52 protein-coding genes (1 of these 52 running past the window's edge) are annotated in these 57,671 nt (G+C 70.7%); 33 read left to right on the top strand and 19 right to left on the bottom strand.

What is annotated here, in order from left to right; translation table 11 throughout:
• Both IVW53_10440 and IVW53_10435 read left to right on the top strand, forming a co-directional pair.
• Positions 1-988, top strand: partial view of an extracellular solute-binding protein gene (locus IVW53_10440; protein ID MBF6605987.1) — the 3' portion only. The gene continues 335 nt to the left of window position 1, outside the view; the window shows 988 of its 1,323 coding nt (coding positions 336-1,323); the start codon falls outside the window, past its left edge; it ends in the stop codon at positions 986-988.
• Positions 961-2,607: a carbohydrate kinase gene (locus IVW53_10435; GenBank protein MBF6605986.1), complete on the top strand. Its 1,647-nt coding sequence runs from the start codon at positions 961-963 to the stop codon at positions 2,605-2,607. Before IVW53_10440 ends, IVW53_10435 begins: the two co-directional genes overlap by 28 nt.
• Here IVW53_10435 and IVW53_10430 read toward each other — a convergent pair.
• Complete coding sequence (locus tag IVW53_10430; protein MBF6605985.1) at positions 2,561-3,592, bottom strand: D-glycerate dehydrogenase; 1,032 nt, start codon at positions 3,590-3,592, stop codon at positions 2,561-2,563. The two genes, IVW53_10435 and IVW53_10430, sit on opposite strands and share 47 nt — an antisense overlap.
• 432 nt (positions 3,593-4,024) lie before the next feature.
• Here IVW53_10430 and IVW53_10425 point away from each other — a divergent pair, with 432 nt between their 5' ends.
• The gene (locus IVW53_10425) at positions 4,025-6,940 is read left to right on the top strand and encodes an EAL domain-containing protein (protein MBF6605984.1); all 2,916 of its coding nucleotides are present in this window, start codon (positions 4,025-4,027) and stop codon (positions 6,938-6,940) included.
• A gap of 110 nt (positions 6,941-7,050) precedes the next feature.
• Here IVW53_10425 and IVW53_10420 read toward each other — a convergent pair whose 3' ends face one another.
• Positions 7,051-7,896: a nucleoside phosphorylase gene (locus IVW53_10420; GenBank protein MBF6605983.1), complete on the bottom strand. Its 846-nt coding sequence runs from the start codon at positions 7,894-7,896 to the stop codon at positions 7,051-7,053.
• 81 nt (positions 7,897-7,977) lie between these two features.
• Here IVW53_10420 and IVW53_10415 point away from each other — a divergent pair, with 81 nt between their 5' ends.
• Complete coding sequence (locus tag IVW53_10415; protein MBF6605982.1) at positions 7,978-8,358, top strand: DUF2000 domain-containing protein; 381 nt, start codon at positions 7,978-7,980, stop codon at positions 8,356-8,358.
• Between the two features lie 189 nt (positions 8,359-8,547).
• Here the strand turns inward: IVW53_10415 and IVW53_10410 are convergent, their stop codons facing one another.
• Entirely contained in the window at positions 8,548-8,901 is a 354-nt protein-coding gene (locus tag IVW53_10410; protein ID MBF6605981.1) for a hypothetical protein, read from the bottom strand.
• A gap of 175 nt (positions 8,902-9,076) precedes the next feature.
• Entirely contained in the window at positions 9,077-9,430 is a 354-nt protein-coding gene (locus IVW53_10405) for a hypothetical protein (protein MBF6605980.1), read from the bottom strand.
• 205 nt (positions 9,431-9,635) lie between these two features.
• On the opposite strand from IVW53_10405, the gene IVW53_10400 reads away from it, so the two are divergent.
• Positions 9,636-9,968, top strand: coding sequence for a hypothetical protein (locus tag IVW53_10400; GenBank protein ID MBF6605979.1), 333 nt, complete (start codon positions 9,636-9,638; stop codon positions 9,966-9,968).
• A gap of 235 nt (positions 9,969-10,203) precedes the next feature.
• Here IVW53_10400 and IVW53_10395 read toward each other — a convergent pair whose 3' ends face one another.
• Positions 10,204-11,337 (bottom strand): class II histone deacetylase, encoded by a 1,134-nt coding sequence (locus tag IVW53_10395; GenBank protein ID MBF6605978.1) that lies wholly within the window; start codon positions 11,335-11,337, stop codon positions 10,204-10,206.
• 263 nt (positions 11,338-11,600) lie between these two features.
• Here IVW53_10395 and IVW53_10390 point away from each other — a divergent pair, with 263 nt between their 5' ends.
• The 8 genes from IVW53_10390 (at position 11,601) to IVW53_10355 (ending at position 19,430) form a co-directional block, all read left to right on the top strand.
• Entirely contained in the window at positions 11,601-12,653 is a 1,053-nt protein-coding gene (locus IVW53_10390; protein MBF6605977.1) for a response regulator transcription factor, read from the top strand.
• A gap of 404 nt (positions 12,654-13,057) precedes the next feature.
• Positions 13,058-13,897: a branched-chain amino acid ABC transporter permease gene (locus IVW53_10385; protein ID MBF6605976.1), complete on the top strand. Its 840-nt coding sequence runs from the start codon at positions 13,058-13,060 to the stop codon at positions 13,895-13,897.
• A 30-nt stretch (positions 13,898-13,927) separates the two neighbouring features.
• Positions 13,928-15,148 (top strand): substrate-binding protein, encoded by a 1,221-nt coding sequence (locus IVW53_10380; protein MBF6605975.1) that lies wholly within the window; start codon positions 13,928-13,930, stop codon positions 15,146-15,148.
• 14 nt (positions 15,149-15,162) lie between these two features.
• On the top strand, positions 15,163-16,167 hold the full coding sequence (locus IVW53_10375) for a branched-chain amino acid ABC transporter permease (GenBank protein ID MBF6605974.1): 1,005 nt from the start codon (positions 15,163-15,165) through the stop codon (positions 16,165-16,167).
• Positions 16,160-16,909 (top strand): ABC transporter ATP-binding protein, encoded by a 750-nt coding sequence (locus tag IVW53_10370; GenBank protein ID MBF6605973.1) that lies wholly within the window; start codon positions 16,160-16,162, stop codon positions 16,907-16,909. The genes IVW53_10375 and IVW53_10370 overlap by 8 nt, the downstream gene beginning before the upstream one ends.
• Positions 16,910-16,964: 55 nt before the next feature.
• The gene (locus tag IVW53_10365; GenBank protein MBF6605972.1) at positions 16,965-17,654 is read left to right on the top strand and encodes an ABC transporter ATP-binding protein; all 690 of its coding nucleotides are present in this window, start codon (positions 16,965-16,967) and stop codon (positions 17,652-17,654) included.
• A 345-nt stretch (positions 17,655-17,999) separates the two neighbouring features.
• On the top strand, positions 18,000-18,722 hold the full coding sequence (locus IVW53_10360) for a DUF4850 domain-containing protein (GenBank protein MBF6605971.1): 723 nt from the start codon (positions 18,000-18,002) through the stop codon (positions 18,720-18,722).
• Positions 18,723-18,776: 54 nt separating this feature from the next.
• On the top strand, positions 18,777-19,430 hold the full coding sequence (locus tag IVW53_10355; GenBank protein MBF6605970.1) for a methyltransferase domain-containing protein: 654 nt from the start codon (positions 18,777-18,779) through the stop codon (positions 19,428-19,430).
• A 251-nt stretch (positions 19,431-19,681) separates the two neighbouring features.
• Here IVW53_10355 and IVW53_10350 read toward each other — a convergent pair whose 3' ends face one another.
• On the bottom strand, positions 19,682-20,605 hold the full coding sequence (locus IVW53_10350; GenBank protein ID MBF6605969.1) for a LysR family transcriptional regulator: 924 nt from the start codon (positions 20,603-20,605) through the stop codon (positions 19,682-19,684).
• Between the two features lie 117 nt (positions 20,606-20,722).
• On the opposite strand from IVW53_10350, the gene IVW53_10345 reads away from it, so the two are divergent.
• The 3 genes from IVW53_10345 (at position 20,723) to IVW53_10335 (ending at position 24,465) form a co-directional block, all read left to right on the top strand.
• Positions 20,723-20,914 carry a hypothetical protein gene (locus tag IVW53_10345; GenBank protein MBF6605968.1) on the top strand — a complete coding sequence of 64 codons (192 nt, stop codon included), beginning with the start codon at positions 20,723-20,725 and terminating at the stop codon, positions 20,912-20,914.
• 34 nt (positions 20,915-20,948) lie between these two features.
• On the top strand, positions 20,949-23,219 hold the full coding sequence (locus IVW53_10340) for an isocitrate lyase family protein (GenBank protein ID MBF6605967.1): 2,271 nt from the start codon (positions 20,949-20,951) through the stop codon (positions 23,217-23,219).
• Positions 23,220-23,520: 301 nt separating this feature from the next.
• Positions 23,521-24,465, top strand: coding sequence for a TIGR03620 family F420-dependent LLM class oxidoreductase (locus IVW53_10335; protein MBF6605966.1), 945 nt, complete (start codon positions 23,521-23,523; stop codon positions 24,463-24,465).
• Positions 24,466-24,590: 125 nt separating this feature from the next.
• On the opposite strand, the gene IVW53_10330 is transcribed toward IVW53_10335, so the two are convergent.
• The gene (locus IVW53_10330) at positions 24,591-25,733 is read right to left on the bottom strand and encodes a hypothetical protein (protein MBF6605965.1); all 1,143 of its coding nucleotides are present in this window, start codon (positions 25,731-25,733) and stop codon (positions 24,591-24,593) included.
• Positions 25,730-26,149, bottom strand: coding sequence for a cupredoxin domain-containing protein (locus IVW53_10325; GenBank protein MBF6605964.1), 420 nt, complete (start codon positions 26,147-26,149; stop codon positions 25,730-25,732). The genes IVW53_10330 and IVW53_10325 overlap by 4 nt, the downstream gene beginning before the upstream one ends.
• A gap of 417 nt (positions 26,150-26,566) precedes the next feature.
• Here IVW53_10325 and IVW53_10320 point away from each other — a divergent pair, with 417 nt between their 5' ends.
• The 6 genes from IVW53_10320 (at position 26,567) to pknB (ending at position 32,812) form a co-directional block, all read left to right on the top strand.
• Positions 26,567-27,325, top strand: coding sequence for a hypothetical protein (locus IVW53_10320; GenBank protein MBF6605963.1), 759 nt, complete (start codon positions 26,567-26,569; stop codon positions 27,323-27,325).
• A 150-nt stretch (positions 27,326-27,475) separates the two neighbouring features.
• A complete protein-coding gene (locus tag IVW53_10315; GenBank protein MBF6605962.1) occupies positions 27,476-28,303 on the top strand; it encodes a hypothetical protein in 828 nt (275 codons plus the stop codon).
• Between the two features lie 55 nt (positions 28,304-28,358).
• A complete protein-coding gene (locus tag IVW53_10310) occupies positions 28,359-28,712 on the top strand; it encodes a hypothetical protein (protein MBF6605961.1) in 354 nt (117 codons plus the stop codon).
• A 24-nt stretch (positions 28,713-28,736) separates the two neighbouring features.
• On the top strand, positions 28,737-29,813 hold the full coding sequence (locus IVW53_10305; protein MBF6605960.1) for a hypothetical protein: 1,077 nt from the start codon (positions 28,737-28,739) through the stop codon (positions 29,811-29,813).
• Between the two features lie 88 nt (positions 29,814-29,901).
• Positions 29,902-30,780, top strand: a complete 879-nt coding sequence (gene galU / locus IVW53_10300) for a UTP--glucose-1-phosphate uridylyltransferase GalU (protein MBF6605959.1) — start codon at positions 29,902-29,904, stop codon at positions 30,778-30,780.
• Between the two features lie 184 nt (positions 30,781-30,964).
• Positions 30,965-32,812, top strand: a complete 1,848-nt coding sequence (gene pknB, locus IVW53_10295) for a Stk1 family PASTA domain-containing Ser/Thr kinase (GenBank protein MBF6605958.1) — start codon at positions 30,965-30,967, stop codon at positions 32,810-32,812.
• Positions 32,813-32,848: 36 nt separating this feature from the next.
• Here the strand turns inward: pknB and IVW53_10290 are convergent, their stop codons facing one another.
• Together IVW53_10290 and IVW53_10285 are read right to left on the bottom strand one after the other, a co-directional pair.
• Entirely contained in the window at positions 32,849-33,169 is a 321-nt protein-coding gene (locus IVW53_10290; protein MBF6605957.1) for a hypothetical protein, read from the bottom strand.
• 96 nt (positions 33,170-33,265) lie between these two features.
• Positions 33,266-34,477: a hypothetical protein gene (locus IVW53_10285; protein ID MBF6605956.1), complete on the bottom strand. Its 1,212-nt coding sequence runs from the start codon at positions 34,475-34,477 to the stop codon at positions 33,266-33,268.
• A gap of 273 nt (positions 34,478-34,750) precedes the next feature.
• Between IVW53_10285 and IVW53_10280 the strand changes: the two genes are divergently transcribed.
• From IVW53_10280 to folB, 4 genes are read left to right on the top strand one after another with little or no spacing between them, the layout of a single operon-like run.
• Positions 34,751-35,122: a hypothetical protein gene (locus IVW53_10280; GenBank protein MBF6605955.1), complete on the top strand. Its 372-nt coding sequence runs from the start codon at positions 34,751-34,753 to the stop codon at positions 35,120-35,122.
• A gap of 13 nt (positions 35,123-35,135) precedes the next feature.
• A complete protein-coding gene (locus IVW53_10275) occupies positions 35,136-36,494 on the top strand; it encodes a bifunctional folylpolyglutamate synthase/dihydrofolate synthase (protein ID MBF6605954.1) in 1,359 nt (452 codons plus the stop codon).
• Positions 36,491-37,429 carry a dihydropteroate synthase gene (folP, locus tag IVW53_10270; GenBank protein MBF6605953.1) on the top strand — a complete coding sequence of 313 codons (939 nt, stop codon included), beginning with the start codon at positions 36,491-36,493 and terminating at the stop codon, positions 37,427-37,429. Before IVW53_10275 ends, folP begins: the two co-directional genes overlap by 4 nt.
• The gene (gene folB / locus IVW53_10265) at positions 37,426-37,809 is read left to right on the top strand and encodes a dihydroneopterin aldolase (protein ID MBF6605952.1); all 384 of its coding nucleotides are present in this window, start codon (positions 37,426-37,428) and stop codon (positions 37,807-37,809) included. Before folP ends, folB begins: the two co-directional genes overlap by 4 nt.
• Positions 37,810-37,839: 30 nt before the next feature.
• Here folB and IVW53_10260 read toward each other — a convergent pair whose 3' ends face one another.
• From IVW53_10260 to IVW53_10250, 3 genes are all read right to left on the bottom strand, one after another.
• Positions 37,840-39,336 carry a trypsin-like peptidase domain-containing protein gene (locus tag IVW53_10260; GenBank protein MBF6605951.1) on the bottom strand — a complete coding sequence of 499 codons (1,497 nt, stop codon included), beginning with the start codon at positions 39,334-39,336 and terminating at the stop codon, positions 37,840-37,842.
• Between the two features lie 60 nt (positions 39,337-39,396).
• Positions 39,397-40,905 (bottom strand): HAMP domain-containing histidine kinase, encoded by a 1,509-nt coding sequence (locus IVW53_10255; GenBank protein ID MBF6605950.1) that lies wholly within the window; start codon positions 40,903-40,905, stop codon positions 39,397-39,399.
• 67 nt (positions 40,906-40,972) lie between these two features.
• Positions 40,973-41,671 carry a response regulator transcription factor gene (locus tag IVW53_10250; GenBank protein ID MBF6605949.1) on the bottom strand — a complete coding sequence of 233 codons (699 nt, stop codon included), beginning with the start codon at positions 41,669-41,671 and terminating at the stop codon, positions 40,973-40,975.
• A gap of 187 nt (positions 41,672-41,858) precedes the next feature.
• On the opposite strand from IVW53_10250, the gene IVW53_10245 reads away from it, so the two are divergent.
• From IVW53_10245 to IVW53_10225, 5 genes are all read left to right on the top strand, one after another.
• Positions 41,859-42,512, top strand: a complete 654-nt coding sequence (locus IVW53_10245; GenBank protein MBF6605948.1) for a 50S ribosomal protein L25 — start codon at positions 41,859-41,861, stop codon at positions 42,510-42,512.
• Positions 42,513-42,692: 180 nt separating this feature from the next.
• Positions 42,693-43,094: a universal stress protein gene (locus tag IVW53_10240; GenBank protein ID MBF6605947.1), complete on the top strand. Its 402-nt coding sequence runs from the start codon at positions 42,693-42,695 to the stop codon at positions 43,092-43,094.
• 496 nt (positions 43,095-43,590) lie between these two features.
• Positions 43,591-44,652, top strand: coding sequence for an ATP-dependent DNA ligase (locus IVW53_10235; GenBank protein MBF6605946.1), 1,062 nt, complete (start codon positions 43,591-43,593; stop codon positions 44,650-44,652).
• Positions 44,653-44,735: 83 nt separating this feature from the next.
• Positions 44,736-45,416 carry a hypothetical protein gene (locus IVW53_10230; GenBank protein MBF6605945.1) on the top strand — a complete coding sequence of 227 codons (681 nt, stop codon included), beginning with the start codon at positions 44,736-44,738 and terminating at the stop codon, positions 45,414-45,416.
• A 72-nt stretch (positions 45,417-45,488) separates the two neighbouring features.
• A complete protein-coding gene (locus IVW53_10225; protein MBF6605944.1) occupies positions 45,489-47,141 on the top strand; it encodes an amidohydrolase in 1,653 nt (550 codons plus the stop codon).
• Here the strand turns inward: IVW53_10225 and IVW53_10220 are convergent.
• From IVW53_10220 to IVW53_10200, 5 genes are all read right to left on the bottom strand, one after another.
• Positions 47,105-48,208 (bottom strand): ABC transporter ATP-binding protein, encoded by a 1,104-nt coding sequence (locus tag IVW53_10220; GenBank protein MBF6605943.1) that lies wholly within the window; start codon positions 48,206-48,208, stop codon positions 47,105-47,107. The two genes, IVW53_10225 and IVW53_10220, sit on opposite strands and share 37 nt — an antisense overlap.
• Complete coding sequence (locus IVW53_10215; GenBank protein ID MBF6605942.1) at positions 48,205-49,218, bottom strand: ABC transporter ATP-binding protein; 1,014 nt, start codon at positions 49,216-49,218, stop codon at positions 48,205-48,207. Before IVW53_10215 ends, IVW53_10220 begins: the two co-directional genes overlap by 4 nt.
• A 191-nt stretch (positions 49,219-49,409) precedes the next feature.
• The gene (locus IVW53_10210; GenBank protein ID MBF6605941.1) at positions 49,410-50,360 is read right to left on the bottom strand and encodes an ABC transporter permease; all 951 of its coding nucleotides are present in this window, start codon (positions 50,358-50,360) and stop codon (positions 49,410-49,412) included.
• Positions 50,357-51,331 (bottom strand): ABC transporter permease, encoded by a 975-nt coding sequence (locus IVW53_10205; GenBank protein ID MBF6605940.1) that lies wholly within the window; start codon positions 51,329-51,331, stop codon positions 50,357-50,359. Before IVW53_10205 ends, IVW53_10210 begins: the two co-directional genes overlap by 4 nt.
• 92 nt (positions 51,332-51,423) lie before the next feature.
• The gene (locus IVW53_10200) at positions 51,424-53,328 is read right to left on the bottom strand and encodes an ABC transporter substrate-binding protein (GenBank protein MBF6605939.1); all 1,905 of its coding nucleotides are present in this window, start codon (positions 53,326-53,328) and stop codon (positions 51,424-51,426) included.
• A 103-nt stretch (positions 53,329-53,431) separates the two neighbouring features.
• Between IVW53_10200 and IVW53_10195 the strand changes: the two genes are divergently transcribed.
• Positions 53,432-54,670, top strand: coding sequence for an endonuclease/exonuclease/phosphatase family protein (locus tag IVW53_10195; protein MBF6605938.1), 1,239 nt, complete (start codon positions 53,432-53,434; stop codon positions 54,668-54,670).
• A 10-nt stretch (positions 54,671-54,680) separates the two neighbouring features.
• Positions 54,681-56,768: a CocE/NonD family hydrolase gene (locus IVW53_10190; GenBank protein ID MBF6605937.1), complete on the top strand. Its 2,088-nt coding sequence runs from the start codon at positions 54,681-54,683 to the stop codon at positions 56,766-56,768.
• Positions 56,769-56,799: 31 nt separating this feature from the next.
• On the opposite strand, the gene IVW53_10185 is transcribed toward IVW53_10190, so the two are convergent.
• Positions 56,800-57,671 (bottom strand): hypothetical protein (locus IVW53_10185; GenBank protein ID MBF6605936.1); only part of this gene is annotated, 872 nt, incomplete at its 5' end.

Here is a 57,671-nt window from a genome sequence, read left to right as displayed (position 1 = left end):
CCAGATCCACGGCGGGGCCGAGCTCATCGACACGTGGGTCAAGACGAACTACATGCAGCCGCTCACCCAGTTCTACAAGGACAACGGCTGGATGGACAAGTTCCCCAAGCAGCTCCTTGACCTGGTGAGCTCCAACGGCGACATCTACTCCGTGCCGGTCAACGTCCACCGCAACGGCGTCCTCTGGTACAACAAGAAGATCTTCACCGACAACAACCTGCAGCCGCCGACGACGTGGGACCAGTTCTTCCAGGTCGCCGACGCCCTGAAGGCCAAGGGGATCACACCACTTGCGCTGGGCGACAAGGACAAGTGGGAGGCACTCCAGCTGTTCGAGGACATCCTCCTGTCCAAGCTCGGGCCCGCTGACTATCGGAAGCTGTGGGCCGGAGCGGTTCCCTGGACGGACGCTCGGGTGACCGACGCCCTGACCACCATGGCCCGGGTCCTCAAGTACGTCAACCCTGATCACGCCACGCTCACCTGGGATCAGGCCGCCGGTCTCGTCCTCAAGGGAACCGCGGCGATGAACATCATGGGTGACTGGGAGAAGGGTTACTACACCGCCAATGGCTGGAAGCCGAACCAGGACTTCGGATGGGCGCCCGCGCCAGGGACGAGCGGCAGCTTCATCGTCGTGACCGACACCTTTGGTCTGCCGAAGAACATCAAGGACCAGCAGGCCGCCCTGGACTGGCTCAAGACCCTTGGCTCGGTGGAGGGCCAGGACGCGTTCAACCCGCACAAGGGATCGATCCCTGCCCGGGTCGACGCCAACAAGAGCATCTACGACGCGTACTCGCAGAGCGCGATCTCGGACTTCGCCACCAACCAGTTGGTGCCCAGCGAGGCCAACGGCCCGGCGACGATCCCGGCCTTCCTGACGCCGATCACGGACGCGATCAGCGTCTTCGTGACCGACTCCAACGTCCAGAACGCACAATCGACCATCGCGGCCGCGTGCAAGAGCAGCGGGGCCTGCCAGTAGCGACGGGCACCGCTGTGCCCGCCGCGGATGGCGAGATCCTCCCGGTGCCGCGATCCCTCGGTGGGTCGCGGCACCGACGTACCGGGGGCGCGGGCGGTCCGGCCCGGCAGCACGCCCCGGCCACGAGCGCCGGCCGGCCGCTCGTGGTGGCGCTCGATATCGGTAGCTCGTCGGTGCGAGCCGGCCTCTTCGCCGCCGACGGCCGGCCGGTCGACGGCTGTCACGTCCAGCTGGGCTACGCCTGGGAGACCGGTCGCGACGGCGGGGTGACCATCGCCGCGGAACGGCTCCTGGACCTCACGGCGAGCGTCCTGGACGGACTCGTAGCGCGGGCTGGCGACCTTCTCGCCGACGCCGTCGCGGGCGGTATCTCCTGCTTCTTCCACAGCCTCATCGGACTTGACGGCCAGGGCCGTCCGCTGACGCCGCTCCATTCGTGGGCCGACACGAGCGCCGCCGCCGAGGCGGCTCTCCTGGCGCGGGCCGTCGATCCTCCCACGCTCCTTCAGCTGACGGGCGCCCCGCTGCACGCCGGCTACTGGCCGGCGAGGATCCGTCGCCTGCGTGCCGCGAACCCGGCCGTCCGCTCCTGGGCCGGCTTCCCCGAGCTGCTCCTGGAGCGCCTCACGGGGGAGGCCCCGATCGGCATGACGATGGCCTCCGGGACCGGACTGTTCGATCGGCGGACCGACCGCTGGGCGATCGACCTCCTCGACCTCCTCGGGCTCGACGAACGGGAGCTGCCCGCCATCGTCGACGACGACCGGCCGATCGGTCACCTGCGCGCCGCCGCCGCGCTCCGGTGGCCGGCGCTGGCCCACGTCGCCTGGTTCCCGGCCTGGGGGGACGGCGCTTGCGGCAACGTTGGGCTCGGCTGCACGGCGCCCGACCGGGCGGCGCTGATGATCGGAACGTCCGGCGCCTTGCGGGTCCTCCTGCCCGAGCCGGCGGCCCCCATCCCCGCCGGCCTGTTCGGGTACCGGCTGGGGCGTGACCGGTCGCTGCTGGGCGGGCAGCTGAGTGAAGGTGGCGGGGTCGTGGCGGCGCTCGCCAAGCTCCTCCGGCGCTCCCCGGCTGCACTCCAGCGGGAGGCGGCGCTGCTCGAACCGGCCGCCGGCGAGCTTTCCGTCCTGCCTTTCCTGGCTGGAGAACGCGGCGTCGGCTACCACGACACCGCGCGCGGGGCGCTTGCCGGCCTCCGTCTCGACACGAGCGCCGCCGAGATCTACCGCGGTTTCCTCGAGGCGATCGCCTTCCGCTTCGCCGAGGTCGACGAGCGGCTCACGCGGGCCCTGTCCCGACCGGCTCACGTGACGGCCGCGGGCGGCGCCCTGCGGCGCTCCCCACTGTGGGTCGGCATCATCGCCGACGTCCTGGGCCGTCCCGTCGAGATGTCCCTCGTCTGGGAGGCCTCGAGCCGGGGAGCCGCCCTGCTGGCGCTGGCGGGGTGCGGCGCGATCACGGACGTTGCGTCGGTGGCCCCACCACCGTCACGGCAAGTGCAGGCGGACCCTGCTCGGCACGCCCGGTACCTGGAGGCGCGCGGTCGGCAGGCCGAGCTCTATCGCCGGCTCATCGACGCGCCCGGGCCCTCGCGCGGTCGGGGCGCGGCTCGTTGACGGGCGTCGACGGTCGCCCGCCGCGCAGGACGGCCACCGCATTCTCGAGGCAGAGGCGCATCATCGCCTCGCGGGTGCGCCGCGTCGCGCTCCCCAGGTGCGGCAGGAGGAAGGCGCCGGGGTGCTCGCGCAGGGCGCGCGGGACCCGCGGCTCCCGCGCGAAGACGTCGAGCCCCACGCCCGCGACATGGCCCGATCCGAGGGCCTCGATGAGCGCGGCCTCGTCCACAAGCGCGCCGCGGGCGGTGTTGATGATGAACACGCCGCGCCGCATGCGAGCCAGCTGCGGCCGCCCGATCAGACCGCGTGTCTCGGCCGAGAGCGGCACGTGCAGGCTCACCACGTCGGCGCGTTCGAGGAGCTCGTCGAGGGGCACCCAGGTGGCGGCCAGCTCCGCCTCGCGCTCCGCCGCGAGACGGGTTCGGTTGTGGTAGATGGTGCGCATGCCGAGTGGCGCCACCCGCGCGGCGAGCGCTTGGCCGATGCGACCCATGCCCAGGATTCCAAGCGTGAGCCCGCCCGGATCCACGCCCCAGAAGGCGCCCGGGTCGCTCGCTTTCCAGCGGCCGTGGCGGACATGCTCGAAGCCCTCGCCAGCTCGGCGCAGCGTCCCGAGCAGGAGGAGCAGTGCGACGTCGGCCGTGCTCTCAGTCAGCACGTCCGGGGTGTTCGCGACCCACACGCCACGGTCGGCCGCCGCGACTACGTCGACACCGTCATAGCCGACCCCGAAGTTGGCCACGACCAAGAGCTCCGGAGCGGCATCGAGCAACTCTGCGTCGATCCGATCGGCGCCCGTCGAGCAGAGGGCCCGGGCTCTTCCGACCCTGGCCAGCAGCTCCGCCCTCGCCGTGTCGACGTCGGGTTGCACCTGCTCGAACGTGAACCCCGCGGCCAGGCGTTCCACGAGGGGCGTCGGGAACGCGGGGGTGATGAGCAGGTCGACCAGGGCGGCTGGACGCGAGGTTCGGCCGGTGGGGGTCATATGCGGTCGCCACTATCCGACCCTGGCCAGGCGGCGTCAACGACCCGCCTGCAGAATGCCCGAGCGCGTCGCTCGCTGTGACGATCGAGTCGGACGAACGGCCTGATGCCGCCCAGCGTGTTCGATTGCGTCGGCGCCACGGCGCGTCCATCACGATGTTGCCATAGTGAGACGAAGCGCATCGGCCGCTGAGCACGCACGTCAACCTCCCGCTGGCCGGTCACAACGCCGCCGGGCCGGCCTCCTCCCCGCCGTCCCGGCGCTGTCTCAGGTACGATCGCCGGGCCATGGACGTGCGAGACCCGGGAGGCGTGGTGTGAGCGGGCTCGGAGCCGGGCCCCGCCGCGGGGAGCACAAGCGGAAGGATCAGACGGCCCCGAGCGCGATCGCGGGAGCGGCATCGACGCCGGGCGAGCCGAGACCTGCGGCGCCATGAATCGGGTCGATCGCGAGCGTGCCTTCGTCGTCCTCCGCTCGGCCCAGCGCGCCCTGCTGCGGGCCGAGGACGAGGCGGAGCTGCTCGACTCGATCTGCCGGATCGCGGTCGACGAGGCTGGCTATCGACTCGCCTGGGTCGGGCTCGCCGAGGATGATCCGGAGCGGACCGTCCGCCCGGTCGCCCAGGCCGGAGCCGAGGCCGGGTACCTCGGATCGATCACGATCACCTGGGCAGACACCCCGCTCGGCCATGGACCAACCGGGTCGGCGATCCGCACCGGCCGCCCCGTCATCGGCCGGAACTTCCTCACCGATCCCGAGCTCGCCCCGTGGAGGGAGCAGGCGATCAGCCACGGCTTCGCCTCCTCCCTCGCGCTGCCCCTGCGAGCCGATGACGGTCCGTTCGGAGTGCTCACGATCTACGCGACCACGCTGAATGCGTTCACCGCCGATGACGTGGAGCTGCTCAGCGGTCTCGCCGACGACCTCGCGTTCGGGATCACGATGCTGCGGACCCGCGCGGCTCGTGGGGCGGCCGAAGAGGGACTCCGCCGCAGCGAGCGCAGCCTCGCCGAGGCCCAGCGGATCGCTCACATCGGGAGCTGGGAGTGGGACTTTGCGTCGGATGCAGTCCGCTGGTCCGATGAGCATTGCCGGATCTATGGCCTCGAGCCGGGCACGTTCGGCGGGACGAACGAGGCGCTGCACGCGTTCGTCCACCCGGAGGACCGAGCCGGCATGGACGCGGCGGACCGTCGCTCGCGCGAGGACGGTCTCCCCTACTCCCTCACCCACCGGATCATCCGACCCGACGGTACCGTGCGGCTCGTGCACGAGGACGGCGAGGCGATCCGCGACTCGTCGGGTCGCCCGGTCCGGATGGTCGGCACGGTCCAGGACATCACCGAGCGAGTCCAGCTCGAGGCGCAGCAGACGCGGCTGGCCCGGCTGCTCGATGAGCTAGCCAGCGAGATCTATGTCTTCGACGCCGGGACCCTGCGCTTCACCGGAGCGAACGCCGGCGCCCTCCGGAACCTTGGCTACTCGCTCGACGAGCTCCGCGCGATGACGCCCCTCGAGCTCAAGACCGAGCTGACCCCGGCCTCGTTCGCCGATCTGCTGGCCCCGCTCAGGACCGGCGCGCGCGACCAGGTCGCCTTCGAGACGCTCCATTGCCGCAAGGACGGCTCCACGTACCCCGTCGAGGTGCGCGTCCATCTCCTCGCCACCGAGGTGCCGCCGGTCTTTGTCGCGGTCATCGAGGACATCACGGAACGGATCGCGGCGGGCGCAGAGCGAACGCGCCTGGTCTCGGCGATCGAGCAGACGGCCGACTCGATCTGGATGCACGACCTCGACAGCATCGTCACGTACGTCAACGGAGCGTTCAGCCGCGCCTATGGCTATGAGCCCGCCGAGATCGTCGGTCGCTATGCGGGGATCGTCGACAGCGGCCGCCATGAGCCCGCGTTCTGGTCGGAGCTCTGGGCCTCGGTCCGGGCGGGTCGGACCTGGTCCGGCTCGATCGTCAACCGTCGCAGAGACGGAACGCTCTTCGAGGTCGAGGCGGTCATCTCCGGCATCCGCGACGCCGCCGGGCAGCTCATCGGCTACATGCAGACCGACCGGGACGTGACCCGGGAGCGCGCCCTCGAGAGCGCTCTCGCGCGCGATGCCCGCGAGCGGCAGATGATCGAATCCGCCCTCGGCCGGATCGATCCGGCCGATGCGCCCGAGGCGATCGCCGCCGCCGCCTGCGCCGAGATCGTCGGGCTTCCGGAGATCGACTCGGCCTTGGTGATCGGGCTCGGGGGCGACCACGGGCGGATCCTCGCCGTGACGGGGCGGATGGGACTCGTGCTCACCGCCGGGACCGCGATCCCCGACGCCCGGGCGGGCTACCTTCGCGAGCGGGCCGCAACCGGGCCGTGGGTCGAAGCCTGGCAGGCCCGGCCCGAGGACGGCGCCTACGGCGTGACGATCACGGCGACTGGCGTCCACACCGCCGGGTATGCTCCGCTCAAGGGTCCCCACGGTGTCGTCGGCGTAATCGGCGTCGGCGTCCACGAGGCGCACAACGCGGAGCGGATCATCGAGCGCCTGCCGGCTCTCGCGACGTTCGGTGCGATCGTCGGGGCGCTCGTCGCTCCCGGGCTCGCGGCCCGCCATCGCGAGGACGGCGCCCGGGCCGCCGTCCAGGCGATCCTCGACGCGGCGGCCTTCAGCCCGTTCTTCCAGCCGATCGTCGAGTTCCACAGCGGGGCGGTCGTCGGCTACGAGGCCCTCAGCCGCTTTGACAACGGCACCCCGCCCGAGGCCGTCTTCGCCCTCGCCGCCCGGGCGGGGCTCGGGATCGAGCTCGAGACGGCCACACTCGGCGCCGCCCTCGAGGTGGCGGCGGTCCTCCCGCCCGGGGCGTACCTCAGCCTCAACGCCTCGCCGGCGCTCATCGGATCGGAGGCGCTCCGGGCGCTCCTCGCGGGGAGCGAGCGAGGGATCGTCCTCGAGGTCACCGAGCACGTCGGGATCGACGACTACGGGGCGCTCCGCCACGAGCTCGCGGCGCTCGGGCCGTCCGTCCGCCTCGCGGTCGACGATGCCGGCGCCGGGTATGCCAGCCTCCGCCACATCCTCGAGCTCGCGCCCGACTTCGTGAAGCTCGACATCGGGCTCATCCGCGGGATCGACGCCGATCCCGCCCGCCAGGCGCTCATCGCCGGGATCGGCTACTTCGCGGTGAAGGGCAAGGTCCACCTCATCGCCGAGGGGATCGAGACCACGGCCGAGCTCAGGGCGCTGCGGGGACTCGCGATCGGATATGGCCAGGGCTACCTCCTCGGCCGTCCCCAGGATGGTCGGGCGCCGGGACCGTGGCCGACTCGGATCGACCTGCCGAGCCTCGCGATTTGACCGCTGCCTGGTGGCACTGCAGTCCTGGTGCAGCCACCATCTCGCCATCGTGCGGCTATGGGAATGACGAAGCCACACCTGCCTATCGGGTGAACTCCAAGAGGCGGGACTCACGGCAGTGCCAGCGCGACGGCCTCGATGAGCAGCAACGCTTCGCGCGCCCCACTCGCGTCCCCCTTCTCGAAGTCGCGCTCCGCTTGGCCCATCCGGTTCGTGATGTGCGCAAAGCAGACGACCGAACGCCCACGCGCACGGGCAAAGGCATAGAGGGCGGCCGCCTCCATCTCGACCGCGAGGACGCCCTCGCTCCGCCGTTCGGCGATCTCGGTCGCGGTTTCGCGAAACGGGGCATCGGTCGTCCATGTGCTGCCGCGCTCGATGACGACGTCGACGCCGCGCAGGGCCGTCCCGACGAGATCGATCAGGGTGGAGTCGGCCTCGACGTAGCGCGCTGGCGGCAGGTAGTGGTAGCTCGTGCCTTCATCGCGGAGGGCCCGCTCGATGAGGACGAAGTAGGGCGGCGCCCGAAGCTCGAGGATCTGGCCGGCAGAGGTCACGCTCACGAGGAACTGGCAACCGGATGCGAACAGCTCTTCGGCGACGAGGACCGCGAACGAGGCGCCCACCGCTCCACCGATGATCCCGTATCGGAGGCCGTCGGCATCGACCAGGTGGAGCAGCGTGTGGTAACAGGCCCAGTCGGGATCCTGGCGGGCACGACCCGACCCGATGAGGTCGCGGACGATGTCCCCGTCGGGATCGAGGACGCACACTCGCGGAACATCCGAGGCGGGGAGCCCCTTCTGCCGGCGCGCCTCACGGAGCAGGCTCTCGGGCGTGAATGCGGACGGTTCGGCGAGGTCGCTGCGCTCGACGATCGGCGCGCTCGGCCGTGCCTCGTCCGCGTCCGGTGCCGCCACGGTTTCGCTGGGCCTGTCACGATGCGCTGCGTGCATGAAGCCTCGGAGATGTGGAGTCGACCGGGACGACCGGGCGCGGCGGAGACGCCTACGGCGGAGGCCGTCCCATCCCGGGTAGTGATTGTCGTCGACGATGCCCTGCCACGCTGGCAGGTCGCCAACATCGCGGTCGTGCTCGGCGCGACCCTCGGCGCTCGGGGCATCGTTTCACTGGGCCATGACCTGACCGATCCCGAGGGCGAGCTGCATCCCGCCATCGTGGAGGCCACCGTGCCCGTGCTCGCCGCCCCCGCCGCGGAGCTTGCCGGCCTTCGGCGTGGCGCGCTGGCTCGCGGGCTGCTGGTCCTCGACTTCAACTCCGCCGCCCGCGACAGCTCGACGTACGAGGAATATGCCGGGCGCGTGGAGGCCGCCGTGCCGGTCCTCCTCGGGCTCGCGCTGCACGGCCCGCGGCGCGTCGTCACGAGCATCGTCGGCAACCTGCGGAGCCTGCACTGACGAGGTTGGCCGACCCGGGCGATCGGGACCTCGAAGGCCCGGACCTGAGCGCCCCGCAGCGTGATGAACAGTGAGGCCACGGGGTGGCGACGTTCAGCCCCCGCAATGGTCGACAGGTCGGAGCCACACGACGTTGCCATGGTGTGGCGAGCGGCTTCATAGAGAAGCCATCGTGCCGTGACCGGCCGCTCAGCACGTGACGTGGAGGATCGCGTACACGTCCCTCGGCGTGAGATCAGCGAGCAGGCGGCAGGCGTCGCCGGTCGGGAGGGCATCGATCGCGATCCCCCGTCGCTGCGCTTCCTCGCCGACCTCCGGGGTGATGGGGAGCGCGCCATCGGCGCCCGTTCCGACGATGAGCCGCTGGCCACCCCAGGGGATGTCTTCGGCGACCGACAGCGGCGTGTGCCCGAACTGGTCGCGCAGCGGCTTCGAGGGGCCTTTCCGCCGTCGGCGGACCCGTCCGCCCTCGATCACCACGTCGGAGGTGTACCGCTCGCCCTCGATCCGGAGATCTCCGAACGCGACCAGCTTCGCCTTCACCCGTCCATTCTCCCACCCCGCGGCGGTGCCCTCCGTCGTGGCGCCGCCGCCCGGGTGCCACACGCGCAATGGAGCAGGCCGCGCAGGGTGTAGTGACGGAAGGGTCGGCCAGCGGCGCCTGTCGAGGAAGCCCTCGCGCTCGCCTCCTCGCGGTCGGATCGCCGAAGTGGGCCGCTCAGCCCACCTCGAACCTGATGTCGGGCGATGGGCGCTCGGTTCGGATCCGGACGTGGCGCCCGAGGATCATCGCGACGACCTGGGCGAACATCCCCACCCGCGTCACCCTGGGTACGGTCCGTCCGATCGCGTCGATCTGCTCGGCGGTCAGCGGCTCAGCGGTGACGACGTGGAAGCGAAGACCGCGCCAAGCGAACGTCTCGACGCATTCGCGAGGGTCGGCGGGGCGGATCGGGGCAGCGCTGGTAATGATGGCTTCGCTCCTGGTGGGGCGACCGTACGACGCCGACCTTGCAGGGGACATTGCCGACGCTGACGGTCGGAGCGTCTGGCGGATCTCCGCCTCGTTCACGTCGACCCGGAGCGGCGGGGTCGAACTCGAGCACGCGATCGTCCGCGCCGGCCGCGGCTGAGGCAGCGAAGGGCTGGCCAGTCCGCCTGGCGCAAGAGCCGGACGCTCGCCGCCGTTGTGACCACGGCGGTCCGGGACTACAGTCCGTCGCAGGACGAGGGCATGCCCGCTTCCACGGCACCCTCGGTCGGATCGGTGGACCCGGGTGACGCGCATGGCGTGGCGACCGCAGCGGCGACGGGGTGGGGCGGCGCGCGCGCCGATCGTCGGCGGCCCGATCGAACCTCGGCGCACGTTCCGCTTCGTCGATCTCGAGCGGGGCTGGCTCGTGTCCGACAGCGAGGACGTCCGGCTCGGAACGATCGCCGAGGTCGGCGAGGCGACGCTCGTCGTCGCTCGGGGCCTCTTGCAGGCGAGGCTCTACGTGCCGGCCTCGGCGGTCGGCGACGTGCACGAAGGGCGGGTCCGCTTGAACGTGTCCGGGCCATGGATCGTGGCCCAGGGCTGGGACCGACCCGGTGGTCGCCCACAGCGCTGATCTGGTTCGACGGGACCCCTCTTCGGGCCGCTCCGGTGCCCGCGAGCGACTGGGCGCCAGACCACGGCGGTTCGAGGAGATCTCCGGTCGTTCGTCTGGGCAAATGATCCGAGTCCGATGGGTCGTCCACCCCGGGAGCTTCTCGCTGCGTTCGCTCGCCGGCGTCGCGAGACCGTCGGCACGCTCGGAACAAGTGGTTCACAGTCTCTGAGCCCGCAGCGCGGCGATCCGACGCTCAGACGGAGACGCCGTGCCAGGTCCGGCTCTGGATCCCTGCCGCTCGGGCCAGTGCCGCCTCCGCCTCCGGCGCAACAAGCGTCGCGGGCGGAGTAGCCCCGTACCATGATCGGTATGGGTCCTCCACCCCACTCCGCCAGCCGGCGAGTTCCTCGATGATCGACCATGTGCAGACGGGCGCATAGCCGCCGTACCCGCCCTCGAGCACTATGGCCACGCGGCCGCCAGCCACGTCGGTGGCGGTGTCCAGGACGCGGCGGGCGATCGTCCGGAAGCCGTCCGAGCTGACGGCCATCCGGCCCATCGGATCGTAGGCATTCGGGTCCTGGCCGGCCGACACGAGGACGAGGTCGGGTCGGAACTCGCGCAGGATCGGCGCGACGAGGCGCTCGTATGCGCGCGCGTAGGTCGCATCCCCGCTCCCCGGGGGGAGCGGGATATTCACGTTGAAGCCCATTCCGGCACCCTTGCCCACGACCTCCGCCTGACCAGTGTCGGCCGGATACCAGGCATCCTGGTGGGTTGAGATGTACAGAACGGACGGATCATCGAGGAAGATGGACTCGGTCCCGTTGCCATGATGAACGTCCCAGTCCACGATCGCGATCCGTTCGACACCACGCTGGCGGGCGTGACGGGCGGCGATGGCCACGTTGTTGTAGAGGCAGTACCCCATAGCGGCGTCGGCCGGAGCGTGATGGCCGGGTGGTCGGACCAGAGCGAAGGCGTTCGAGAGGGTGCCGTCAAGGACCGCGTCCACGGTCGCGATCGTGGCTCCGACGGCGAGGCGGGCGATTTCCTCGGATGCGGTGCAAATCGGGACGTAGGACCCCGCCTCGGATGCTCCAGTCGCGCAGGCCATCTTGAGGTGCTCGATGTAGCCGTCGGTGTGGACAAGCGCCAGGACGTCGTCGTCGACGATCTCGAACGCGACTGGAGTGAGCCGCTCGAGCAACCCTGTCATCTCGAGCGTGCGGTGAACCGCCTGCACACGATACGGGCCCTCAGGGTGCGGCGTCACCTGAAACGGTCCATCGACCGGCACCGGGGCACTGACGAGGGCTAGACCCGTGTCGTGGGCAAGGAATCGCGGGTGGTAGGCAAGCCCCGTCCGCAGTAGCTCCATCGTCATCTCGCGCTCCCCGTCGCTGCTCGTCGGTGCCGGAACCGTCGGCCGTTCGTTGGCCGTTCGTCGGCCGTTCGTTGGCCGTGACCGTAGCGCCCTGGGGACGGCTCGGCCATCGGCCATTCGACGGATGCTGGATGGGTGCGGCCTGAACTCCGGGATGTCTACGGCCACCTGGGTGGGACTCGGGATCGATGGCGCAGCATGGTATACATGGCGCCTCATCCGCTCGGCCGTGGAGCGCCAGCGGAGACTGCGAGGCGCCCGCGGTGGAGGCCACGACCGGATCGGGGGCAAGCGGAACCGTCGCCCGCGAGATCGCGGTACTGGCGCGCGTCGCCAGGGGGCTTGCCGAGCCGAGGCCGCCCGACGAACTCGCGGCGCGCATCCTGGAGGCCGTCGCCGATCTCGTCCCATTCGCCGCCGCCGCCTTCTCGATCTGGGACCCGATCGGTCGGACCCACCGGACGCTGGCGAACGAGGGATACGCCGACTCGACGCTCGCGTACCTGAACGCCGCCGGTGATATCGGCTTTCGTCGCGCTCACAAGATCCGCCGGCCGCTGCGGTGGGGCTCTGCGCCGTTCGACTACCGGGCTACCTATGCGCCTCGTCACGTCTTCAGCCCGGCCGGCTACGACGAGGGGATGACGGCCTGCCTGTTCACCGAGGACGGGCGCTACACCGGTGTGCTGAACCTGAACACGACGACGAGCACGACGCCGACCGACGATACGCTAGCGCTCTTTGACGAACTCGGGAGCCTGCTCGCCCTCGTGACGGATGCGACCCGCTCGGCTGGTTGGCTCGCGTCGCTGGCGGAGGCGGGTGCCTCTGCCGCCGCGGTCACCCAGTCCGGAGAGCTCGTGGAGCTCAAGGGCCGGAGCGTAGGCCCTGTGCTCGGCTCGACACCGCCACTAGTCGACCTCGCTCGCCAGCTGCTGGCGCGCCAGCAGGCTCGCCGGCGCTTCCTCTGGCTCGACCCAGCGCACGGCTGGCAGCGCGTTGAGATCTTCCGGGTCCGAGCCAATCCGTCTGGCCTCGAAGACGTCGCCCTCCTGACCGCCTCGGCCACAGTGCTTCCGTACGCGCTGACCGCTCGCGAGCTCGACGTCCTGACGCTCGTGGCGTGTGGCCTCTCGAACGGGGAGATCGCCCTTCACTTCGGACTGAGTCCGAGGACCGTGGCGACGCACCTGGAGCGCGTTTTCCAGAAGTTGGGCCTGCCGAGCCGGGCCGGCGCGGCTGCGTTCGCGGTCGAGCAGGGGCTCCTCCGGGTCCGATCCAGCGATGCGGAGCTCGGCGGCCAGGCCGGCGGCTGACTGAACAGGTTCGCCAACCGTCCGGCCGGACCCAAGGATGAGCGCCTACATCCGTCATTCGACGGATTGCCGTCGTGCTGACGGCCGCCAGACTTCGATGGCATCGGGGAAGATCGGACCCCGTGCGCCCCGCGCGACCAGGATTCGGCGCGGGGCCATGGAGGAGGTTGCGATTGCAGGGCTCGATCCGGATCAGCCGCCCTGGTTTCTGGTCCAAGTGGCGAGCGTCGGGGTCTCGGCCCTACTGCAATGAGATCAGCCAAACGGCGGGATGGCAGGCGCAATGCTCCACCAAGCGCTCAACGACCACCAGGCGCAGGTCCAGCGCGCAGGCGGCCGACCTGGCGACACGCTCAAGATGATGGGCGAACCCACATGAGGCCATCGCGTCCGTGAGCCCAACTCTGGTCCGGGTGATCTTCGACACGCTCAGCGTGACGTCGATTCTCCTCCTGCTCGTGCTCGGCATGGCCGTAATCGTCGGGATGATGCGGATCTTCAACCTCTGCCAGGGCGAATTCGTGCTGCTGGGAGCCGTGACCGCGTTCCTGACCTACACGTGGTTCGGGAGCGTCCTCCTGGGCATCCTCCTGGCACCCATCGTCGTCGGGGCGTTCGGGCTGCTCCTGGAGCGGCTGGTCATCCGGCGCTTCTACGCCAGCCCGGCGGGAGCGCTGCTGGCCACGTTCGCCGTCGGCTTCGTCATCCGGGAGGTGGTCCGGGCGATGATGACCTCCCAGGGTGCCCCGGTCCCAGCCCCGCTTCACGGGAGCTTCGACCTCCTCGGGGCGAGCCTCCCGGCATGGCGACTCGTCATCATCGGCGTGACGATCGTCGTGGTGGTGGCCGCCTACATCGCCCTGGGCCGCAGCTCGCTCGGGCTCCGCGTCCGAGCGACCTTGGACAACCGGGAGCTGGCCGAGGCGACGGGAATCTCCACGAGCCGGATGTACGCGGGGACCTACGCGGTCGGCGCCGGCCTGGCCGGGTTCGCCGGGGCGCTCATCGTCCCCAACCTGACGCTCTATCCCGACCTCGGGCTCGACAACCTCGTCCCGATGTTCATCGCGGTCATGGTCGGCGGGCTCGGCTCCTTGGAGGGGCCGCTTCTCGGCGCCATCGCGATCGGGATCCCGGCCGGCCTCGTGCCGGCCCTGATCGGCCCGGTCGCCGCCCAGGTCGTCGTGATCCTCGGGGCGATTGTGTTCATGCGGCTGCGGCCGACGGGATTGGTCAGCAGATAACGGAACCACAGACACAAAGGGAGAGGTGCGATGAGCAACGATCGGATGACCCGGGACCTGTCGCGGCGCCAGGTGCTGAAGGGATTGGCTCTGGGTGGCGCGGCGCTCGGTCTCGGCGGGTCGCTCAGCAGCGTATTGGCGGCCTGTTCGCCCGGCGCGGGATCGTCCGGCCCGATCAAGGTGGGCGTCCTCACCGACATCACCGGCGCCTTCGGCGTCGTCGGCAAGTCTAACCAGCAGGTCGCCCAGTTCACCATCGACGAGATCAACGCGGCGGGCGGCGTGCTCGGCCGCCAGCTCCAGATGGTCCTCGTTGACAGCGCGACCGACCCGGCGGTCGGGGCGACGGTCGCCCGGCAGCTGGTCGAGAAGGACAAGGTCGACGTCGTCATCGGCGGTGTCGCGAGCAACATGCGCGAGGCGATCAAGGGGATCATCGCCACGACGGGAAAGACCATCTACATCTGGCCGGCCTCCTACGAGGGCGGCGAGTGCACCCCGAATGTCTGGAGTGACGGCGCCGTGCCCAACCAGCAGGTCGACCCGACGGTCGCCTACGCGATGTCCAAGGGCGCCAAGTCCTTCTATCTCTGCGGGGCGGACTATCTCTACCCGCGGAACATGCTGAAAGAGGTCCGGGCGAAGGTCGAGGCCGCTGGCGGCACGATCGTTGGCGAGGACTACCTCCCGCTCAACGCGACCGACGCGTCGCCGCTCGTCACCAAGGCCCTCGCCGCCAAGGCGGACGCCATCTTCGACGTGACCGTGCTGCCGACGTCGGTCCAGTTCGTGAAGGGCGTCGTCGGTGGTGGGTACACGGGACTACACCTCGCCTCTCTCTACGACGAGGGCGTCAACGCGCTCTTCGGCCCCGATGTGGCCGGCATCCTCTGCGCGCAGGACTATTTCGCCAGCGGCGGCAACGATGACTTCACCGTGAAGAAGGTAGCCGAGTTCAAGGCGAAGTATCCGGACGGCGTCTTCGCCGCGACGTTCAACAGCCCGGCCTGGTACCGTGGCCTGCATCTCTGGAAGGTCGCGGTGGAGAAGGCCGGCTCGCTCGACCTCGCCAAGGTGAATGCCGCTATGGATTCGGCGTCGCTGACCGAGTGCGTCGGCGGCCCCGCGGCCTTCAAGCCTGCCACCCGCCACTGCACGCTCAAGATGCGGCTTGGCCAGATGCAGGCGGACGCCTCGGTCAAGATCCTCCAGGATCTCGGCGCTATCGATCCCACGGGTCAGTGCGGCTGAGACCGCGCACCTGGTTGGCAGGTCGGCACGGAGGCGTCGTCGTCGTTCTCCTCGTCGGCCTGCTGGCCATCGTCCCGCCGGTCTTTGCCCTGGTGGGGCTCGACTACTACGTCATTGTCCTCACCCAAGCGCTGATCCTGGGCATCCTCGCCCTCAGCGCGGACCTCGCCTGGGGGTCCACGGGGATCTTCACGCTCGGGCAGGCGGTGTTCTTCGGCACGGGCGCCTACGCCGTCGGGATGCTGGCAGTCCACGCCGGCATGACCGACCTGGTCCTGGCGTCCGTCGTCGGGTTGGCTGCCGGCGCTCTTGCCGGCGTCCTCGTGGGGCTGTTCCTGTTCGTCGGCTCGAGGGTCGGCGAGCTGTACGTGGCCCTCGTGACCCTCGCCCTTGGCTACGCTGCCGAGCAGCTCGCCTCCGGCTGGGACGTGCTCGGCAGCGCGAATGGGATTCCGGGCGTCCCGGCCCCGACGCTGGGTCCACTGGACCTCTCCAACGGCCCGTCCATGTACTACGCGATTCTGGTGCTGTTCGCGCTGGCTCTTGCCGCCGGCCACCTGCTCAACCGTTCTCAGTTCGGGCTCGTCATGCGCGCCGTCCGCGACGACGGTGAACGGGCCGAGTTCCTGGGCTACCGGCGGACGTCGGTCCAGATCCTTGTGTTCACGCTGACATCCGGCCTGGCAGGGATGGCCGGCGGGATCTACGCTCTGGAGGAGGGGTTCGTCTCCCCGGGCTTCCTGGGCGTGGCCCTGTCAACGCAGGTGCTGCTGTGGGTCGTCCTCGGTGGGCGCGGGACGCTGATCGGGCCGCTGCTCGGGATGGGCGTGGTTAAGGTCTTCGGGGGACGCGTGCAGGAGGTTCTCCCGCAACTCTGGCCCGTGGTCCTCGGCGCGCTGCTCCTCGGCACGATCCTGTATCTGCCCGGTGGCCTGCTCGGCCGTCGCGCGCCGCGTCGCGTCCGGCGGGCTGCATCGGCCGGTACGCGCGGCTCCGCGCCGGGAGGCGGCGGTGCCTGATGAGCACGCGGCCGCGCTCGAGGTTCGCGCCATCCGCAAGACCTTCGGTGCCCTCGTCGCCCTGGAGAGCGCCGACCTTGACGTGAATGTCGGTGAGGTCGTCGGCCTCATCGGACCGAACGGCTCCGGCAAGAGCACGCTGCTCCACGTCATCTCGGGTCGGACCGCCGCCACGTCCGGGTCTGTGCGACTGGAGGGTCGCGACGTGACGCACGCCAAGCCATCGACCCGGGTGCGGGCGGGGATCTCGATCAAGTTCCAGCTCGCCCGCGTCTACCTGGACCAGACGGTCGTCGACAACCTGCTGCTCGCGGTCCAGTCCACGACGCCGCTCCGATCCCTGCTGCTGTCCCGAACGCGGGCTCAATGCGCCGAGAGGATCGACCACCTGCTCGAGGCTTTCCATCTCACCGAAGCTCGGAGCCAGCTTGCCCGCGAGCTGTCGCACGGACAGCGGCAGTGGCTGGAGATCGCGATGGCGATGGCTCTGCGCCCCACCGTCCTGCTCCTCGACGAGCCTACCGCGGGCATGAGTCACGAGGAGCGCCTGACAACCGGAGCGCGGATCCGGGCGGCGCGGGAGAGCTGCGGCATTCTCATCGTGGAGCACGACCTGGACTTCATCCGCGGTCTCTGCGACCGGATCAGCGTGCTCCACCAGGGCCGGGTCATCGCCACGGGTACGCCGGCCGAGATCGAAGCCGACGCGCACGTGCAGGAGGTCTACCTCACCCGTGCCTGACCTCTTCGCATCTTCTGTGTCGGCCGTTGTGCCCGCCGTCGGCGAGTCACCGGCGGTGCTCCGTGCCGAGGGCATATCCGGTGGGTATCGAGGTAGCCAGGTGCTGTTCGGGGTCGACGTCTCGGTGCCGCGAGTCGGGACCATCGCGATCGTTGGACGCAACGGCGCCGGCAAGACCACGCTGCTCCGGACGTTGATGGGCTACAACCGACCCACCGCGGGCCGTGTGACCCTGGACGGGACGGACGTTGCCGGACATCCGCCGGCGAGCCTCGTCCGTCGAGGCGTGGGCTACGTCCCCCAGGAGCAGGGCGTGTTCGCGAGTCTCACCGTGAGGGAGAACCTGCTGCTCGGCCTTCGCGCCGGTCCGAAGGGCAGCGCGGCCAGGATCGAGGAGGCGTTCGAGCTGTTTCCGAAGCTCGCCAGCCGCGTCGGCCAGCAGGCCGGGACCATGAGTGGCGGCGAGCGCAAGATGCTGGCCATCGCACGAGCTCTGCTCGCCCGGCCGCGGATCCTGATCATGGACGAGCCGACCGAGGGCGTCTGGCACGGCGTGGTCGACGAGATTCTGGCGGCGCTCAGCGGATATGCGCAGGGCGCAGCCCTGCTGCTGGTCGAGCAGCACCTGCAGTTCGCCCTGGATCTCGCCGACGGCGTGATGGTGCTGGACCGGGGTCGCGTGGTCCTCGCCGGGCCCCGCGGGGTCATCGCGCGCGACGAGCTCGCTCACCGCCTCGCGCCCTGACGGCGAGCCGGACCGAAGCGTCTCCCAGTGCAGTCAGGCACTCCAGGACAGTGGGCAGAGCGGATCAGGGGGAGTCTCCAGGCGTCCGCCTGACGACGCGGGCCTGATGAAGGTGAGCGGCGTCCCGATCGGCCTCCACCGGGGTTGTGCTGGCCGTACCATCGGACGGTGAACTCCAGCGAGCGGCGATCGGCGTGGGCTTCCCGGCACGCGAGTGGTCGCGGGCGGCTCTCCGATCGCGTCGCCGTCCTGCTGGCGGCCGTCGCCCTGATTGTGGTCGCCTGCGGGAGCGCGGCCCCGACAGCACTGCTCCGGAGTGCGGCGGCTTCCTCCGTACCATCCCGTGTGCCAGGCGCAACGTCGCCCAGTCCGGGCACGACAGCCGGCCTCGGCGCGCCCACGCCCGAGCCGGCCCACACGGCACGCATCCCCGAGGTGCCCTGCCCGACGAGCTTCGGGCTGCCCGGCGAGACGATGCCCCCGGTCCCTACGACGATGACGGCGACCGTGACGCACGACGTGGCCGCGCAGGTCACCTACTACGGCAACGGAACCCTCACCCTCCTCGGCCCGAAGGACTGGCACTGCGAGGCCGCCGTCGGCGTCGACGGCTCGGCCCGCATGGCGATCACGCCGCCAGGACAACTCTCCCCGTCGGCGAGCCCGTCGCTCGACGAGCAGGCGGTCACCGTCTCCTCCGGTGGCGCGTGCGTCGGCTGTGTCGCGTCGATGGCGTGCGGCCTGTTTCCCGAGGCGTGGAACCTGTTCGCCCAACCGGGGCTCTCGTGCCCGACGAGACCGCCGATCGGGGAGCAGGTCACCCGACCCAGGCCCCGCTCCGCGGTCTTCGCCGACCCGCCGGGCGTGGCCGGGACGGGCGAGCCGTCGGGTGGCCGGTATCGGGCGTTCGGGTTCCTCGTATTCGATCCGGGCACCGAGGCCGGCGGCAGCGGCCAGACTGCCCCGTCGGCGCTCAAGGTGACCTGCACCCTGCCGGCAACGATGGCCCAGATCTGCGACGAGCTTGTCGAGGGCATCGGACAGGGGCAGCCACCCTCGGGCGGCTGACGGCTGGCTGGGCCGACGGCGGCCGCGACCGGAGCGGCTGCTAGGATCGGCGCGATGGACTGCTGCTCACCCGGCGACTCCCCGTTCGATCGCCAGTTCAACGACCGCCACGCGGCCCAGGATCTTCGGGCCTACCGACAGAAGGGCTCGGTGGGTTTGACTCGCGCCCTGATCGAGGCGCTCGCAGCGGGGGGCATCGACGGGCAGACCGTCCTCGAAATCGGTGGCGGCGTGGGCGCGGTCCACCACGAGCTCCTGCGCTCCGGGGCGGCCGCCGCAGTCGACGTTGACGCATCTCGCGCCTACATCTCGGTCGCGAGGGAGGAGGCCGATCGGCAGGGCCATGGCGACCGCGTCCGCTACCTCGTCGGCGACTTCGTCGCGCTCGCAGATGCGGTCCAGCCCGCGGACCTTGTCGCCCTTGACCGGGTCATCTGCTGCTACGAGGACATGGTCGCTCTCGTCGGTCGATCGGCGAACCTGGCGCGTCGTCGGTATGGCCTCATCTTCCCGCGCGACTCATGGCTCGGGCGGGTGGGCACCGCAATCCTGAACGCCCAGCTGCGGCTCTCGCGGTCGCCATTTCGCGTGTATGTCCATCGCGCCGTTGACGTCGACGCGATTCTTGCCGCCCATGGCCTCGTCAAGCGACTCCACCGCACCACGCTCATCTGGCAGCTCGTGCTGTACGAGCGGCCCGCTGCGTGACCCGCGGCTCGCCGGTGCCCGAAACCGGGCCATCCGCTGAGCGAGTCAACGACCGCGGGGCGCTTCAGCTGACCGCAATCGTGAGGCGGAACCCGATCCGGTAGAGCGGGGACACGCCGGCGGATGGACAGGGCGGCTCCCGATCGCGCTAAGGAGCGTGGAGCCGGTCGTCCGCGCCACGTAGATCCCTTTGGCCGGGCGATGACACCGGCGCCCCGGTGGGGACGGTCGGGACGCCCGGGGTCGCGACCTCAGTCGGTTGCGACAATCGGCAGCGCCCGCGGGATGATCTCCGGGATACGGTTGAGGAGTCCCCACAGGGTGTCGAGGAACGGTGAGCTGGGGCGGGATCCGAGCCGCTCGACCGCCACGATCTGCCGTCGGATCGTCACTGCGCCGACGAGCTCGATCTCCCGCAGCGAGCCTGCGGAGAGCGCGTCGGCGACCGCCGTCCCGGGGAGCAGCGCGACGCCGAGCCCGCGCTCGACCATTCGCTTTGCCGCCTCGATATTGTCGACCTCGGTGACCCCGCGTGGAACGACGCCGGCGATGCGGAACAGGGCGTTCGTGACCTCGTAGTAGCTTGACGTCCGGTCGAACAGGATGAGCTGAGCGTGGCTGATCTCCGCTACGTCGACCCTCCCCGCCCGGGCGAACGGATGGTCCGGCGGGACGACGAGGACGAGCTCGTCCTCGTAGAGCGGACGGCTGCGGACGCGCGCGTCCCTGAGCTGTCTGACGATCCCGAGCTCGACCTCGCCGCGAGCCACGAGCTCGACGATCTCCTCCGAATGGCCGGTCCGCACGAGCAGGCGAACGTCCGGATGTCGCTCGGTGAAGCGGACGAGGATCTCCGGCAGGACGTAGGCGCTGACCGCGGGAGCAACAGCGAGCGCGAGCTCGCCGATGACGCCGTGCTCGAGCTCGCGGACCAGTGAGCTGCCACTGCGGATCGCCTCGATCGCGCGATCGGCGTGGGGCAGGAAGGCCCGTCCTGCGGGCGTCAGGACCATGCCCGAGTGTGTTCGCCGAAAGAGCGCCGTGGCGAGCTCCTCCTCGAGCGCCTGGAGCCGTGCGGTGAGCGCCGGCTGGCTGATCGAGAGGGCGAAGGCGGCGCGTCGCATGTTGCCCTGGCGGGCGATCTCGATGAACCCTTCGATCTGGGCGAGGAGCATGGTGGCGCCTCCGGGTGATGATCAACAATGCTGATCACCAACGATAGTAGATTCGATTGGACGGATGATCGAGCACATCGTACGGTTGCCGCTCCAGCCCGCGATGAAGGATCCGCCATGGAACGCAGGATCGATCTACAGCAGCCGATCGGGCAGACGGTCGGCGCTCAGGAACCCGCCCAGCGGTGGCTCCGAGGGTTCGCCCTCGAGAGCGAGGGCTCGCTCGGCGAGCCCGCACGGCGACCGTACAGCTATCTGGCGGCGTGCGAGTGCCCGTACGACTGCCCGCGCGACCACGAGAACGAGTGACGAGCGGACGATGAACGCCTTGTCCATGCCCGCGATGAACTCGTTCGAGACACAGGTCGCGGCCGCCCGCGAGTGGTTCGCACTGTCCCGCTTCGAAGGCATCGTCCGCCTCCATACCCCGCGCGAGGTCGCCGCCCAGCAGGGCACGATCGCGGCGGACTACACGGTCGCCCGAATGGCCGCCGAGGGCTTCTATGCCCGACTTCGCGAGTTGTTCGCGCAGGGCCGCCAGATCACGACGTTCGGTCCCTACTCACCCGGTCAGGCCGTGGTGATGAAGCGGCTGGGGATCGAAGCCATCTACCTCGGCGGTTGGGCCACCTCGGCGAAGGGGTCGCCTACCGAGGACCCGGGCCCGGACCTTGCGAGCTATCCGCTGAGCCAGGTTCCCGACGAAGCGGCGGGCTTGGTGCGCGCCCTCCTCAGCGCCGACAAGAACCAGCATTTTGCCCGTGCCCAGCTGGACGAGGCGGAGCGCCAAGCCACGCCGGAAGTCGACTTCCGGCCGTTCATCATCGCCGACGCGGATACGGGCCATGGCGGCGACGCGCACGTGCGCAACCTCGTCCGGCGCTTCGTCGAGGCCGGGGTGCCGGGCTATCACATCGAGGACCAGAAGCCGGGCGCCAAGAAATGCGGCCACCAGAGCGGCAAGGTGCTCGTCGCCCAGGACGAGCAGAACAAGCGGCTCAATGCCGCGCGCCTGCAGCTCGACATCATGCGGGTGCCGGGCATCGTCGTCGCTCGCACCGATGCCGAGGCCGCGACGTTCCTCGACAACCGCAGCGACGAACGAGACCAGCCGTTCATCCTCGGGGCGACGAACCTCGAGCTGCCGAGCTACCGGGTCGGCTTCCTCGCGATCCAAGAGACGCTCCACGGCCTCGGGCTCGACGAGATCCGCGGTCACCTGTTGTTCGCGGTACCCGACGAGGAGTTGCGCAAGGCCAGGGCCTGGCTCGAGCGGGTCGGGCTCATGGCGCTGATCGAGCGGAACGCCCAGATCGCCCGCGAGGCCGGCGGCGGAACCGCCCTCGAGAACCTGCTCGACGCCATCGACACCGGATACGCCGAGATCTGGCAGGCCGAAGCGGGTCTCAAGACGTACGGTGAGGCGGTTGGCGAGGTCCTCGGCCGACGGATCGGCGAGGGCGAGCGGTTCGCTATGACCCTCGAGGAGTGGGGCGCCTTCGCCAGCCGGGCGTCCTTCTCCGAGGTCCGCGAGAAGGCCGACTCGCTCGGCATCCGGATCGCCTGGGATCCCGAGCTGCCCAAGACCCCCGATGGCTACTACCAGGTCAGGGGCGGGATCGACTATGCGATCGCCAAGTCGCTCGCGGCCGCGCCGTTCGCCGACCTGCTGTGGATGGAGACGAAGACCGCGGACCTCGCCGATGCCGCCAGATTCGCGGCGGCGATCCATGCCGCCTATCCCGACAAGATGCTCGCGTACAACCTGTCGCCGTCGTTCAACTGGGACACCACCGGCCTGAGCGACGACGCGATGCGGCGCTTTCCCGAGGAGCTCGGGAAGCTCGGCTTCGTGTTCAACTTCATCACCTACGGGGGCCATCAGATCGATGGCCTCGCCGCCGAGGAGTTCGCCACGGCGCTGCGCGAGGACGGGATGCTCGCCCTCGCCCGCCTCCAGCGGAAGTTCCGACTGCTCGAGTCCCCGTACCGCACCCCACAATCCCTCGTTGGCGGAGACCGGCTCGACGCGGCACTCATGGCCGCCTCCGGGCGAACCGCCGCGACGAAGGCGATGGGCAAGGGCTCGACGCAACACCAGCATCTCGTCCAGACCGAAGTGCCGACGGGGCTGCTCGAGGAATGGCTTGCGACGTGGGCGAACCACTGGGAGCGGCCGGGGCGGATCCGCGTCGAGCTGCGGCCGCATACCGCAGGATCAGACCTCCTCGAGCTGCGGGTGCTCGATGACCCGGGCGAGGTGCTCGCCACCGTGATCTTCGCCAGCATCGTGGATCGCCGTGGCCGCAGCATCCTCTCGATCCGTGACCAGCACACCGCACCGTCGATCCGCCGGCGGCGGCTGATGACGCTCGTCCAGCTCTTCCTCATTCATCGCTATCGCGCCGGTTCGCTGCACTATCTCACCCCGACGCAGGACAACCACGCGCAGTCGGAGCGGATGCGCGACCTCGGCATCTTCACGGTCGTGCGGTCCGAGATCGGGCAGATCATCGTCGCGGACGTCGACCGCGAGCGCGTCGGCGAGCTCGTCCGACCCGACGGGGAGAAGCTCGCGGAGTTGATCCGGAAGCCGACGCCGCAGCTGGCATAGCGACCGGGCGACGGTTGTGTCTCGATGCCTGTCGAAATGCGACCCGCTGCGAGCACGCCCACCACGTCCGACGCCGGCTATTGACAGTAGTTTGGCGGCCCGTTCCATCCTGCGCACTCGCCCACATCGGCGGCCCGCAGCCAGAGGCGCGCTCCTGGTCAGCAGCCAGGTTCGAGCCGGCCAAGGCCAGGGCGGTCGAGAAGCCCAGGTACGGCCTCGTCGTGCGAATCGGTAAGCTTCCACGAGCGATCGAGCTGGCACACCTCGCGGCAGCCGATCGTCGGGAGGAGCCGATCCGTCGATGAGCAGCACCGGCAGGTACGGCGGGCGCCGGCTGGCACAGGCGCTTGGGCCGATCGGGGTGTGGAGCTGGGCTCTCCAGCGCCTGTCAGGGGCAGACGCGGGAGCGGCGGCGCGCGAGCTCGAGTCGCTCGGGTACCCGGTCGTCTGGATCCCGGAGACCCTCGGCAACAAGGAGATCTTCAGCCACGCGGCGATCCTCCTCGTCGCGACCACGCGACTCGCCGTCGCATCGGGCATCGCCAACATCCACGCCCGCGATCCGATGGCCATGGCCACCGGTGCCAAGGCGCTCGGCGAGGCATACCCCGGCCGCTTTGTCCTGGGCGTCGGGGTGAGCCATGCACCCTCGGTCGCCACCCGCGGCGGGACCTATGGTCGGCCGGTCGAGACGATGCGCGCCTACCTCGACGCGATGGCCGCGACGCAGTACGGCGCGCCGGAGCCCGACCCACCCGTCCCGCTCGTCCTCGCCGCGCTCGGGCCGCGCATGCTCGAGCTCGCCGCCGAGCGGGCCGACGGCGCGCACCCCTACTTCGTCCCCGTCGAGCACACCCCCTTCGCCCGTCGGCATCTCGGCCCCGAGCCGTGCCTCGTCGTCGAGCAGACGGCCGTGCTCACGACCGACCCGGCCGAGGGGCGCCGGATCGGGCGGGCCTTTGCGAAGAGCTACCTCGCGCTGCCCAACTACGCGAACAACCTGCGGCGCCTGGGCTGGGGCGATGCGGACCTCGCGGGTGACGGCAGCGACCGCCTCATCGACGCGGTCATCGCCTGGGGCGACGTCGACGCGATCGTCAGGCGCATCCGCGCCCACCTCGACGCTGGCGCAGACCAGGTCTGCATCCAGGTGCGGGCCGATCCGTCGTCCGACCCGGCACTGGGAGCCTTCCGGGAGCTCGCCGCCGCTCTTCTCCCGGCAGGCGGCCCGCCCCGACAATTCTGAAGACGGGCCGTTGACGCCGCCCCGGAGCTGTGGATCGACCGCGACGAGATCGCCTTCATGGGCGAGCCGACCGTGGCGCCCTGGGCCCGGCGCGAGGAATCGCTCCTCGTCCGCCCCCGGCGGGGTCAGAACAGGCCCGGCGGGAGTGGCTGGTGGCCGTCGGGGTTGTTGAGGTATCCCGGCGCCGTCCCCGGACGATCCGTCTGGCCGTACTGCCAGACGATCCGCAGGGTCCGTGGATCGATCACCACGATCCGGTGGCGGAAGTCGTCGTTGATCGAGACGAGTCCGTTCGGCAGCGGTGTGGCGAGGCTCGGGTGGTTGAGTCGGCCGGGGCCGCTCGTCGGGGCATAGCGCCAGAGGAGCTGGCCCTGCGGGGTGATGGAGATGACCGCGCCGGGGTTGTGGTAGTCGACGACGATGATGTTCCCCCGCGCGTCGAGCTGCGCGTCGGAGGGGTAGTAGAGCGGGACGTGAAGGTCGAAGATGACCTTGCCGGCGGCGTTGAGCCGGGTGACCCGCGAGCCCCGGATCTGGGTGATGAGGACGCCGCCGTCGGGGAGCGGCGTGTCGCCGTTCGGTGCGCCGTAGGTGTACGGGGCGTTCGGGACGCAGACGCCGGTCCGCCCCCACATCCGGCGGATCGTCTTGTCCGGGGCGATCTGGAGGATCCGGCAGTTCACGATGTCGGCCACCCTGATGTCGCCGTTGGCGAGGGGAAAGGCGTTGTCCGGCGTGTGGAGCTGGCCCTTCCCCGAGCCGGGCCGATCGTACGTGCCGTACTGCCAGATCACCTTCCGGGTGGCGATGTCGATCCGGTCGATCACCTGGTGGATTCCGTCGTTGGCGACGATCGTCTTGCCATCCGGCGAGATCACGGCGTCGTCCGCCGCGAACGACTGGCCCTTGGGCAGGCTCCCGGCAACCGGGAACTTCCAGAGGATCCGGCCGCTGTTCGAGATGACGAGGAGGCGGCCGTTGCCAGGATCGGCGATGAGGAGCGTGCCGGCGAACGGCGCGGCGACGCTGTTGCTGCCGGCCGGGATCGGCGTGACCGTGACGCTGTTGCTGCCGGCCGGGAACGGCGTGACGGTGACGCTCGGGATGGGCGTCGCGTTCCCGCCGCCAGGGGATGTGGCCGGGCTCGACGCCGGGTTCGAAGCCGCGGCCCCCGGCGTGGCGGTCCCGGCAGCGGGCGAGCCGCACGCGGCGACTGCCACAACCACCGCGACGAGCGGTCCGGCCATCCGGAGCGCGGTGCCCTTCACCTGGTGGTGATCGTCCCGGTCATGGTGGGGTGCACTTCGCAGTAGAAGAAGTAGCTGCCGGGCTTCAGGGCCGGTACCCGGTAGTCGACGGTCCGCGGCCCGGCGAAGATCTCGCCCCGGAAGAGCTGCGTGCCCGAGGCGTCGGCGCCCCGGAAGATGGCCACGTTGTGAGGCACGGGGTCCTGATTCTCGAACCGGATGGTGAAGGGTTTCCCGGCCGGCACGTTCACCTGCGTCGGCACGAACGCAACATCCTTCGCCGTGATGATGACGACACCGCTCCCGTCGGCGCCTGCCGAGGCGCTGGGGGAACCGGGCGAGAGGGTGGCGTCGGCCGAGACCTGGGGTGTGGCCGACCCTCCGCCGGCTCCGGAGAGGCTGGGGGCGGAGGTCGCCGCGATGGTCGGATCGGTCATCGTCGCCGACCCGCCCGCTCCGGAGCACCCGCCGATCAGCACGATCGCGCTGGCGAAGATCGCTGCCAGGCGTCCGAGGGATGCTCGTCCATCGCGCATTGAGGCTCCTGGTGACCAAACCGATCGGGCAACGGCCAAGCTAGCCCACGGCGGGCCGTGACTACTCCCTCGTTCGGCCCCAAGAGACCCTGCCGAATGGCTCCATCGCCACGACCGGCGTCTTCTGTCCGGCTGGCCATGCAGCTGGTGGAGCGAGCAGCGTCCGGCGACGATCGCGCCCGGTCGCGCCGTGGTCACCAGAGATTCACGGTCCGCTCATGGACCCGTGGGACGATCGTGACCATCCGGTCGTCAGCGGTGGCGGCCACGGCCATTCACTGCGCCTCGCGGCGCTTCTCATCCCGTAGAGGTATCGCCATGAACCTTCCACTTGGACGGCGCCTCGTCGGTGCCCTTGCCGGCGCGGCGCTCCTCGCGTCGCTGCTCCCGGCGGCGGCCGGTGCGGTCGTCGTTGGCCCGGTTGCCCGACTCGCCTTCGGTGTGCAACCCACGAGCACGGCGGCCGGCGCACCGATCAGCCCGCCGGTCACGGTCAGGATCGAGGATGCGGGCGGCAACGTCGCCACCGCGAGCTCGGCGAGCGTGACCCTCGCGATCGGGACGAACCCGGGCGGCGGGACGCTGTCGGGCAGGCTCACCGTCGCTGCCGTCCACGGCATCGCCACGTTCAGCAACCTCTCGATCAACCACCCGGGCAGCGGTTACACCCTCATCGCCACGAGCCGCGGCCTGACCGCCGCCACGAGCGGCACCTTCCCGATCGGCAGCGGCGCGAAGGCTGCGCTCGCCATCGCCAGCGACACAGCCGTCGGCCGTACCCAGACAGGCTTCGCGGCGTCGACCAAGGTGGTCAAGGGTGGCGCCTGGGTGACCATCCGGTTCCAGACGCGGCCGGCGCTCGCCGGCAAGACGCTCGGCATCTGGCTCTCCCGCAAGATCAACGGGCGGTGGACGACGTTCTCGCCGCACACGAGCGTGAAGACGAACGCCCAAGGCGTCGCCTATTACTCGTACCGGGCCGGATCCAAGGTCTGGGAATCGTTCGTCGCCCGGTACGCCGGCGATGCCACTACGGCCCCGAGCTCGTCATCGGGGACGCAGGCCCGCTGGTTGTGACCGGCCACCGAAGCCGCGCCTGATCCGCCCGCGCGGGCTCCCCGGCGACCGGGGGGTTCGCAGCCGATCGTCGGGCGGTCGCCCACCGGCGGAGAGGGGCCATTTGGCACTCGCCAAACCCTTCACGGTGGCGTTCGATCGTTGGCAACCATGCCGCAGTCGTCGTTGTCGCCCGAGCCCCCCGGGACCGCAGCCGGGCGGCGGCTGCCGATCCCCGGCGAGCCGGAGCGTGCCGGCGAGGCCGGCGAACCGGGCATCATCATGGGCCGGCCCGTGGAGGACCGGATCTTCGAGGCCGTGGAGACGGGCCTCGGCATGGCAGCCGGACTCGCCATCGGTACGGCCGTCGCGGGACCGATCGGCGCGGCCGTCGGCGGCCTGGCGGGAACAGCGGTCGGCCTCCTCGCAGGTGAGGCGATCGAGCGAGCCGCCGGACTCGCCGCCACGACGACGGATTGCGGGCCTCCCCTGGAATCGTCGATCGCGGACGCGGCTGGCGCATCCTCGGCGAGTCCGGTCGGCGCGGTCCGCGCGGGACCGTCGCGCGGAGCGGGATCCATCACCTACCCGACGAACTACCTCCTCGCCATCGCCGACACGAAGACCGAGGTCGCGGCGGGGGTTGCGGCGCTGGCGGGCGCTGGCCTCCCCGCCTCCGGGGTGGTCGTGATCGGCGGACCCGGGGGCGAGCAATTCGAGCGACTCGGGGCGAGGCCGGGTCCGCTGTCCCGGCTCGTCCGGATGATCCAGTTCACGACGATGGATCAGACGCCCGACTTTCGGGCGTACGAGGCGGCGCTGCTCGATGGGCGCACCGTCGTCGGTGTTCGGATCGACGCCGACCACCTGCCGGTCGCGCGCGACGTGCTCCTCGCGAGCGGGCTCCACTTCCTGAACTTCTATGGGCGCTGGTCCACCACCGAGGTCTCCCCGTGGCGTGGCCCAGAGCTCGCCCTGCCGGGCTACCTCCGCCGATAGCGGGTCCCCGCGGCCCCTTGGGACCACCACCCGGACGTTTGGTACGCTACGCCCGATGGAGCTGATGGGTGTCTCGATCCGGACGATCGTCACGGACACCGTCGCGCGGCGGTGCGACGGCTGTCGCGGGCTCATCGATGGCACGCCGTGGCGGATCAACCTCCTCGACATCGTCGCGACCGAGCGGCCCGCCGACTGGTCCGAGCGGCCGGCCCTCAATCCCGGCCCCTTCCAGTTTCATTCGAACGAGGCGTGTGTCCGCGCGTGGATGGGGCGGCGCGGCCACCTCTTCTGCCGGCGCGGGCGCGTTCGCGAGATCATGCGGCCGGTCCGGATCCCAGGGTCGGACGAACGATGGGGCCTGTGCGACGGTTTCCATCGGGACGCGCACGAGTTCGTGCCGGCCTGACGCCCGACGGGCCGAGGGTCGATCGTGAAGCTCACCATCCTGCTCCCGGCGATCACGGCGCTCGTGGCCGCCCTCTTCGCGCTTGCCCTCATCGATCAATGGCGTGAGCGGCGCAAGACGTTCCAGGCGGTCTGGGCCGTGGGGATGGTCTTCTTCGCGGTCGCGTCCGGCTGTGAGGCCATCGCCGGTGCGGCCGGGTGGAACGAGCTGCTCTACCGGCTCTGGTATCTCACCGGAGCGATCTGGGCGGCCGGCTGGCTCGGTCTCGGGACCGCCTTCCTCCTCGCCCGGACCCGGTTCTCCTACACGTACGCGGCATGTCTGCTCCTTGCCGGGGTCTTCACGATCCTCACCCAGGCCAAGTACGAGTACCCGGGGTCGGGCGTCGCGCCCGCCGTCTACCTCGTCGCCGGCCTCGGCCTTGCCGTGGCCGTGGCCTTCGAGTCCTATTTCAGCGATCGGGCCTGGCCGCGCATTGCCGCGATCGGCGTCGTGGGAGCGACGGTCCTCAGCGTCGGGCTCATGGCGGTGACGGCGCTCCCGGCTCCCGGCTACAGCCTGGACCCGCTGACGAACATCCCCACCGGGACCGCCCTTCCGGGTTCGATCCGACTGCTGACCCCGTTCCTCAACATCACCGGCGGCCTGGCGCTCATCCTCGGCGCCCTCTTCTCGGCGTATGTCTTCATGCCGAAGCGCCGTGTCCTCGCCTACTCGCTCGACCCGGGGCAGAAGGGAGACGAATTCCTCTTCAATCTCCTCATCGCGCCCGTGGCGATCGTCGTCAATTTCGTGGCGTCGCTCCCGGGCGCGATCGATGCGCTCCTCCATGGCCGGCTCCATTCGCGCGTGCCGGCGACGATCCTCATCGCGCTCGGCGCCCTCGTCGCGAGCAGCACGGACACCCTGAACCGGTTCGGGTCGACGGAGCTCTTCCAGGCGGGGAAGCTCGTCGCGGTGCTCCTCCTGCTTGCGGGATTCCTCGTCTCGATCGAGGTCTTCCGCGAGATCCGCGTCCCGTTCACGGGGCTGCGAATCGCGACGAGCCGGCAGGAGCGGAGCAATCCCGCGACGGAGGAATCGGCGACCTCGGAGCGCTGACACGCCGGCTCGGCTGCCGATCGGGGTCGTCCGACGACCCCCGGGTATACTTGCCGGCGACTCCGTCGACCCCACCTCCCGAGGTCCGATGCGCATCCGGAAAGCCGTCTTCCCCGCCGCGGGCTGGGGGACCAGGTTCCTGCCCGCGACGAAGGCGCAGCCGAAGGAGATGCTGCCGCTCGTCGACAAGCCGGTCATCCAGTACGCGGTCGAAGAGGCCGTCGCCGCCGGCATCGAGCAGGTCATCATCGTCACGTCGAGCCAGAAGCGGGCGATCGAGGACCATTTCGACCTCTCGTTCGAGCTCGAGCACCTCCTCGAGGAGCGCGGCGACGTCGAGATGCTCCGCCGGATCCGGCACATCACCGACCTCGCCCAGGTCGCGTATGTCCGCCAGAAGGAGCAGCTCGGACTCGGCCATGCCGTCCTGATGGCGAAGGAACTCGTCGGCCACGAGCCGTTCGCGGTGATCCTCTCGGACGACGTCGTGGTCGGCGACCGACCGTGCATCGGCCAGCTCATCCAGGCCTACAACGAGACCCATGCCTCGGTCATCGCGGTCATGGAGGTCCCGCCCGATCAGACGGATCGATACGGGGTCATCCGGCCCGAGCCGGCAGGCGACGAGCTCGACCATGGCCGGCTCCATCGGGTGGGCGCCGTCATCGAGAAACCGCCCCCCGGCGAGGCACCTTCGAACCTCGCGATCATCGGCCGCTACGTGCTCACGCCGAAGATCTTCGACAAGCTCGAGCAGACGCAGCGGGGTGCAGGCGGCGAGATCCAGCTCACCGACGCGATCGAGGCGCTCATGGCCGAGCAGCCGGTCTACGCCTACGAGTTCGAGGGGACGAGATACGACGCGGGGACCACGATGGGCTGGCTCAAGGCGTCCGTCGAGCTCGCCATGGCGCGACCGGATCTCGGTCCGGAGTTCCGCGACTACCTCCGAACCCTCGACCCCTGACCGAAGGCGCCGGGCGAGCGTCCGGATCGAAGTGGGATGCGCCTCGCCCGATCGCGGGTAGCCGCCGAACGCGTCACGGCGAGCGGCGCTCGTCCGTCGAGAGCGGGCCATCCGGTCGGACAGTGGCCGTACGGTACGATGCGGGCGCCACCTGAGCGCACGCCCACCACGGAGAGACGACCACTTGGCGGAGATCGGCAGCGTCCTCGGCGGACGATATCGGCTCATGGAGCTCCTGGGCCAAGGCGGGATGGCGACGATCTACCGCGCGCACGACTCCCAGCTCGACCGGGATGTCGCGGTGAAGGTCCTCCGGCCCGAGTACGGTCGCGACCCGGATTTCGGCGTTCGCTTCCGCCACGAGGCACAGGCGGCCGCGTCGCTCAACGATCCGAACATCGTGTCCGTCTACGACTTCGGCCAGGACGAGCACGGCCCGTACATCGTCATGGAGCTCGTCGACGGCGAGGATCTCGCGACGATCATCCGGCGCAACGGGCCGCTCGGCGTCCGGCAGGCGGCGCGTCTCACGGCCGAGGTCGCACGGGCCCTTTCCGCCGCCCATGCCCGGGGCATCGTCCACCGCGACGTGAAGCCCGGCAACATCCTCGTCGCGACGGACGGCCGGGTGAAGGTCACCGACTTCGGGATCGCCCGCGCGATCGCCGAGGCCCAGATGACGCTGCCCGGCCTGACCCTGGGCTCGGTCCACTACTTCAGTCCCGAGCAGGCGCGCGGCGAGCAGACGACCGCGGCGTCGGACATCTTCTCGCTCGGCATCGTCCTCTACGAAGCCCTCACCGGCCGTCGCCCATTCGAGGGCGACGGTGCGGCGGCGATCGCGGTGGCCCGACTCCAGGGCCCCACGCCGGATCCGTCGGCCGTCATGTCCGGCATCCCGGCGTCGATCGCCGCGCTGGACCGACGTGCGCTCGAACGTGATCCCGCGGACCGCTTCCCGTCCGCGGCGGCGATGGCCGACGCGCTCGAGGCCTTCCTCGCGGGATCGGCGGCGCCGATCGCCGCAGCCGCATCGGCGGTCACGTCGGACTCGCCGACGGTGGTCTTGCCGGTCGCGCTCGCCCGCCCGCTCGCCGGCCCGCTCGTGTCGCCTCCCGGTGCCACGGCGTCCCGGAGCCCGCGAGGTGGGCCGGCCGCGATCGTCGATGACGACCCGGACGATGACGATCGTCGTGGCGGGCCATGGCCGTGGGTCGCCGGGCTCCTCGGCCTCGCGGTCCTCGCGCTCGTGGCGTTCATCGTGTTCCGCGTCCTCAGTGCGACACCGGCGGTCACGACGTCGCAGGTGACCGTCCCCCAGTTCACCGGCGAGCTGTTCGACACCGCGAACGGCCAGGCGATCGCCCTCGGCCTGAGTCTCGTGAGGAACAGGACGGATTCGACGAGCAACCAGCCGCCGAACACGATCCTGTCCCAGGACATTCCGATCGGCACCGTCGTCGCGAAGGGCCAGGTCGTCAACGTGACGATCGCGGCGCCCGGCGCGACCGTCGCCGTCCCCGATCTTCGAGCCCAACCGGAATCCGCCGCCCTCCAGGCGATCGTCGCGGACAATCTCACCGTCGGGACGCGGTCGGTGGTATCGGACACCATCATCCCGGCCGGCTCGGTGGTCAGTCAGGACCCACGCGCGGGGATCCAGGTGTCGCGAGGGACGAGCGTCAACTACGTCGTCTCGACCGGGCCAGCGACGAGCCCAGCGCCGAGTCCGAGTGAATCGCCGACGCCGACGATCCCACCGTCACCCACACCGACGACGGCCCCCACGCCTCCGCCGACCGCCACCCCGCAGCCGACGCCCACCTTCGGGACGGTCGGGAACTACAGCTGCAAGACATTCGCGGAGGCGTCCGCGGCGATATCGGCGGACGGATACACGCTCGGTTCGTTCTCCGGACCTCCATCCGGCAAGGTCGTCGCCCAGACGCCGGCCGCGGGGTCGAGCGAGCCGCCCGGAATGTCCATCGGCCTCACTTTCGAGGATCCGCCGACGTCGATCAGCTGCCCCTGATCCCGATCATCGACCGGCAGGCCGTGGGGCCGCCCCTCAGAGATCCGGGTCCGCGAAGAGCCGGGCTTCGATCGGGATCGGGATCGGGAGACCGGCGCCGCTGGGGCCCGGCCACGGATCCGGGGCCTCGGGATCCTCGAGCGCGCCGGCGCGGAGCCCGGGTTCCCAGCACGCCCGGACCTCGTCTCCCCGGAGTGGCGTCCGGGCTCGATCGAGTCCGCAATAGCCGAGGTTGGCGGCGACGGCGTCCCGGAAATGGCGGCAGGTGGCGCAGCTGGTGCTGGATCGATGACACACCCAGCAGCGCGCCGTCTCTGCCTGTGGGGTCTCGCAGTGGGGGCAGCGCCACATCGGCATGCCGCGATGGTAGCTGCGACCCCCGCGGCTGTCCAACGCAACGGCACCGCAACGGTCCGCCGTCCCGTGGCGGAGCGGACCTCGCCTCGCCCGGCCCTACTGGGCCGTGTTGACGACGATCGTCTTCTGGATGTGCCCGAACGTCGTGTCGGCCGCGACCGTGATCGTGCCCTGCTTGCCGACTCCGAGATCGGCTGCGTGCGGCGCGACGGCCGAGACGACGCTGGCCGCGCCCTTGGCATCCGTCGTCCGGACCTGGATGTCCGGCGGGACGCCGGCGAGGGTGACCGTGAACGTCAGGGCCTGGGACGCGATCGGCGCGCCATCCGGATCCGTGAGGACGGCGGTGAAGGTGAGATTCGCGCCCTTCGCCGAGCTGAACGTGTAGAGCGTGGAGGTGAGGGACACGGTGAGCTTGCCGGAGCCGCGAACGAGCGTGAGGGACGCGGTCGTCACGTTCGACGCGGGATCCGTGACGGTCAGCGTCACGACGTTGTTGCCCGGCGTGATCGCCACGGTGACGGTGAAGTTCCCGGCTCCGTCCGCGGTCGTGGAGACGGAGGTGTGATTGTTCGCGTTCTGGGCAAGGACACTGCTGGCGGCCTGCGTCTTGCCGACGATCGCGACGGACGTGCCGTTGACCGTCGTGCCGTCCTGCGGGCTGACGATCGTCACCTTCGGCTTGGCGGTGTCGAGCACATACGTCACCGGACCGGACGCGGCGCTCTCCCCGCCCGGGCCGACGATCGTCGCGGTGAAGACATTGCTGCCCTTGGACAGGGTCACCCCGGCGATCGTGAACGTCGCCGTCGCCGGGATCGCGATCTGGTCGCGGACGAGTGCCGGCTTCTTGCCCTGGAGGGTGTCGTAGAGCGAGATGGTGTAGCCGCTCGAGCCGAGGATTCCCAGCGGGACGGTGCCGCTGACATTGACCGTCGGGGTGTTCGTGTAGGAGTTCGACGGGGCGACGAGTGTCGGAGCACCGGCGATCGGGCCGGCCGACGGCACCACCGACGGCGACGGACCGCTGCTCGCGAGGATGTTCGACATCGCCGAGCCGAGACCCCCCACGAGCTTGCCGATCTGGCCGGTCGCGCTGTAGAGGATGACGCCGCCGAGAGCGATGACCGCGACGGCCAGGAGGAGCCGGGCGACAAGGGGAAGTCCGGAACCGCGCTCGACGCGTTTGTGCGGGGATACGCGGTATGGCGATGAGCCACGGGGGACCACCTTCGGCGACGACGGTCGCCCGGTCGACGGCGGACGAGGCCGGACCTGGGAGGGGCGCGAGCTGCGACGGTCGCTCATCGGCGGCCATTGTCGCACCTCCCGAACGGGCCGGCCCGGACGGTCGATCTCTGGCCACCCTGGTGTCGGGCGGCACCGGACTTCTGTCGGATGGGACCGGCGCGATGTACTCTGCAGCCGTCGCGCGTGCCGTCTTCCACGCGCATTCGCACGAGGACGGGAGTGCAGGCACGCGAACCCAGGCCCGAACGGTCGTCTCGTCCGGTGGGTCGACCCGGCTTCGGCGTCGGGCCCATCGCCCGTGTCTCCGCCGGACCCACGTCGGCCACGCCCATGGACCCGATCGCACCGGACGGCGTCCCGGATGGCGCCGCTCGAGTGGCGCCCGGGCGCGCGGGCGCCCGATCGACCGACCGGGTCCGGCTGCCCGGGTACCCACCGCTCCCCGTGATGCCGCGCGGCGGGTTCGGGCTGCCGAACCTCCGACGGAACGTCTGCCCACATTTCTACATGACCGGATCGCGCGGCGCGATCCCGATCCAGGCACCGCATCTCCTCAAGGCGCTCATCCGGCAGGATGCGAACGTGTCGCGCTGCCAGCTCCGCGGCGGCGTCCACATGGAGCAGGGCTTCGTCAACGACGTGTGCCTCACGCCACGCTTCAACCAGTGTGTCTTCTACGAGGACGACCTCTCGGACGAGTGAGCGCCCCCCGGCGATGACGGTCCTCAGCTATGCGGAGGCCGTGCGCGCGCTCGGGGAGCGCGGACGCTTCGGGATCCACCTCGGACTCGGCCGGACGCGGGCCATCCTTCGCGAGCTCGACGATCCGCAGCGAGCGTTCCGCGGCGCGCTCGTCGCCGGCACGAACGGCAAGGGCAGCGTGCTTGCGCTCGCCGGCTCCGCCCTTCGCGCCGCCGGTCAGCGGGTGGGATCCACCCCGAAACCGCACCTCGTGAGCTATCGAGAACGACTCGAGATCGATGGCGTCCCGGTGGAGCCGGCGACATTCGCGCGCCTCATCGCCGAGGTCGACGCCGTCGCCGCCCGCGTCGCCCGCCGATATGGCGAACCGACGGAGTTCGAACTCCTCACCGCCGCGATCTTCCGATGGTTCGCGGAGGAGCGGGTGGACCTCGCTCTCGTCGAGGTGGGCCTCGGGGGGCGCCTCGACGCGACGCACGCCTGGGACGGCGGCGTGGCGGTCGTGACGAACGTCGACCTCGACCACATGGATCGGCTTGGGCCCACGATCCGTCACATCGCCCGCGAGAAGGCGGCGATCGTCGAGCGTGGTGACCGAGCGGTGACCGGCGCGGTCGGAGATGCACTGGAGGTCATCCGGCGCCGGGCCCGGCGGCTCGGCGTGCCACTCCACGAGGTGGCCCCCGCGCCGCTCATCGGATGGGACCGCGACGGGATCGTCGTCGAGCTCGTCGGGCTCGGCACGACGCGGATCGGGCTCCGCGGTCGTCACCAGGCGGCGAACGCGGCGGTCGCCGACGCGACGCTCGACGCCCTCGAGGCGGCCGGCATCGCGACGGTGCCGGAGGCCGCCCGGCGCGCCGGCTATGCGGCTGCGCGTTGGCCCGGTCGGCTCGAGATCGTCGAGGTGGAGGGCCGCGACGTCGTCCTCGACGGTGCGCACAATCCCGCGGGCGCCGCGGCTCTCGCGACGGCACTCGACGATCTCCGCCCGTTCCTCACCGGCGGCGACGAACCGCCCGATCGGCGGCCGCCGCTCGCGATCGTCATGGCGGCCATGGCGGACAAGGACGTCGCCGGGATCGCCGCCGCGCTCGCCCGGGCCGAGTCCATGCGCGACGCACGCGTCATCTGCACGACCCTCGAGGTTCCCCGGGCGATGGGAGCGGAGCGCCTGGCCGCGATCTGGGCGGCCGTGCCTGGCGATCGATCGATCGTCGTCGAGCCGGACGCGCGGTCTGCGCTCGACCGCGCCCTCGTCGCGGCGCGCGGTCCGGTCGTGGTCGCCGGCTCGCTCTATCTTGTCGGGGCGGTGCGCGCCAGACTGGTCGACGACCCGCAGCTCCACGACCCGCAGGAGAGCGCCGGATGACCCACCGATCGAGCGCCGCCTCCGGCATCACCGGACGGGCGGACCGGCCGCTTCCCTCCGTGACGATCGGCGGCCGCCGTTTCGACTGGGGCGAGCGGACGTACGTCATGGGCATCCTCAACGTCACGCCGGATTCGTTCTCCGGAGACGGGCTCCTCGCGGGGATGCCGACTCGCGCCCCGCGGCCGGACGAGGCGGCGGTCGTCGAGCGAGCGCTCGAGACGGTGCGGCGGATGGTCGCCGAAGGGGCGGACTTCCTCGACGTGGGCGGCGAGTCGACGCGGCCGGGCCATGCGATGGTCGACGAGGCCGAGGAACGTCGGCGGGTCGTCCCGGTCGTTGCCGCGATCCATGATGCGTTCCCGGACCTGCCGTTGAGCGTCGACACGACGAAGCCATCCGTCGCGGCCGCGGCGCTCGACGCCGGCGCCTCGCTCCTCAACGATGTCTGGGGCGTCGCGCCCGAGGGCGCGCTCGGGCGCCTCGCGGCCGAGCGCGGCGTGCCGATCGTGCTCATGCACAACCGAGCCGAGGCGCGCTACGCGAACCTCATCGTCGAGATCCTCGCCGAGCTCGAGGCCGCCGTCGAGCGGACCGTCGCGGCGGGCGTCCCGGTCGAGTCGATCCTCGTCGACCCGGGCTTCGGCTTCGGCAAGACACCGCACCACAACATCGCCCTCCTCGCCGATCTCGATCGGCTGTGCCTCCTCGGTCGGCCCGTCCTCCTCGGGACCTCGAGGAAGTCGACCCTCGGCAAGGTCCTCGATCTCCCGGTGGACGAACGGCTCGAGGCCACCCTCGCGACGACGGCCCTCGCGGTCCGGGCCGGCGTCGACATCGTCCGCGTCCACGACGTCGGGCCGAACGTCCGGGCAGCCCGGATGGCCGACGCGGTCGTCCGTGGCTGGCGGACGGCCGGCCCGGAGGATCGATGAGCGACCGGATCGTCCTCCACGACATGCGGTTCCTCGGCCGCCACGGCGTCCACGAACGGGAGCAGATCCAGGCGCAGCCGTTCGCCGTCGACGTCGAGCTCGTCGTCAACCTCCAGCCGGCTGGCGTCGAGGACGACCTTCGCCGGACGATCGACTACGGGGCTGTGTTCGAGGTCTGCCGTCAGATCGTCGAATCGACGAGCTTCCGCCTCATCGAGGCGCTCGCCGAGGCACTCGCCCACGAGATCCTCGCCGAGTTCCCGATCGGCGAGGTCGGGATCCGGGTCCGCAAGCTCGAGCCGCCGATCGAGGGCACGCTCGCCTGGGCCGGGGTGGAGATATGGCGACGGCGGTCCGGAAAGGACCGCCGTCCGAGCTGACCGCCGAGAGGCGGATCGGGAGCCCTCGACTCAGAGGTTCGCCGGTCGGGTCCCGAGCGTCACCTGGACCTTCATCGTCGTGCCGTTGCGGTAGACCTCGACCGTCACCGTGCGCCCGGGGGCGAACTGGGTGATGACGGCGTCGAGCGGGTGGAGGCTGTCGATCGCCTGGCCTTCGATGCTCGTGATGATGTCGCCGTCCCTGATGCCGGCCTTGTCCGCCGGGCTGCCGGCGACGACGCCCGGGGTCGTCTGACCGTTGGCGTCCTGGCCGCCGCTGACGAGCGCGCCGTGACCGATCGGGAGCTTGTTCGACTGGACGAGGGCCGGCGTTATCGGCTCGTACCGGATGCCGATCCACGGCCTGGCGAGCGCCTCACCGGCGAGCGCCTGCTGGAGGAGCGGCTTGGCGATGTTGATCGGGATCGCGAAGCCGATCCCCTGGGCGTTCGTGGCCTCCGCCGTGTCGATGCCGATGACGTTGCCGGCCGCATCGAGCAGCGGCCCGCCGCTGTTGCCGGGGTTGATCGCGGTGTCCGTCTGGATGAGATTGTTGAGCGTGCCGCTCTGGACGGTGATCGAGCGGCCGAGTGCCGACACGATGCCGCTCGTGACGGTGTTCGTGTACGTTCCGAGCGGGCTGCCGATGGCGATCGCGAGCTGGCCCACCTTGAGGGAGCTCGAGTCGCCCATCGTCGCGACGGGAAGCCCGGTCGCGTCGATCTTCACGATGGCGAGGTCCGTGAGCGTGTCGACGCCGTAGATCTTGCCAGGGAACGTCCGCCCGTCGGGGAGCGCCACGACGAGCTTGTCCGAGCCGGCGACGACATGGTGATTCGTGAGGATCCAGCCGTGCGAGTCGAAGATGATCCCTGAGCCGACGCCGGTCTGGGGGAGCGCGCCGAGTGTGTTCGGGTTGATGCCCGCGGTCGAGGTGATCTGGACGACCGCCGGCCCGGCCTTCGCGGCGGCAGCGACGATGGCCGACGAACCGTCGTAGCCTCCCGTCGGCGTCGTCGCTGCCGGTGTCGTGGTCGCGCCGGTGGTCTGCCCGGTGGCCGCGATGGTCGTCACCGGCCGGTCGAGGGCGCCGCTCGCATCGAGGGCGAGGTACGTGCCGCCGGACGCCAGGACGGCGGCCCCGATGGCCGCGGCGAGGACGACGCCGATCGATCCGCCGCCGTGGGCCGTGGACCTCGCCGGGACCGTGGCGATCGGCGCCGGGGCCGGTTCGAACCAGGAGCCGGGGGTGGGGCCCGGGATGGACGCGGCCCGGGCGGTCCGCTCCCAGTCCGTCGTGGGGTGTGGGGCCGGGGAGAAGCTCGTCGCGGGGTTCGGCACCCAGGCCGCGGCCGGGTTCGGTGCCGTCGCCGGGTTCGGCGTGGCCGGGTTCGGCGTGGCGGTCGTGGACTCGTCGCTCGCGGGCGACCATGCCGGGGACCAGGTGGGTGGTGCGGGCGCCGCCGGGTCGACCGGTGTGGACCCGGTCGGTGGAAGGTCGGGGTTGGGGGATCGTTGATCGGTCATGCGATGGTCGCCTCGATGATCCGCGGGTGACAGGGTGGACGGCAGTCCGTCATGTGGTCATCAGGGTGACGGCACAGGATTCAGGCCCGGTTCGGGCGCCGGTGAAGAATCCGCCACGTTCGAGTGCGGCGGCGCACCGTCAGCCGGTAGTGTGACCGTGAATGTGGTTCCGCGCCCGATCCGGCTGTCGACGGCGATCCGGCCGCCGTGCATGTCGACGATCGACTTGACGATCGCCAGGCCGAGGCCGCTGCCGCTGCTCCGCGCCTCGTTCTCGCGCGAGCCGCGATAGAAGCGCTCGAAGATCCGCGGCAGCTCGGACGCGTCGATCCCGACGCCGGTATCCGTCACCGCGATCCGGGCCGAGCCGTCGCTCTGGGCGCGGACGGACACCATGACCCGACCGCCCCGCGGGTTGAACTTGATCGCATTCCCGACGAGGTTCGTGACGACCTGGCCGACACGCTGCGGATCGTGCGGGACGAGGACCGGCTCGGCCGGCAGGTCCAGGGAGAGGCCGATGTTCCTTCGCCCGGCCGCCGGTTCGGCCTGCTCGACCGCGGATTCCACGCAAGCGCGGAGGTCCTCCGGGCGGACGTCGAGAAGCGCCAGGCCGGAGTCGAGCTTCGAGAGGTCGAGGAGGTTCTGCGCCAGCCAGTCGAGGCGCTCGAGCTGGGCGCGGCTCGACTCGAGGAACTCATCGCGGGCCGCCGGATCGTCGATGGCGCCCTCGCGGAGCAGCTCGATGAACGTCCGGATCGCCGCGATGGGCGTCCGCAGCTCGTGCGACACATCGGCGAGGAAGTCGCGGCTCCGATCGCGGTCACGACGGATGATGTCGACACTCTCCCCGAGCTGTGCCGCCATCGCGTTGAACTGGCGCGACAGCTCGGCGATCTCCGAGGCACCGGTGAGCGCGAGGGCGGCCGGGACGCGACTCGTGTAGTCGCCCGCGGCGATCGCCCGCGAGGCGTCCGTGAGCCGTCGGATCGGGGCGGTGAAGCGCTGCGCGGCGATCGAGGCGATGACGACGGCGAACCCGAGGGCGAGGAGACCGACGACCGCGAGGAGACCGACGACATTCGCCACGGCGCTCGCCCGGTAGGTGTACGGATCCGAGAGCGTCACCTGGAAGGCGTATTCGTGGATCGTGCCGGCGAGCTCGGGGACCGCCCGGGGCGTCGTGGTGATGGCGTCCGGCGCCTGTCCGGTGCGCGGTTTCGCCGAGCGGAGGATCTGGAAGGTGCCGCCGGTCGCGGGCACCACGTTGACGTGCCCGGCGCTGTCGCGGGTGACCTGGCCCACGGTGACGAGCACGTTCGCCTGGGCGATCCCGTCGGCGAGCAGCTGCTGGTTGCCGGTGTCCGTCAGCGCCCGGGCGACCGCCGGATTGACGACGTTCGTCGGCGACACGACGAGGTCGTCGACGCTCGCCTGGTTGATCGCCACCGCGACGAACGCCTGGACGGTGGCGACGCGGGACTCGAGGTCGACCTGCGTCTGCTGGAAGAAGTAGTCGTCCGTCCGATTGACGACGACGAGCCCGACGATCGTCAGGGTCAGGGCCACGACGGCGACCGCAGCGATCGTCAGTCGCGCCTGGAGCGACCGGGGCGCGATCCGCCGGACGAGCCGTCTAGCGCTCGGCGAAGGCGTAGCCCACACCTCGGACCGTGAGGACGAACGTCGGGACCGCCGGATCGTCCTCGATCTTCTCCCGCAGGTGGCTGATGTGGACGTTGATCGTCTTCTCGTCCTGGTCGAGCGCCTCGTAGTCGCGGAGGAGCTCGAGCAGCTCGGGACGGGTGTACACACGCCCCGGGCGGCTCGCCAGATGGCGGAGGATTTCGAACTCGGTCGGCGTCAGGGCGATGCGCCGCTGGCCGCGCTGGACGCGCCGCCGCTCGAGATCGATGAGCAGGTCGTGATGCCGGATGACGCGTCCGCCGGCGGCGTCGGCAAGGTCGCCGTACGCGCGGCGGAGGAGGGCCTTGATCCGGCTGAGGAGCTCGCGAAGGCCGTACGGTTTCGTGAGGTAGTCGTCCGCGCCGAGCTCGAGGCCGATGACCTTGTCCACCTCGTCGTCGCGGGCCGTGAGGACGAGGACCGGCGCCTTGGACCCGGAGGCCCTGAGCCGGCGCAGGACCTCGAGGCCGTCCATGCCCGGGAGGCGGATGTCGAGGACGACGAGGTCCGGCGCCTGGTTGATCGCGAGGTCGAGTCCCTCCTCGCCGGACCGGGCGAGGGCGACCTGATAGCCCTCCTGCTGGAGGGCGTACTGGATCCCTCGGGCGACGGCGAACTCATCCTCGACGACGAGGATCGTGGCGGACATGGCGGCGATGCTACACCGGCTCGCGGCGGGGGTCGCCCGGCGAGGCTCGGGAGCGGCTCGGGAGCGAGGTCGTCGGGACCGGGAGCGAGGCTGTGGTACCGTGTCCCGGCCACGGGCGCCCGGCGAGCCGCTCCTCGCCGTCGAGTCGCCGCCCATCCGCTCCCGCACCATACGAGGTCCAGCCGAGATGACCACCGCCCGCCCGACCCTCGCCGCGACGCATCGCGACGTCATCGGCAAGAAGGTCGCCCGCCTCCGACGTGCCGGCAGGCTGCCCGCGGTCCTCTACGGGCACGGCGTGGCCTCCGCATCCGTATCGATCGACGCTCACGAGTTCGAGCTCCTTCGGCGGCACGTGGGCGCGACGACGCTCATCGACGTCTCGATCGACGGCCGGAAGGCGCACCCGGCACTCGTCCAGGGCGTCCAGGTGGATCCGGTCCGCCAGCGCCCGCTGCACGTCGACCTGTTCCTCGTCCGGATGACCGAAGAGCTCACCGTGGACGTCCGGGTCACCGTCGTGGGTGAGTCCGAGGCGGTGACGAAGCTCGGCGGGACGCTGAGCCACCTCGATCACCTCCGCGTGCGCGCGCTGCCCGACCATCTGCCCGATCACATCGAGCTGCCGATCGCCGCCCTCGGCGATTTCGACGCGGCGATCCACGTCCGCGACCTCACGATCCCGGCGGATGTGACCCTCGTCACGGACCCGGACGAGGTCGCCGCGCGGGTCCTTCCGCCGCGACTCGAGGAGGAAGTGGCTCCGGTGGCCGAGACGGCCGCCGAAGGCGCGCCTGCGGAGCCCGAGGGCGACGCCGCCGAGGGCGCCACGACCGACTGAGCGCACGCAGCAGGCGCGCGGGACCCATCGCGCCGGGTCTGGCGCGGTTCCGGCGTGATGGAGCCGTTCGGACTGTGGCGAGGTGACGTCCCGCCGATGCCGCGGCGGCGCGATTCGACGACGCTTCGAGGTGGAGCGGACCACAAACCGGCCGCTCCTCATCGAGAGGAGTCCACGACCATGCGCAAGATCCTCGTTGCCTACGACGGTACGGAACCCGCTCGCACCGCGCTCGCGACCGCAGCCGACATGGCTCGCGCGTTCGGCGCCACGATGAGCGTCATCAGCGTCATTCCCGTCCACTCGGGGCGTGTCCCGGTGGACCCCTGGGATGACGCCTCCGTGCACGCACGGGAACTGCTCGAGGCGCGGAAGCTGCTCCGCGAGCAGGGGGTCGAGGCGGAGCTCATCGAGCCCGCCGGCGATCCGGCGCGGACGATCGAGCGGATCGCCGAGGAGGGCGCCTTCGACACGATCGTCGTCGGCAGCCGCGAGCTCGGTTCCCTCGACCGGATCCTTCTCGGGAGTGTGTCCGAGCACGTCGTGAACCACGCCCACGCGACGGTGGTCGTCGCTCGCTGACCCGGTCGCTCGACGGGACGATGGTGGAGGTTGCGGCGCCGACCGCGCCCAGCGAGCGCGTGACGCACGGGCGAGCCGGCGGCGGCGCATATCTCCTCCGGCAGACCCTTACGGAGGAAACTCCCGGTCGGTGCCGTGCCCGAGCGCTGCGCTCGGTGGACCATCGCGGCCCGGATGGTCGGATCGGGCGCATACGTTCATCTCGGATCGATCTGCGCTGAATCCCGCCAGGCGCCGCCCCAGCGACATAGGCGGCCGCTCCGGCTCCGGGGATGATCGTCGCGTAACGGTCCGTCGGGATCGATTGGCGCCGCGGGCTGATGAGATCGGGGGTCCCCGCGGCCCGGCGCTCAGCGCGCGCCCCGACCTCCATGGGGCATGACCCCGATCTCGTGCCGGTCGCTCGAAGGGCGAGGCCCGCTATGCTCCCTGCGTGGCGCCAACCGTGCCGAGGGTCGCGCTCTCCCGCCTGCCGTTCCAGCCACCGCTGGAGCCGATGCTCGCCAAGCCGGCGGGCGCGCTGCCGGTCGACGAGGGCTGGCTCTTCGAGCCGAAATGGGACGGTTTCCGGGCGATCGTGTTCCGCGACGGCGACGACGTGCTCATCCAGAGCCGCGACCTCAAGCCGCTCGACCGCTACTTTCCGGAGCTCGCCGCTCCGCTCCGCGCGGAGCTGCCGGACCGAGCCGTCCTCGACGGAGAGGTCGTGATCGCCGGACCGAACGGCCTCGACTTCGAGGCGCTCCTCCTCCGGATCCACCCGGCCGCCTCGCGGGTCGCCCGGCTCGCGGCGGAGACGCCGGCGAGCTTCGTCGCCTGGGATCTCCTCGCTCTCGACGGTGACGACATGCGTTCGCTACCCCAGGGGGAACGCCGAGGCCGGCTCGACGAAGCGCTGCGCGATGCGGTCGCCCCGATCCATCTGACCCCTGCCACGCGTGACCGGGGGATCGCCACCGACTGGTTCGACCGCTTCGAGGGGGCCGGTCTGGACGGTGTCATCGCGAAACGGCTCGATGCCCCGTATCAGGCCGGACGTCGCGCGATGCTCAAGCTCAAGCATGCACGCACCGCGGACTGCGTCGTCGGCGGCTTCCGGTGGCACGCCAACGGCCCCGGCACGCTCATCGGATCATTGCTCCTCGGACTATTCGACGCCGCGGGAACGCTTCATCACGTCGGCGTCACGTCGTCGTTCACAATGGAGCGACGCGCCGATCTCGTCGAGTTTCTCCACCCGTACCGCACCGACGCGCTCACCGGACATCCGTGGGCCGGTTGGGCCGAATGGGCGGAGGCAGCGGCCGAGAGCGGACAGCGCATCCCCGGTGCGACGAGCCGCTGGAACCGCGGCAAGGACCTGTCCTGGGAGGCGCTCCGCCCGGAGCTCGTCTGTGAGGTCGCCTTCGACCATCTCCAGGGAGACCGGTTCCGCCACGGGGCGACCTTCCGCCGCTGGCGCCCGGATCGCGACCCGGCGTCCTGCCGCTACGATCAGCTCGCCGAGACGCCGGCATTCGAGCTCGCCCGGATCTTTGGATCGGCGACCGGGATCTGACACCGGCCTTCCGGATGGGCTCCAAACGTCTTCCCGTGGCGACTACACTCGCGTCGACCAGGCCTGCGACGGGAGGACGATGCGTGGACGACCAGCCCTCGAACCCGACGAATGGCGAGCCGCCGCCCGAAGCCGGACAACCGGCCCCACCTCCGCCGAGCACGTGGACCCAGCCGGCTCCGGCTCCGTCGGCTCCGGCCGCCCCTCCGGCACCCGCGCCGTGGATCCAGCCCGCCCCCGCTCCGACGGCCCAGTCCGCCCCGGCCGGCTGGGTGAACCCGGGCGCCGCGGCGCCGGTCAGCGGGTGGGTCGCGCCGCCTCAGGCCGACGTCCGTCGGCCATCGACGGGGCTTGCCAAGGTGGCTGCCCTGCTGCTCATGATCCTCGGCCTCCTGGCGACAGTCGGCGGGGTCTTCATCGTCCTCGGCGGGGCGGTCGTCAAGAACGCCGGAGATCAGGCCGGGGTCCCGGGATTCGGTGACTTCGTGGGTGGAGCCGTCGCCGCCTTCGGCGTGTTGATCGTCATCATCGGCCTCATCGAGATCCTTGCCGGCATCGGCGCCTGGCGAGGCAGCGGCTGGGGTCGTGTCATCGGCCTCATCTACGGCGTCCTCGGCTTCCTCCTTGGCCTCGCGGCGGCGACCGGTGCCCGGAACGCTGGCGACGCGGCCGCGAGCGGTGCCGTGGTGGGCCTCGTCATCCTCCTCGTCTACGGCTTCATCACCGTCGTCCTCGCCGTGCGCTGGAAGGCCCGGGCCGGCTGACGGATCCACGGGTCCGCCCGCGCGTCGCTGACGGACCCGGATGAGCCAGGAGGCCGGCAGGGAGGCCCATCCGTGTCCGACGCTCGAGCCGCCGACCTCGTCCTGCACGGTGGCGCACTCCACACCGTCGATCCGAAGCGGCCGCTTGCCCAGGCTCTTGCGGTCAGCGCAGGGCGGATCGTGGCCGTTGGTTCGAACGCGAGCGTGGCATCGCTCATCGGCGCCCGGACGCGGGTCATCGAGCTCCGCGGTCGGACGGTGCTGCCCGGCTTCCAGGACGCCCACGTCCACCCGGTTTCGAGCGGCCTGGCCCGGCTCCGCTGCGAGCTGCACGAGTCGCACGGCCTCGAGACCTACCTGCGCATCGTGCGCGACTACGCGGTCGCGAACCCGGCGGAGGCCTGGATTCGCGGCGGCGGCTGGTCCATGGAAGACTTCCCGGGTGGGACGCCCCGGCGCGACGATCTCGACCGGGTCGTGGCGGACCGACCGGTCTTCCTCGAGAATCGCGACGGGCACGGCGCCTGGGTGAACAGCCGGGCGCTCGAGCTGTCCGGGGTCACTGCATCGACCCCGGATCCAATCGACGGCCGGATCGAGCGCGACGCCGACGGGACGCCGACCGGGGCGCTCCACGAGGGCGCCATCCGGCTCGTCGAGCGGATCGTCCCGCCCGACTCGGCGAACGAGCTGGAGCGGGGACTCCTCGTCGGACAGGCGTACCTGCACGCACTGGGCGTGACGAGCTGGCAGGACGCGTGGGTCGAGCCCGGGGCGCGGGCCGCCTACCGCGCGGTGGCCGGCCGGGGCGAGCTGACGGGCCGGGTGGTCGCCGCGCTCTGGTGGAACCGCCAGCGCGGTCTCGAGCAGATCGAGGAGCTCGTCGCCGCACGCGCCGAGGGCACGATCGGCCGGTTCCGGCCCACGAGCGTGAAGATCATGCAGGACGGCGTCCTCGAGAACTTCAGCGCGGCGGTGCTCGAGCCCTACCTCGGCGTCGACGGCCGGCCGACGGACAACCGCGGGATCTCGTTCGTCGAGCCCGGGCTGCTGCGACAGGCCGTGACCCGTCTGGACGCGGAGGGCTTCCAGGTGCACGTCCATGCGATCGGCGAGCGGGCCGTCCGGGAGGCCCTCGACGCCTTCGAGGCGGCGCTGGCGGCGAACGGGCGCACCGACGGGCGCCATCACATCGCCCACATCCAGGTGATCCATCCGGCCGACGTGCCGCGTTTCGCTGCGCTCGACGTGACCGCGAACGCCCAGCCGTACTGGGCCTGCCATGAGCCACAGATGGACGAATTGACCATCCCGTTCCTTGGCCCGGAGCGCGCCGCCTGGCAGTATCCATTCGGGTCGCTCCTGCGGGCGGGCGCGCGCCTCGCGATGGGCAGCGACTGGAGCGTCTCCACCCCCGACCCGTTGCTCGAGATGGAGGTCGCGGTGAACCGCGTCTCCGAGGACGCGCGAGGCGCGAAGCCGCCGCTGCTCCCCGACGAGCGGATCTCCCTCGAGGAGGCGGTCCGCGCGTTCACCCTCGGTTCGGCCTACGTCCAGCACCAGGACGATGAGACAGGCTCGCTGACGGTCGGCAGGCTGGCCGATCTGGTCGTCCTCGACCGGGACCTGTTCGACCGCGCCGCCGGCGAGATCGGCGACGCCCGGGTCATCGCGACGTTCGTCGAAGGTCAGCCGGTCTTCGAGGATCCGGCGCTCGGGGCATAGGGTCCTGCGTCGCGATTCCCTTCGGCCAGCCAGCACGCAGCCTGCTGGCCGCCGCCGACGTCGAACAACGGCGGCTCCTCGACCGAGCAGCGATCGAAGGCGACCGGGCAGCGGGTGTGGAACCGGCAGCCGGACGGGATCGCGGCCGCGTCCGGCGTCTCGCCGGACAGGATCACCCGCGCCGCGCGGAGCGCGTCGTCGGCGGGCTCGGGGGTGGGTGAGACGCTGACCAGCGCCTTCGTGTACGGGTTGCGAGGCCGCTTGATGACCGCCTCGGCCGACCCGATCTCCATGATCCTGCCGAGGTACATGACGGCGATCCGGTCGGCCAGGACCCAGGCGAGCGACAGGTCGTGGGTGATGAACAGGTACGTCAGGCCGCGGGCCTCGCGCAGGTCGAGCATGAGCCGGAGGAGCTCGGTCCGGATCGAAACGTCGAGCATGGACACCGGTTCGTCGGCGACGACCAGCTCGGGATCCATGACCAGCGCCCCGGCGATGACGACCCGCTGGCGCTGGCCGCCGGACAGCTCGTGCGGGAAACGGAACGCGAAGTCGCGGGCGGGCCGCAGGCCGGCGGCGTCGAGCGCGGCGAGGACCCGGTCCTCCTGCTCCGCACTGGACCGCGTGAGGTGGTTCACCTGGAGTGGCTCGGCCACGAAGTCGTAGACCGTCTGCTTCGGGTTGAGCGTCTCATACGGATCCTGGAAGATGATCTGGACGCGCCGCCGATAGCTCCGCAGGCGGGCGACGCCCCAGCGATCGCTCACATCCTCGCCGTCGAAGATGACCCGTCCGGCGGTCTGCCGAGTCAGCTTGACGATGACCCGGCCGGTCGTCGTCTTGCCCGAGCCCGACTCGCCGACGAGGGCGAGGACCTCACCGCGCCGGATCGAGAGGTCGATCCCGTCCACCGCCCGGATGACGCCCCTGGGCCGACGGCGGAGGACGTCGAGGAGCCCGCTCCGGATCGGGAAGTGGACCTCGAGGCCCTCGAGCCGGAGGAGCTCCCGGTCGGCAGCGGCGGGCAGCGCGGCGGGCGGCGCAGCGGCTCGCTCGGCGCTCATGCTCGGTCTCCGGCCGCGCGCTCGGCGCCGCCCGACGTCGCCACGGCGCCGATCGCGTCGACCGTCGGCGCGGTGACCGGGATCCCGTCGCCGCCGTTCGGATAGAGGTGGCACGCGATCCGGCCGCCATCCGGCAATGCCACCTCGGGCGGGGCCTCGGTCGAACAGACCGCCATCGCGAAGGCACAGCGCGGGTGGAACCGGCAGCCGGTCGGCGGGTGCCGGAGGTCCGGCGGTGAGCCGGGGATGACCTCGAGGCTCCGCCGGTCGGTGTGGATGTTCGGGAAGGCGCCGAGGAGCTTCTGCGTGTACGGATGGCGAGGGCGACGGAAGACCTCGTCGACCGTGCCCTCCTCGGCGATCCGGCCGGCGTACATGACCATCACCCGGTCGCACGTCTCGGCGATGACCGAGAGGTCGTGGGTGATGAGGATGAGCGACAGCCCCAGATCTCGGCGGAGCCGCTCGAGGAGCTCGAGGATCTGCGCCTGGACCATGACGTCGAGGGCCGTGGTGGGCTCGTCGCCGATGATGATGGCCGGGTCGCAGGCGAGCGCCATCGCGATCATCACCCGCTGGCGCATCCCGCCCGACAGCTCGTGGGGGTAGGCGCGACCGCGTCGTTTCGGGATCCCGACGAGCTCGAGCAGCTCGCCCGCGCGGCGGAGTGCCGCGTTCCGCGGGATCCCCAGCCGCAGCTCCACCGGCTCGGCGATCTGCTCCTCCACGCGGCGGACCGGGTTGAGCGCGTTCATCGCGCCCTGGAAGATGATCGAGATCTCCCGCCAGCGGTAGCGCCGGAGGGCATCCTCGGACTTCGCGGCGAGATCGATCCCGAACAGCCTGATCCGACTGTTCTTGCCAATCCGCCCGTTGGCGGGCAAGAGGCGGACGAGGGACAGCGCGGTCGTGGTCTTTCCGCAGCCCGACTCGCCGACGATCCCGAGGGCCTCGCCGTCGCGCAGCGTGAAGCTCACGTCGTCGACGGCGGTGATCGAGCCCCCGGCCATCCTGAAGCGGGTGGTCAGGTGCTCCACGACGAGCAGCGGTGCGTTCGGATCCGCCTGCTTCGGGAGGGGCCATCGGCGCCGGCCACGCGCAGCCGCCAGGCTGCCGGCCGCATCGGGCGCGTCGGCCGCATCGGGCGCGTCGGCCGCATCGGCCGCATCGGGCGCCGGTCGCTGCGCTGCGTTCGTCCCGCTCATCGGCGGACCCGGAGTCGCGGGTTGAGGACGTCGTCCAGGGCGGACCCGACGAGGGTGAAGGCGAGGATCACCATGACCACGCAGGCCGCCGGCGGGACGATATCCCACCAGGCCCCGAGTCCGGGCGCTCCCGAGTCCTGGGCTGCGTTGAGGAGCTGGCCCCATGACGGCTGGAACGGATCGCCGAGCCCGATGAACGAGAGGGTCGTCTCGGTGAGGATCGCCCCGGCGAAGACGATCACCGCGTTGGCGACGAGCAGGGTGAGGACATTCGGCAGGATGTGGCGACGCATGATGTGCCCCGACCCGCTCCCGATCACGCGGGCCCGGTCGACGAATGCCCGCTGCTTCACCGACAGCGTCTGCGACCGGATGATCCGGGCGGTGGAGGCCCAGCTCGTGAGGCCGATGACGACGATGATCACCCAGAGCGTCGTCCGGATCCCGAAGAAGTCGATGTCGGCCGGCACGAGCTCGAGGATGATCGGAGCGAGGATCAGGGCCAGGACGAAGGTCGGCAGGACGAGGAAGAAGTCCGTGATCCGCATGAGCAGGTTGTCCGCCCAGCCGCCGACGTAGCCGGAGACGATCCCGACGACCGCTCCGACGAGGATCGTCACGACCGTGGCGAGCAGGCCGATCAGCATGGACACGCGTGTCCCGTGGACGGTCAGGTTGAGCATGTCCCGTCCGAGGTCGTCCGTGCCGAGGAGAAAGACACCGGATGGCGCCTGGAAGGCCGTGCCAGGCGCTGTGGTCGCCGTCTGCAGCGGCCCGACGAAGACCTGCGGCGCGATCGCCAGCACGGCGAAGATGGCGAGGATGACCGCGCCGATGATCCCGTCCGGGCGGGTGGCGAAGCGCTGGGCGAATGTCCGCAGGCTGCGGATCCGCGACCGCAGGCGGCTGCCGCGGAGATCGGGGAGCGGGGCGACGGTTGCACTCACGCGCGGACCCGCGGATCGAGGTACCCGTAGATGAGATCCGCCACGAAGTTCGCCACCACCACGGCGATGCTGAGGAGCAGGAAGATCCCCTGCAGGACCGGGTAGTCGCGAGCGGCGAGTGCGTCGACGGTCAGCGAGCCCAGACCCGGCCACGCGAAGACGTACTCGACGGTCACCGCGCCGGCCACCACGTATCCCAGGTTGATGGCGATCAGGGTGACCGCGGGCAGCATCGCGTTGGGGAACGCGTGGGATCGGAGGATGCGCCCGGAGGTGAGGCCCTTGGCGCGGGCGGTGGTCACGTAGTCCTCGCCGAGCGTCTCGATGATGGACGACCGCATGAGGATCGAGTACTGGCCGATCAGCCCGATCGAGACCGTGGCCAGGGGGAGAGCGAGGTGAGCGAGGAAGTCCACGAGCTGGTTGACCCAGGACGCGTAGTCCGCCCCGATCCGCAGCATCCCGCTCGTCGGGAACCATCTGAGCGCCGTCGCGAAGATGAGTACGAGCGCCATGCCGATGACGAAGTACGGCATTGCATAGAGGACCAGGGAGACGCCGTTGCCCAGGTAGTCGACGATCCCGCCTCGCTTCCAGCCGGCGTACGCACCGAGCCCGAGGCCCACGACGATCGCGATGACCTCGCCGAGCCCGAACAGGATGAGCGTCGGCCAGATCGCCTGGCCGATGACGTCCGTGACGGCCTGCCCCTGGTACTTGAACGAGTAGCCGAGGTCACCTTGGAGGGTCGACTCGACGTAGGCGATGAGCTGGTCCGGGATGAGCGGCTTGTCGAGTCCCCAGCGCGCCCGGGCATCGGCGAGCACGGCTGGGGTCACGTTAGGGTTCCGGAACAGGATCCTCTCGGGTGACCCTGGCATGAGCCGAAAGAGCAGGAAATTGAGGATCACGATCATCGCGATCGTGAAGATCATCTGCAGGAGCTTCCGGCCGAGGAACCGGCTGCCCATCTGTGAGGAGCGCCGGGTCGGTCAGTGGGGCGGGGCCGCGCTGTCGCGGCCCCGCTGGCTCCCCGATCGGTCGGCAGGTCCGGCCCGATCGGTCACTCGTCGTCCTCCCCGGTCGCCGCCCGGCGACGTCTGGTCATGAGCAACACGCCCACGAGGAGCGCTACGACCACGGCGATCCCGGCGACGAGCGGCAGGGGGCTGCCACTCGAGGTGCCGCCAGGAACGACGGGCGCCGGCGAGGCGCTGCCGCCCGAGGCGCTCGGGCCGGCGCTCACCGCAACACTCGGGGCCGGCGTTGCCGCATTCGCGTCGGTCAGCAGGGTGTAATCGAGCGACCCGTAGCCGAACAGCGGGACGCCGTTCGCGGGCTGGTTCTGCCAGCCGCCGAACTTGTCCGTCCGGTGGACGTCCAGGGTGCTCGGGTAGTAGAGGATGTGATACGGCGCGTCGTTGTAGAAGATGTTCTGCATCTGCGCCATGAGCTGGTGGCGCTGGTCATACGTGGTCGCCGCGTTCTGCGCCGTGAACAGCTGGTCGTACGTCGGGTTGGAGTAGAGGCTGTCGCTCGTGGACCCGATCGCGCCGGTGGTGAAGATCTGGAGCAACGGGTTGGGGTCTGCGTAGCCCGTCCAACCCCAGATGATCATGTCCCAGGCGGCCGTCTGTGTCGGGGCGTCCTTGGTCGGCGGAAGCTCGAGCGTCGTCAGCGTCCCGCTGTCGAAGATCTGGGTCGTGATCGCGATGCCAAGCTGGCTGAACCAGTCCTTGATGAACTGGGCGTCCTTTGGGTAGGTCGCGTCGGAGTTGGGCATGTAGAGCCGCAGCTTGAGCGGCTTGCCCTGCTTGTCGAGCCGCTGTCCGGAGGCGTTCAGGACGTAACCGGCGGCGTCGAGCTTCTGCTTCGCCAGTCCGATGTCGAACGTCCGCGGGTTGTCGGGCTCGACGTGCCAGCGGGTCTGGAACGGCGGCACCTGGGTCGTCCCGGGCGTCCCGTACCCACCGAGGACCTTCGAGATGAGGAGGTTCTTGTCGATCGCATACCCGAGCGCGTCGCGGAAGGCGGGATCGCGGAGGGCCTTGGTCGAGGCCCCTCCGCCCGGGATGTCCTTCCCGTAGCAGTTGAAGTCGAGCTCGGTCCAGCCGTTCGTGGTGCCGGCGACCGCGACCATCCCGGGGACCGTCTTGAGGTTGTCGAACTGGGCCGCGTTGACGCCGGACGCGTAGTCGATCTGGCCGCTCTTGAGGGCCTGGACCATCGTGTCGGGATTCTTGAAGAACTGGAGCACGACCTCGTCGGCCGCCCCGCGCTTGCCCCAGTAGTAGGGATTGCGGACGAGCCGGACGTACTGGCCGGTCTTCCATTCGACGGCCTGGTAGGGACCGGTCCCGACGACCGGCGGGTCGTTCGTGAACGTCGGAATGGACTTGAGGGTCTGACCCTTCCAGACGTGCTCGGGCAGGATCGGGATGTACATCTGGAGGATCCGGTTGCTCGGATCCGTGTTGGTGATCACGAGTGTCGTGGGATCTGGCGCCGCGATCTTCGTGACCCCCGCGTTCTTGAGGTCCGGATCGATGTAGCCGAGCCCGATGCTGTTGCCGCCGTTGGCCGCATCGAGCACGAACTGGAGGGTCCAGCGGGCGTCCTCGGCCGTCGCCGGCTGGCCGTCCGACCACTTCATCCCGTCGCGGATCTTGAACGTCCAGGTGAACGACTTGCCGTCCGCTGCGGCCTGCCGGGTCCACGAGCTGGCGTAGCCGGGGATCGGCTCGAGGGTGGGTCCGAACCCGACGAGGAGGTCGTAGTTCAGGGTGAAGACCTCGTAGCCCACCTCGAGCGCCGTGTTCCACGGGTTCATCGCGTCGAGATCCTGGGTCGTCCCCACGCGCAGGGTGAGCGTGCTTGCGGCGGCGGGGGTGACCGAGGGCAGGAGTGCGGCGGCCGCCAGCGCGCCCGCGGCACAGAGGCGAAGGAACCGGGCGGACATCGAGGTCATCGCGTGCGGCACTATGCCACACATGTGGAGCGTTGCGGCGATCGGTTCACGATACGGGACTCGGATCCGGCACCCCATCGTGGGTGATCCGTAGAATCTACGAATGGAACCGTTGGAGGAGCCGATCATCGTTCGCGTGATGGTCTTCAACATCGAGGACGGCGGAGTCGGCGTGGACCTCGCGAAGGTCGTCGAGGCGATCCGGTGGGCGGACTCGGACATCGTCGCGCTCGAGGAAGCGATGGGCAATACCGCCCGCATCGCCGACGCCCTCGGCTGGGGATTTGCCTCGGCTCGCACCCACGTCCTGTCGCGCCATCCGATCCTGGAGCCTGCGGCCGGCGACGGGGTCTTCGTCTTTGTGGAGATCCGGCCCGGGCGGATCGTCGCGGTCGCGAACGTCCACCTGCCAGCCGAACCGTACGGCCCGCATCTCGCAGCAGCGGGCGGCAGTCCGGCGGAGGTGGTCATCCTCGAACGCCGCATCCGCCTGCCGGTGCTCGAGCGGCACCTCGCCGTGCTGCCCCGCCTGGCCGCGGCCGGGATCCCGGTGTTCCTTGCGGGCGACTTCAACGCGCCGTCGCACCTGGACTGGACCGCGGCGTCGGTCGGCCTGCGGACGCACCTCCGTGCCCCCATCGAGTGGCCGGTGAGCCGGGCGATCGAGGACGCGGGATTCCGCGACACGTGGCGCGACATCCATCCGGATCCGGTCGTCGAACCCGGGCTCACGTGGTGGGCGGCGCGACCGGCCATCGACGGCCATGGCCCGGGTCATGGCGAACCCGAGGACCGTATCGATGTCATCTACGCTGCGGGGCCGTCCACGACGATTGACAGCCGGATCGTCGGCGAGGTGGGGCGCCCCGACGTGGCGATTGGCGTCGAGCCGTGGCCGTCGGACCACCGCGCGGTGGTCTCCACATTCCAGGTCTCGCCCGCGCCGATGCCGGTCCTCGTGGCGGTCGACCGGCGACTCGCAACGACGGAGATCCGCGACCCGGGCGACCCGGGCGACCCCGTCCACCTTCGCGTGACCCAGCCGTCCTACCGGGTCGGCGAGGAGATCGAGGTCGGCTGGACCGGCGGACCCGGCAACCGCTGGGACTGGATCGCGGTCTTCCGCGCTCCCGCCGAGGACCTCGCCGATGCCCATCTCATCTGGGCCCACACCGGCGCGCGAGTCGCCGGCACCGTGCGCCTAGGCGCGTCGTCAGCCGTCGTCGACCAGTCCCCTGCCGGTGGGCGCTGGCCGCTGCCGCCGGGTGCGTACGAGGTGGCCTACCTGCTCGACGACGCCACCGTGCGGGTCGCCCGAGCCGCATTCGCCATCGTCCCCTGATCAGCCAGCCATGGCCTCCGCCCGCGACCCGGACCCGCGCCCCGCGTCCCAGCCCCACCATGCCGCCGAGCCGCGGCGGGAGGTCGGGATCCCCGTCAGGGACGGCCTGCTGCTGAGCGCCAGTCTGTGGTTGCCGGTCCCCCGTCCCGACGCCCCGGACGAGCGCTTCCCGGCGATCCTCGAGATGATCCCCTACCGCAAGGACGACTGGCGGTGGGCGGACGACGAGGCGCGCGGCGGATGGCTGGCGGCGCGCGGCTACGCGCTCTGCCGGCTCGACGTCCGGGGGACCGGCAGCAGCCCGGGCATCGCCCGCGACGAGTACACGGCGGAGGAGACTCTCGACGGTTACGACGCCGTGGAGTGGCTGGCGGCCCAGCCCTGGTGCACCGGGAACGTCGGCATGTGGGGCATCAGCTATGGCGGCTTCACGGCGATCCAGGTTGCGAAGCTCCGCCCGCCGCACCTCCGGGCGATCGTCCCGATGTATGCGACCGACGACCGCTACACGGACGACGTCCACTACGTGGGCGGCTGCGTCACGGCCAGCGAGCTGAGCCAGTACGCGGTGAGCATGGTCGGCAGCAACGCACTCCCGGCAAGACCGGGCTTCCGCGGTGACGGCTGGCTCGACGAATGGCGGGAGCGCCTCGCAGGGACGCCGGTCTGGTCGTTCGAATGGCTCCGCCAGCAGCACGACGGGCCGTACTGGCGGCAGGGCTCGCTCGCCCCGGACTGGAGCGCGCTCTCGATCCCGACGTTCCTCATCGCCGGCTGGATGGACGGCTACGTCGATCCCGCGCTGCGGATGCTCGAGCGCTGCGTCAGCGCGCCGATGCGGGCGCTCGTCGGGAACTGGGTCCATTCGTTCCCGGACGACGCGTACCCGGGCCCGAACCTGGACTGGCTCCACGAGTTCGTCCGCTTCTTCGACCGCTGGCTGAAGGAGATCGACAACGGCTGGGAGGCCGAGCCGGCGCTGACCTGCTTCGTCCGCGACTTCGCCCGGCCCGAGCCCTTCCCGGAGACCTGGCCGGGCGCCTGGCGGAGCGAGCCATCGTTCCCGCCGCCGGGTGCGACCGATGTGACGCTCTGGCTGGCTCGCGGAGGGCAGCCCCTCAGCGGCCGGCTCGCGGCGGCAGCGCCCCCGACGGCGCCCCCGACGGAACCGGCTGTCGACCGCTTTCCGCACCGGGCGACGACCGGCACGGGCGCGGCCCTGTCGTGGGGCGCGGGTGGTCTGCCGAACGGCCTCGGTCGCGACCTGCGGTCCAACGACGGTCTCGTCCCGACGTACACCGGCGCGCCGCTGGCGGAGCCACTCGTCATCCTCGGGATGCCGGTCGCGGTGCTCACGGTGGAGGCGTCCATGGCGATCGCGACCGTGGTCGTCCGGCTGGCTGACGTCGCGCCGGATGGGACCGCCGCGCAGGTCACGGCCGGCATCCTCAACCTCACCCACCGCGGCTCCCATGAGGCCCCCGAGCCTCTCGAGCCGGGCCGCGCCTGTGAGGTCCACGTCCGGCTCCGGGCGGCGGGCTACCGGTTCGCGCCGGGTCACCGGATCCGCCTCTCGGTCGCCTCGAGCTACTGGCCGGTCATCTGGCCGTCGCCGTTCCCGGGCGAGCTCGGCATCCACCTCGACGCCTCACGCCTCGTCCTCCCGACGATCCCGCCCGGCGATGGCTCCCTCGCGACACCGGCGCTGAAGACGACGCCGGCCGGACTGCCCGCGATCGCCACCGTGGATCGCGAGGACCCGCCCATGTGGCGGATCGTCGACGACGTGCTCGCCGGCACCATCACGGTGACGACCTCGAGCGGTGCGGAGACGACCCTGCCGGACGGCAGCGCGATCTACTCGTCGGAACTGCTCGAGATGACCGCCTCCGACGCCGATCCGGCACGGGCCACGATGCGGACCGAGGTGATCTACCGGCTCCGCCAGGACGGCTGCCGGATCGACGTCCGTGCGGACGGGCTGACGACGTCGACGGCGACCGATTTCGCGATGCGGGTCGAGCTCGACGTGGACCTCGACGGGGCGTCGTTCTTCCAGCGGACCTGGAGCGAGACGATCCCGCGACGCCTCGTCTGAACCATCGGCGGGGCCGGCCCCCAGGAACGGTTCAGACCCGCGCCGCCGCGTGGCCCGCGACGCGCCGCCTGCCCGCCGCCACCTTCGGCGCGTCCTCGCGTTCGAGCTGGATCGGAGCGCCGGAGCGCTCGCCCACCGTGCGACTCGAGACGATGCCGTCGCCCGCATGGCGGTCGATGACCATCAGGTCGAACGCGTGGACCGACGGTTCCTCGCTCGAGTAGCGACCGGCCGTCCACGAGCGCGAGCCGGTGCCCCGCTGCTGGAGCTCGCAGACGTGCCAATCCTGGCGGTTCGTCAGGTCCCAGAACTCGATCGCATCGGTCGGGTCGAAATCGGGCCGCGCCATCGTCGCCGGCTCGAACAGCCAGTCGCAGTCGATGCGGGTCCTGCCGGGACCCATCGGCGTGAGCCGATGGACGAGCAGGTAGTCCGGGTGGATGGACAGGAAGACGTTGGGCCAGACCAGGTAGTAGGTGATCCGCCGCTCGTCGTCCGCCGTGGCGCCGGCCATGGCCGGCCGTCCGTTCCGGCCGCCGCCGTGGAGGGCCATCGTCTCGGCACTGTCGACGAGCTGCATCCAGCCGCCCTGCCACTCGCCGTTCGGGTCGAAGTCCGCTCCCAGGTCGTACGGGGTGAGGCGATTGAGCTGGGGATGGAGGCCCGGGCAGTGGTAGCACTCGCTGTAGTTCTCGGCGACGAACTTCCAGTTCGCGTCCACGTCGTACGACGCCGACTTCGCGACCCGCAGGCCGGCGACGTCGAACCGGGCGAAGTGATCGACGAGGTCGCCGAGCTGATCGCCGAGCGACGGACCCTCAGCGGTGAACGAGAGGAAGACGAAGCCACCCCAGCGGTCGAGGCGGATCGAGGTGAGGCCGAAGGTGGCGCGGCTGAAGTCGG

The organism is Chloroflexota bacterium (assembly GCA_015478725.1).
Taxonomy (GTDB): Bacteria; Chloroflexota; Limnocylindria; order Limnocylindrales; family CSP1-4; genus C-114.
Note: the sequence above shows the minus strand (reverse complement) of the source record. Positions and strands in the feature narration are given on the sequence as shown.

What these genes read in the sequence shown, in the direction of transcription:
- IVW53_10430 (MBF6605985.1), bottom strand. Translation starts at nt 3,592, where the DNA reads ATGACCCCCACCGGCCGAACCTCGCGTCCAGCCGCCCTGGTCGACCTG.
- IVW53_10425 (MBF6605984.1), top strand. Translation starts at nt 4,025, where the DNA reads ATGAATCGGGTCGATCGCGAGCGTGCCTTCGTCGTCCTCCGCTCGGCC.
- IVW53_10420 (MBF6605983.1), bottom strand. Translation starts at nt 7,896, where the DNA reads ATGCACGCAGCGCATCGTGACAGGCCCAGCGAAACCGTGGCGGCACCG.
- IVW53_10395 (MBF6605978.1), bottom strand. Translation starts at nt 11,337, where the DNA reads ATGACGATGGAGCTACTGCGGACGGGGCTTGCCTACCACCCGCGATTC.
- IVW53_10380 (MBF6605975.1), top strand. Translation starts at nt 13,928, where the DNA reads ATGAGCAACGATCGGATGACCCGGGACCTGTCGCGGCGCCAGGTGCTG.
- IVW53_10355 (MBF6605970.1), top strand. Translation starts at nt 18,777, where the DNA reads ATGGACTGCTGCTCACCCGGCGACTCCCCGTTCGATCGCCAGTTCAAC.
- IVW53_10350 (MBF6605969.1), bottom strand. Translation starts at nt 20,605, where the DNA reads ATGCTCCTCGCCCAGATCGAAGGGTTCATCGAGATCGCCCGCCAGGGC.
- IVW53_10345 (MBF6605968.1), top strand. Translation starts at nt 20,723, where the DNA reads ATGGAACGCAGGATCGATCTACAGCAGCCGATCGGGCAGACGGTCGGC.
- IVW53_10340 (MBF6605967.1), top strand. Translation starts at nt 20,949, where the DNA reads ATGAACTCGTTCGAGACACAGGTCGCGGCCGCCCGCGAGTGGTTCGCA.
- IVW53_10335 (MBF6605966.1), top strand. Translation starts at nt 23,521, where the DNA reads ATGAGCAGCACCGGCAGGTACGGCGGGCGCCGGCTGGCACAGGCGCTT.
- IVW53_10325 (MBF6605964.1), bottom strand. Translation starts at nt 26,149, where the DNA reads ATGACCGATCCGACCATCGCGGCGACCTCCGCCCCCAGCCTCTCCGGA.
- IVW53_10320 (MBF6605963.1), top strand. Translation starts at nt 26,567, where the DNA reads ATGAACCTTCCACTTGGACGGCGCCTCGTCGGTGCCCTTGCCGGCGCG.
- IVW53_10315 (MBF6605962.1), top strand. Translation starts at nt 27,476, where the DNA reads ATGCCGCAGTCGTCGTTGTCGCCCGAGCCCCCCGGGACCGCAGCCGGG.
- IVW53_10310 (MBF6605961.1), top strand. Translation starts at nt 28,359, where the DNA reads ATGGAGCTGATGGGTGTCTCGATCCGGACGATCGTCACGGACACCGTC.
- galU (MBF6605959.1), top strand. Translation starts at nt 29,902, where the DNA reads ATGCGCATCCGGAAAGCCGTCTTCCCCGCCGCGGGCTGGGGGACCAGG.
- IVW53_10290 (MBF6605957.1), bottom strand. Translation starts at nt 33,169, where the DNA reads ATGCCGATGTGGCGCTGCCCCCACTGCGAGACCCCACAGGCAGAGACG.
- IVW53_10285 (MBF6605956.1), bottom strand. Translation starts at nt 34,477, where the DNA reads ATGAGCGACCGTCGCAGCTCGCGCCCCTCCCAGGTCCGGCCTCGTCCG.
- IVW53_10280 (MBF6605955.1), top strand. Translation starts at nt 34,751, where the DNA reads ATGGACCCGATCGCACCGGACGGCGTCCCGGATGGCGCCGCTCGAGTG.
- IVW53_10275 (MBF6605954.1), top strand. Translation starts at nt 35,136, where the DNA reads ATGACGGTCCTCAGCTATGCGGAGGCCGTGCGCGCGCTCGGGGAGCGC.
- folP (MBF6605953.1), top strand. Translation starts at nt 36,491, where the DNA reads ATGACCCACCGATCGAGCGCCGCCTCCGGCATCACCGGACGGGCGGAC.
- folB (MBF6605952.1), top strand. Translation starts at nt 37,426, where the DNA reads ATGAGCGACCGGATCGTCCTCCACGACATGCGGTTCCTCGGCCGCCAC.
- IVW53_10260 (MBF6605951.1), bottom strand. Translation starts at nt 39,336, where the DNA reads ATGACCGATCAACGATCCCCCAACCCCGACCTTCCACCGACCGGGTCC.
- IVW53_10250 (MBF6605949.1), bottom strand. Translation starts at nt 41,671, where the DNA reads ATGTCCGCCACGATCCTCGTCGTCGAGGATGAGTTCGCCGTCGCCCGA.
- IVW53_10245 (MBF6605948.1), top strand. Translation starts at nt 41,859, where the DNA reads ATGACCACCGCCCGCCCGACCCTCGCCGCGACGCATCGCGACGTCATC.
- IVW53_10240 (MBF6605947.1), top strand. Translation starts at nt 42,693, where the DNA reads ATGCGCAAGATCCTCGTTGCCTACGACGGTACGGAACCCGCTCGCACC.
- IVW53_10235 (MBF6605946.1), top strand. Translation starts at nt 43,591, where the DNA reads ATGCTCGCCAAGCCGGCGGGCGCGCTGCCGGTCGACGAGGGCTGGCTC.
- IVW53_10220 (MBF6605943.1), bottom strand. Translation starts at nt 48,208, where the DNA reads ATGAGCGCCGAGCGAGCCGCTGCGCCGCCCGCCGCGCTGCCCGCCGCT.
- IVW53_10215 (MBF6605942.1), bottom strand. Translation starts at nt 49,218, where the DNA reads ATGGCCGGGGGCTCGATCACCGCCGTCGACGACGTGAGCTTCACGCTG.
- IVW53_10205 (MBF6605940.1), bottom strand. Translation starts at nt 51,331, where the DNA reads ATGGGCAGCCGGTTCCTCGGCCGGAAGCTCCTGCAGATGATCTTCACG.
- IVW53_10200 (MBF6605939.1), bottom strand. Translation starts at nt 53,328, where the DNA reads ATGACCTCGATGTCCGCCCGGTTCCTTCGCCTCTGTGCCGCGGGCGCG.
- IVW53_10195 (MBF6605938.1), top strand. Translation starts at nt 53,432, where the DNA reads ATGGAACCGTTGGAGGAGCCGATCATCGTTCGCGTGATGGTCTTCAAC.
- IVW53_10190 (MBF6605937.1), top strand. Translation starts at nt 54,681, where the DNA reads ATGGCCTCCGCCCGCGACCCGGACCCGCGCCCCGCGTCCCAGCCCCAC.